At 73.0% G+C, this 57,671-nt stretch carries 48 protein-coding genes and 1 pseudogene (2 of these 49 running past the window's edge); 16 read left to right on the top strand and 33 right to left on the bottom strand.

All coding sequences use genetic code 11. From position 1 onward, the window contains the following. The 4 genes and pseudogenes from ilvC to ACIBR0_RS16370 all read right to left on the bottom strand — a co-directional run. Positions 1-649, bottom strand: a pseudogene (gene ilvC, locus ACIBR0_RS16385) (ketol-acid reductoisomerase); its annotated part reaches 383 nt to the left of the window's first position; the annotation flags it as partial. Positions 650-686: 37 nt separating this feature from the next. Then, entirely contained in the window at positions 687-1,202 is a 516-nt protein-coding gene (gene ilvN / locus ACIBR0_RS16380) for an acetolactate synthase small subunit (RefSeq protein WP_357029636.1), read from the bottom strand. After that, entirely contained in the window at positions 1,202-3,088 is a 1,887-nt protein-coding gene (locus tag ACIBR0_RS16375) for an acetolactate synthase large subunit (RefSeq protein WP_396716337.1), read from the bottom strand. The genes ilvN and ACIBR0_RS16375 overlap by 1 nt, the downstream gene beginning before the upstream one ends. 179 nt (positions 3,089-3,267) lie before the next feature. Beyond that, positions 3,268-5,688 (bottom strand): putative bifunctional diguanylate cyclase/phosphodiesterase, encoded by a 2,421-nt coding sequence (locus tag ACIBR0_RS16370; protein ID WP_396716335.1) that lies wholly within the window; start codon positions 5,686-5,688, stop codon positions 3,268-3,270. Between the two features lie 111 nt (positions 5,689-5,799). Here ACIBR0_RS16370 and ilvD point away from each other — a divergent pair, with 111 nt between their 5' ends. Further along, positions 5,800-7,647, top strand: a complete 1,848-nt coding sequence (gene ilvD / locus ACIBR0_RS16365; RefSeq protein WP_396716333.1) for a dihydroxy-acid dehydratase — start codon at positions 5,800-5,802, stop codon at positions 7,645-7,647. Between the two features lie 47 nt (positions 7,648-7,694). Here ilvD and ACIBR0_RS16360 read toward each other — a convergent pair whose 3' ends face one another. The 6 genes from ACIBR0_RS16360 to ACIBR0_RS16335 all read right to left on the bottom strand — a co-directional run bounded on the left by ACIBR0_RS16360 (position 7,695) and on the right by ACIBR0_RS16335 (position 15,519). Then, entirely contained in the window at positions 7,695-9,377 is a 1,683-nt protein-coding gene (locus tag ACIBR0_RS16360; RefSeq protein ID WP_396716331.1) for a SulP family inorganic anion transporter, read from the bottom strand. Continuing rightward, the gene (locus ACIBR0_RS16355; RefSeq protein WP_396716329.1) at positions 9,374-9,706 is read right to left on the bottom strand and encodes an ArsR/SmtB family transcription factor; all 333 of its coding nucleotides are present in this window, start codon (positions 9,704-9,706) and stop codon (positions 9,374-9,376) included. The genes ACIBR0_RS16360 and ACIBR0_RS16355 overlap by 4 nt, the downstream gene beginning before the upstream one ends. A gap of 123 nt (positions 9,707-9,829) precedes the next feature. Beyond that, positions 9,830-12,262 carry a glycoside hydrolase family 2 protein gene (locus ACIBR0_RS16350; protein WP_396716327.1) on the bottom strand — a complete coding sequence of 811 codons (2,433 nt, stop codon included), beginning with the start codon at positions 12,260-12,262 and terminating at the stop codon, positions 9,830-9,832. Further along, the gene (locus ACIBR0_RS16345; protein WP_396716427.1) at positions 12,259-13,113 is read right to left on the bottom strand and encodes a carbohydrate ABC transporter permease; all 855 of its coding nucleotides are present in this window, start codon (positions 13,111-13,113) and stop codon (positions 12,259-12,261) included. Before ACIBR0_RS16345 ends, ACIBR0_RS16350 begins: the two co-directional genes overlap by 4 nt. A gap of 29 nt (positions 13,114-13,142) precedes the next feature. Beyond that, positions 13,143-14,159: a carbohydrate ABC transporter permease gene (locus ACIBR0_RS16340; protein WP_396716325.1), complete on the bottom strand. Its 1,017-nt coding sequence runs from the start codon at positions 14,157-14,159 to the stop codon at positions 13,143-13,145. Between the two features lie 73 nt (positions 14,160-14,232). Next, a complete protein-coding gene (locus ACIBR0_RS16335) occupies positions 14,233-15,519 on the bottom strand; it encodes an extracellular solute-binding protein (protein ID WP_396716323.1) in 1,287 nt (428 codons plus the stop codon). Between the two features lie 377 nt (positions 15,520-15,896). Between ACIBR0_RS16335 and ACIBR0_RS16330 the strand changes: the two genes are divergently transcribed. Continuing rightward, a complete protein-coding gene (locus ACIBR0_RS16330) occupies positions 15,897-16,916 on the top strand; it encodes a LacI family DNA-binding transcriptional regulator (protein WP_396716321.1) in 1,020 nt (339 codons plus the stop codon). A gap of 15 nt (positions 16,917-16,931) precedes the next feature. Here ACIBR0_RS16330 and ACIBR0_RS16325 read toward each other — a convergent pair whose 3' ends face one another. Then, positions 16,932-19,001 (bottom strand): EAL domain-containing protein, encoded by a 2,070-nt coding sequence (locus ACIBR0_RS16325; protein WP_396716319.1) that lies wholly within the window; start codon positions 18,999-19,001, stop codon positions 16,932-16,934. Between the two features lie 203 nt (positions 19,002-19,204). On the opposite strand from ACIBR0_RS16325, the gene ACIBR0_RS16320 reads away from it, so the two are divergent. Continuing rightward, positions 19,205-19,582 (top strand): PH domain-containing protein, encoded by a 378-nt coding sequence (locus ACIBR0_RS16320; protein WP_396716317.1) that lies wholly within the window; start codon positions 19,205-19,207, stop codon positions 19,580-19,582. A 38-nt stretch (positions 19,583-19,620) separates the two neighbouring features. Here ACIBR0_RS16320 and ACIBR0_RS16315 read toward each other — a convergent pair whose 3' ends face one another. Further along, on the bottom strand, positions 19,621-20,547 hold the full coding sequence (locus tag ACIBR0_RS16315; RefSeq protein ID WP_396716315.1) for a 2-hydroxyacid dehydrogenase: 927 nt from the start codon (positions 20,545-20,547) through the stop codon (positions 19,621-19,623). Positions 20,548-20,737: 190 nt separating this feature from the next. Between ACIBR0_RS16315 and ACIBR0_RS16310 the strand changes: the two genes are divergently transcribed. Genes ACIBR0_RS16310 through ACIBR0_RS16300 form a run of 3 tightly spaced genes read left to right on the top strand, consistent with a single transcriptional unit; the run spans position 20,738 to position 25,360 of the window. Then, on the top strand, positions 20,738-22,579 hold the full coding sequence (locus tag ACIBR0_RS16310) for a SpoIIE family protein phosphatase (RefSeq protein ID WP_396716313.1): 1,842 nt from the start codon (positions 20,738-20,740) through the stop codon (positions 22,577-22,579). 45 nt (positions 22,580-22,624) lie between these two features. Continuing rightward, the gene (locus tag ACIBR0_RS16305) at positions 22,625-23,800 is read left to right on the top strand and encodes a PQQ-dependent sugar dehydrogenase (RefSeq protein WP_396716311.1); all 1,176 of its coding nucleotides are present in this window, start codon (positions 22,625-22,627) and stop codon (positions 23,798-23,800) included. A gap of 54 nt (positions 23,801-23,854) precedes the next feature. Beyond that, complete coding sequence (locus ACIBR0_RS16300) at positions 23,855-25,360, top strand: metallophosphoesterase (protein ID WP_396716309.1); 1,506 nt, start codon at positions 23,855-23,857, stop codon at positions 25,358-25,360. A gap of 50 nt (positions 25,361-25,410) precedes the next feature. On the opposite strand, the gene ACIBR0_RS16295 is transcribed toward ACIBR0_RS16300, so the two are convergent. The 7 genes from ACIBR0_RS16295 to ligA all read right to left on the bottom strand — a co-directional run bounded on the left by ACIBR0_RS16295 (position 25,411) and on the right by ligA (position 36,773). Next, complete coding sequence (locus ACIBR0_RS16295) at positions 25,411-25,929, bottom strand: hypothetical protein (RefSeq protein WP_396716307.1); 519 nt, start codon at positions 25,927-25,929, stop codon at positions 25,411-25,413. Between the two features lie 59 nt (positions 25,930-25,988). After that, positions 25,989-28,346: a transketolase-like TK C-terminal-containing protein gene (locus ACIBR0_RS16290; protein WP_396716305.1), complete on the bottom strand. Its 2,358-nt coding sequence runs from the start codon at positions 28,344-28,346 to the stop codon at positions 25,989-25,991. A gap of 115 nt (positions 28,347-28,461) precedes the next feature. Continuing rightward, complete coding sequence (gene gatB, locus ACIBR0_RS16285; RefSeq protein WP_396716303.1) at positions 28,462-29,955, bottom strand: Asp-tRNA(Asn)/Glu-tRNA(Gln) amidotransferase subunit GatB; 1,494 nt, start codon at positions 29,953-29,955, stop codon at positions 28,462-28,464. Positions 29,956-29,968: 13 nt separating this feature from the next. Next, entirely contained in the window at positions 29,969-31,447 is a 1,479-nt protein-coding gene (gene gatA, locus ACIBR0_RS16280; RefSeq protein ID WP_396716301.1) for an Asp-tRNA(Asn)/Glu-tRNA(Gln) amidotransferase subunit GatA, read from the bottom strand. Next, positions 31,444-31,749 (bottom strand): Asp-tRNA(Asn)/Glu-tRNA(Gln) amidotransferase subunit GatC, encoded by a 306-nt coding sequence (gene gatC / locus ACIBR0_RS16275; protein ID WP_088995614.1) that lies wholly within the window; start codon positions 31,747-31,749, stop codon positions 31,444-31,446. The genes gatA and gatC overlap by 4 nt, the downstream gene beginning before the upstream one ends. A 115-nt stretch (positions 31,750-31,864) precedes the next feature. Beyond that, positions 31,865-34,489, bottom strand: a complete 2,625-nt coding sequence (locus ACIBR0_RS16270) for an EAL domain-containing protein (protein WP_396716299.1) — start codon at positions 34,487-34,489, stop codon at positions 31,865-31,867. 148 nt (positions 34,490-34,637) lie between these two features. Next, positions 34,638-36,773: an NAD-dependent DNA ligase LigA gene (gene ligA, locus ACIBR0_RS16265; RefSeq protein WP_396716297.1), complete on the bottom strand. Its 2,136-nt coding sequence runs from the start codon at positions 36,771-36,773 to the stop codon at positions 34,638-34,640. 157 nt (positions 36,774-36,930) lie between these two features. On the opposite strand from ligA, the gene ACIBR0_RS16260 reads away from it, so the two are divergent. Next, positions 36,931-37,461, top strand: a complete 531-nt coding sequence (locus ACIBR0_RS16260) for a type II toxin-antitoxin system PemK/MazF family toxin (protein WP_396716295.1) — start codon at positions 36,931-36,933, stop codon at positions 37,459-37,461. A gap of 108 nt (positions 37,462-37,569) precedes the next feature. Here ACIBR0_RS16260 and ACIBR0_RS16255 read toward each other — a convergent pair whose 3' ends face one another. The 7 genes from ACIBR0_RS16255 to ACIBR0_RS16225 all read right to left on the bottom strand — a co-directional run bounded on the left by ACIBR0_RS16255 (position 37,570) and on the right by ACIBR0_RS16225 (position 44,213). Then, complete coding sequence (locus tag ACIBR0_RS16255) at positions 37,570-38,571, bottom strand: ADP-ribosylglycohydrolase family protein (protein ID WP_396716293.1); 1,002 nt, start codon at positions 38,569-38,571, stop codon at positions 37,570-37,572. A gap of 91 nt (positions 38,572-38,662) precedes the next feature. Continuing rightward, a complete protein-coding gene (locus ACIBR0_RS16250; protein WP_396716291.1) occupies positions 38,663-39,028 on the bottom strand; it encodes a VOC family protein in 366 nt (121 codons plus the stop codon). Positions 39,029-39,064: 36 nt separating this feature from the next. Then, entirely contained in the window at positions 39,065-40,069 is a 1,005-nt protein-coding gene (locus ACIBR0_RS16245) for a methionine synthase (RefSeq protein WP_396716289.1), read from the bottom strand. A gap of 30 nt (positions 40,070-40,099) precedes the next feature. After that, positions 40,100-41,173, bottom strand: a complete 1,074-nt coding sequence (gene mnmA / locus ACIBR0_RS16240) for a tRNA 2-thiouridine(34) synthase MnmA (RefSeq protein ID WP_396716287.1) — start codon at positions 41,171-41,173, stop codon at positions 40,100-40,102. Positions 41,174-41,415: 242 nt separating this feature from the next. Beyond that, positions 41,416-42,591, bottom strand: coding sequence for a cysteine desulfurase family protein (locus ACIBR0_RS16235; RefSeq protein WP_396716285.1), 1,176 nt, complete (start codon positions 42,589-42,591; stop codon positions 41,416-41,418). 132 nt (positions 42,592-42,723) lie between these two features. Then, complete coding sequence (locus tag ACIBR0_RS16230; protein WP_396716283.1) at positions 42,724-43,386, bottom strand: class F sortase; 663 nt, start codon at positions 43,384-43,386, stop codon at positions 42,724-42,726. Continuing rightward, positions 43,383-44,213: a DUF4397 domain-containing protein gene (locus tag ACIBR0_RS16225; RefSeq protein ID WP_396716281.1), complete on the bottom strand. Its 831-nt coding sequence runs from the start codon at positions 44,211-44,213 to the stop codon at positions 43,383-43,385. The genes ACIBR0_RS16230 and ACIBR0_RS16225 overlap by 4 nt, the downstream gene beginning before the upstream one ends. Positions 44,214-44,456: 243 nt before the next feature. Here ACIBR0_RS16225 and ACIBR0_RS16220 point away from each other — a divergent pair, with 243 nt between their 5' ends. Together ACIBR0_RS16220 and ACIBR0_RS16215 are read left to right on the top strand one after the other, a co-directional pair. Continuing rightward, a complete protein-coding gene (locus tag ACIBR0_RS16220) occupies positions 44,457-45,059 on the top strand; it encodes a sigma-70 family RNA polymerase sigma factor (RefSeq protein ID WP_357041895.1) in 603 nt (200 codons plus the stop codon). Next, entirely contained in the window at positions 45,013-45,795 is a 783-nt protein-coding gene (locus ACIBR0_RS16215; RefSeq protein WP_396716278.1) for an anti-sigma factor, read from the top strand. Before ACIBR0_RS16220 ends, ACIBR0_RS16215 begins: the two co-directional genes overlap by 47 nt. A gap of 69 nt (positions 45,796-45,864) precedes the next feature. On the opposite strand, the gene ACIBR0_RS16210 is transcribed toward ACIBR0_RS16215, so the two are convergent. From ACIBR0_RS16210 to ACIBR0_RS16190, 5 genes are all read right to left on the bottom strand, one after another. After that, the gene (locus ACIBR0_RS16210) at positions 45,865-48,576 is read right to left on the bottom strand and encodes an HAD-IC family P-type ATPase (RefSeq protein ID WP_396716276.1); all 2,712 of its coding nucleotides are present in this window, start codon (positions 48,574-48,576) and stop codon (positions 45,865-45,867) included. Between the two features lie 157 nt (positions 48,577-48,733). Further along, on the bottom strand, positions 48,734-49,693 hold the full coding sequence (locus ACIBR0_RS16205; protein WP_357033177.1) for an electron transfer flavoprotein subunit alpha/FixB family protein: 960 nt from the start codon (positions 49,691-49,693) through the stop codon (positions 48,734-48,736). Positions 49,694-49,704: 11 nt separating this feature from the next. After that, a complete protein-coding gene (locus ACIBR0_RS16200; protein ID WP_396716274.1) occupies positions 49,705-50,484 on the bottom strand; it encodes an electron transfer flavoprotein subunit beta/FixA family protein in 780 nt (259 codons plus the stop codon). Between the two features lie 199 nt (positions 50,485-50,683). Next, entirely contained in the window at positions 50,684-51,088 is a 405-nt protein-coding gene (locus ACIBR0_RS16195) for a hypothetical protein (protein ID WP_396716272.1), read from the bottom strand. A gap of 2 nt (positions 51,089-51,090) precedes the next feature. Beyond that, positions 51,091-51,888 (bottom strand): GNAT family N-acetyltransferase, encoded by a 798-nt coding sequence (locus ACIBR0_RS16190; protein WP_396716270.1) that lies wholly within the window; start codon positions 51,886-51,888, stop codon positions 51,091-51,093. Positions 51,889-51,929: 41 nt separating this feature from the next. On the opposite strand from ACIBR0_RS16190, the gene ACIBR0_RS16185 reads away from it, so the two are divergent. Genes ACIBR0_RS16185 through ACIBR0_RS16175 form a run of 3 tightly spaced genes read left to right on the top strand, consistent with a single transcriptional unit; the run spans position 51,930 to position 53,074 of the window. Further along, entirely contained in the window at positions 51,930-52,322 is a 393-nt protein-coding gene (locus ACIBR0_RS16185) for a YidH family protein (protein WP_396716268.1), read from the top strand. Further along, a complete protein-coding gene (locus tag ACIBR0_RS16180) occupies positions 52,319-52,627 on the top strand; it encodes a DUF202 domain-containing protein (RefSeq protein ID WP_396716266.1) in 309 nt (102 codons plus the stop codon). The genes ACIBR0_RS16185 and ACIBR0_RS16180 overlap by 4 nt, the downstream gene beginning before the upstream one ends. Positions 52,628-52,654: 27 nt before the next feature. Beyond that, positions 52,655-53,074, top strand: coding sequence for a PLD nuclease N-terminal domain-containing protein (locus ACIBR0_RS16175; RefSeq protein ID WP_396716264.1), 420 nt, complete (start codon positions 52,655-52,657; stop codon positions 53,072-53,074). A 46-nt stretch (positions 53,075-53,120) separates the two neighbouring features. On the opposite strand, the gene ACIBR0_RS16170 is transcribed toward ACIBR0_RS16175, so the two are convergent. Together ACIBR0_RS16170 and ACIBR0_RS16165 are read right to left on the bottom strand one after the other, a co-directional pair. After that, the gene (locus ACIBR0_RS16170; protein WP_396716262.1) at positions 53,121-54,743 is read right to left on the bottom strand and encodes an acetolactate synthase; all 1,623 of its coding nucleotides are present in this window, start codon (positions 54,741-54,743) and stop codon (positions 53,121-53,123) included. 112 nt (positions 54,744-54,855) lie between these two features. After that, the gene (locus tag ACIBR0_RS16165; protein WP_396716260.1) at positions 54,856-55,629 is read right to left on the bottom strand and encodes an enoyl-CoA hydratase-related protein; all 774 of its coding nucleotides are present in this window, start codon (positions 55,627-55,629) and stop codon (positions 54,856-54,858) included. 100 nt (positions 55,630-55,729) lie between these two features. On the opposite strand from ACIBR0_RS16165, the gene ACIBR0_RS16160 reads away from it, so the two are divergent. The 4 genes from ACIBR0_RS16160 to ACIBR0_RS16145 form a co-directional block, all read left to right on the top strand. Then, complete coding sequence (locus ACIBR0_RS16160) at positions 55,730-56,206, top strand: DUF6232 family protein (protein ID WP_396716258.1); 477 nt, start codon at positions 55,730-55,732, stop codon at positions 56,204-56,206. Between the two features lie 348 nt (positions 56,207-56,554). Next, on the top strand, positions 56,555-57,037 hold the full coding sequence (locus ACIBR0_RS16155; RefSeq protein ID WP_357033147.1) for a DUF6232 family protein: 483 nt from the start codon (positions 56,555-56,557) through the stop codon (positions 57,035-57,037). Continuing rightward, positions 57,034-57,399 (top strand): MauE/DoxX family redox-associated membrane protein, encoded by a 366-nt coding sequence (locus ACIBR0_RS16150; protein ID WP_396716256.1) that lies wholly within the window; start codon positions 57,034-57,036, stop codon positions 57,397-57,399. The genes ACIBR0_RS16155 and ACIBR0_RS16150 overlap by 4 nt, the downstream gene beginning before the upstream one ends. 94 nt (positions 57,400-57,493) lie before the next feature. Then, positions 57,494-57,671: the start of an alpha/beta hydrolase family protein gene (locus tag ACIBR0_RS16145; protein WP_396716254.1), read on the top strand. It continues 728 nt past the right edge of the window; the window shows 178 of its 906 coding nt (coding positions 1-178); the start codon lies at positions 57,494-57,496; its stop codon lies beyond the right edge, outside the window.

Here is a 57,671-nt window from a genome sequence, read left to right as displayed (position 1 = left end):
CGGTCTGCACCAGCGCCGCCGCGCCGCCGCAGAGGACGGCCTGCTCGCCGAAGAGGTCGGTCTCGGTCTCCTCCTTGAACGAGGTCCGGATCGCGCCCGCCCGGGTGCCACCGATGCCCTTCGCGTACGACAGGGCCAGAGCCAGGGCGTTGCCGCTGGCGTCCTGCTCGACGGCGACCAGGCACGGCACGCCCTTGCCGTCGACGTACTGCCGGCGGACCAGGTGACCCGGCCCCTTGGGGGCGACCATCGCCACGTCCACCTCGGCCGGGGGCTTGATCAGGCCGTAGCGGATGTTGAAGCCGTGGCCGAAGAACAGCGTCTTGCCGGGGGCCAGGTTCGGCGCGATCGACTCGGCGTAGATGGTGCGCTGGGCGGTGTCCGGGGCGAGGATCATGATCACGTCGGCCTCGGCCGCCGCCTCCGCCGGGGTGAGCACCCGCAGGCCCTGCTCCTCGGCCTTGGGCCGGCTCTTGGAGCCCTCCGGCAGGCCGATCACCACGTCGACGCCCGAGTCACGCAGCGACAGCGCGTGGGCGTGGCCCTGGCTGCCGTAGCCGATCACGGCGACCTTCCGGCCCTGGATCAGGCCCAGGTCGGCGTCGTCGTCGTAGTACACCTCAACGCTCATGGTTTCCCTTTCGTACGGCGGTGCCCGTCGGCCCGTCGTGGTCTGTGGTGCTGGGTCAGGCGGCGCGCAGCGCGGGACCGGCGGTGATGGAACGCGAGCCGCGCCCGATCGCCACCTGCCCGGACTGGACCATTTCCTTGATGCCGAACGGTTCGAGGTCGCGCAGCAGCGCGTCGAGCTTGTCGGGGGTGCCGGTGGCCTCGACGGTCAGCGTGTCCGGCGCGACGTCGACCACCCGGGCCCGGAAGAGGTTGACCGTCTCCAGCACCTGGCCGCGGGCCGCGCGGTCCGCGCGGACCTTGACCAGCAGCAGCTCCCGGGCGACCGACACCTGGGGGTCCAGCTCCACGATCTTGAGTACGTTCACCAGCTTGTTGAGCTGCTTGGTCACCTGCTCCAGCGGGGAGGACTCGGCGTTGACCACGATGGTGATCCGGGAGACGTCCGGGTTCTCCGTCTCACCGACCGCGAGGCTGTCGATGTTGAAGCCGCGCCGGGAGAACAGGCCGGAGACGCGAGCCAGGACACCCGGCTTGTTCTCCACCAGCACGGACAGGGTGTGCATGGTCATCAGATGTCATCCTCGTCGAAGACCGGGCGGACGCCGCGGGCGAACATGATCTCGTCGTTGCTGGTGCCGGCGGCGACCATCGGCCACACCATGGCGTCCTTGCCGACCACGAAGTCGATGACCACCGGCGCGTCGTTGATCGCCATCGCCGCCTCGATCGTCTTGTCGACGTCCGCGGCGTTCTCGCATCGCAGGCCGACGCAGCCGAGGGCCTCGGCCAGTTTCACGAAGTCGGGGATGCGGTGCTTGTGGGTGCCCAGCTCGGTGTTCGAGTAGCGCTCGTTGTAGAAGAGCGTCTGCCACTGCCGCACCATGCCGAGGTTGCCGTTGTTGATCACGGCGATCTTGACCGGGATGCCCTCCAGCGCGCAGGTCGCCAGCTCCTGGTTGGTCATCTGGAAGCAGCCATCGCCGTCCACCGCCCACACCACCGTGTCCGGCTTGCCGACCTTGGCGCCCATCGCCGCGGGCACCGCGTAGCCCATCGTGCCGAGGCCGCCGGAGTTCAACCAGCTGTACGGCTTCTCGTACGAGATGAACTGCGAGGCCCACATCTGGTGCTGGCCCACGCCCGCGACGTAGATCGCGTCCGGGCCGGCGATCTCGCCCAGCCGCTTGATCACGTACTGCGGCGAGAGGGTGCCGTCGTCCGGCTCGTCGTAGCCGAGCGGGTACCGCTCCCGCAGGTCGCGCAGCTGCGTCCACCAGTCGGACAGGTCGGCGGACCGGCCCGCCGCGTGCTCCACCGTCATCGCCGCGATCAGCTCGTCGATGACGTGCCGGGCGTCGCCCACGATCGGGACGTCGGCGTGCCGGTTCTTTCCGATCTCGGCCGGGTCGATGTCGGCGTGCACGACCGTGGCGTCCGGGGCGAACGAGTCCAGCTTGCCGGTCACCCGGTCATCGAAACGGGCGCCCAGGGCCACGATCAGGTCGGCCTTCTGGAGGCCGTACACCGCGGCGACCGTGCCGTGCATGCCGGGCATGCCGAGGTGCTGCTCGTGCGAGTCGGGGAACGCGCCGAGCGCCATCAGCGTGGTGACCACCGGGATGCCGGTCAGCTCGGCCAGCTTGCGCAGCCCATCGGTGGCGCCGGCCTTGAGCACGCCGCCGCCCACGTACAGCACCGGGCGGCGGGCGGAGGTCATCAGCCGGGCGGCCTCGCGGATCTGTTTGCCGTGCGGGTGCAGCGTCGGCCGGTAGCCGGGCAGGTCCAGCGTCGGCGGCCAGGCGAACGTGGTGGACGCCTGGAGGACGTCCTTCGGGATGTCCACCAGGACCGGGCCGGGCCGTCCGGTGCTGGCCAGGTGGAACGCCTCGGCCAGCACGCGCGGGATCTCCTCGGGGCTCTGCACGAGGAAGTTGTGCTTGGTGATGGGCAGGGTGATGCCCTGGATGTCCGCCTCCTGGAAGGCGTCCGTGCCGATCGAGGGCCGCGCGACCTGACCGGTGATCGCCACCATCGCCACCGAGTCCATGTACGCGTCGGCGATCGGCGTGACCAGGTTGGTGGCCCCCGGGCCGGACGTGGCGATGCAGACTCCGACCCGGCCGGTGGCCTGGGCGTAGCCGGTCGCGGCGTGCCCGGCGCCCTGCTCGTGCCGCACCAGGATGTGCCGGACCGACGAGTCGTAGAGCGGGTCGTACGCCGGCAGGATCGCGCCACCCGGGATGCCGAAGACGACCTCGACGCCGAGCGCCTCGAGGGACCGCACGAGCGAGCCGGCCCCGCTGACCTGGGCCGGGACGGGTGTGCGTACCGCGGGAACGGCCGGGGTGGCCGCGGCGCGGGCGGTGCCGGCGTGGTCGGCGTCGGTCGCCGGCTCGGCGGTCGCGCGGTTCCGCCGGGCGGAGTGGGCGAGTGTCTCGGGCGTGGGTCTCGTCATGGCGTTTCAGGCCTTCGGCTGGAGTGGGTGTGGCTTGGGGGTCCGACGCGGGCGGGCCGGCGTCGATCTGGTCCGACGGCAACAAAAAAGCCCTCGTGCAGGATGCACGGGGCCAGCGCACTCTCGACGGGGGAGAGCGCGCTCAGGTAAGTACTCGCAGAGACCGGTACGACATGCGGTCAAGCCTGACGCATCTCATGCGATGAGTCAACTGATCCCACATGTTGGTTAACGGATCTTCCGTATTCACCCGTTCGGGGAGCCGGCGCACCCTCATCGACCTGCTCGGACCCGCTCTCGGGGCGACGGGGGGCGGGCACCGCCGGCAGTCGACGGGGCACCGCGGGGGGCGGTACCGCCGGGGGCGCGGACACCGGCGCCGGACGGGCTCCGGGCGACGTGGCGGCCTCCAGCATCGCCTCCAGGTGCTCGGCGGGCACCCCCCAGCCGAAGAGCGCGCCCTGCCCGAAGCGACACCCGGCGGCCACCACCGCGGCCAGCTCGGTGGGGGTGGTCACCCCCTCGGCGATGACCTCCAGCCCGAGCTGGTGACCGAGGCGCATGACGACGTCGACCATCGGGGCGAAGGCGGGCCCGTCCCGGCCCACCGGTCGGACCGGCTCGTGCTCGGCGACCAGACTGTGGTCGATCTTCAGGATGTCGATCGGCAGGCGGCGGAGCTGCCCCAGGGACGAGTAGCCGGCGCCGAAGTCGTCCAGGGCGATCCGTACGCCGGTCAGCCGCAGCGCGGTCAGCCGCCGGATCAGCTCGTCGAGGTCGGTGGCGACGGCGTGCTCGGTCACCTCCAGCACCAGCCGCTGCGGGGGCACGTGGTGGGCGCGCAGGGCGTCGGCCACCTGGACGACGTACTCCGGGGCGTGCAGTTCACGCGGAGACACGTTGACCGACACCCAGACGTCGTGGCCGTCGGCGAGCCAGCGGGACAGCTGGTAGCAGGCCTCGTGCAGGACCCACGCACCGAGCTGGGCGATCATCCCGCACTCCTCGGCGAGCGGGATGAACTCGTCGGGACGGACGTTGCCCAGCTGCGGGTGGTGCCAGCGCAGCAGCGCCTCGGCGCCGACGGGGCGTACCGACGGCAGCGAGGCCACCGGCTGGAACGCCAGCCGCAACTCGCCGCGCTCGATCGCGCCGCGCAGCTCGTGCTCGACGACGGTACGCCGCCGCAGCAGCTGGTCGTACGCGGCGTCGTAGCGCTCGATCCGGTTCTTGCCGCGCTGCTTGGCGTAGCGCAGCGCCAGGTCGGCGTGGCGCAGCAGCAGCTCCACGTCGGGCTCGCCGGCCCACCCGGCGGTGCCGATGCTCACCGAGAGGAAGACCGGCCCCTCCGGCTGGTCGTACGCGCCGTGCAGGACACCGAGCAGCCGCTCGCCGACCCGATCCGCCTCGGACTGCCGGCCGTGCATCAGCACCGCGAACTCGTCCCCGCCGAGCCGGGCCGCCACGTCGCCGGGGCGCAGGTTGCCCCGCAGCCGCCGCCCCACCTCCGCCAGCACCGCGTCGCCGACGTCGTGCCCGCGCATGTCGTTGACGTTCTTGAAGCCGTCCAGGTCGAGGCTGAGCAGGACGCAGTTGGTGCCCGTCTCCGCGCACCGGTGCAGCGCGCGCAGCAGCCCCCGGCGGTTGGCCAGCCCGGTCAGCGGGTCGGTGTGCGCCAGCTCCCGGAAGTGCGCCTCGCGCTCGGCCAGCCGGCTGGCGTACTTCCGGACGTCGTGCAGCGTCAGGTACTGCCGGGCCACCAGCGCGAAGCCCTCGACGCTGCCGGCGACGATCCCCAGCGCGCCGAAGCGGCCGTCCTGGACGAGGTGGTACATCGCCGAGGCGGCCATGGCGAACATCGGGACCACGGCGTACTCGCCGTCGCGGCGGATCACGTCGACGTCGAGCTGGCACGGCGCCTCGAGGTACCAGTTCGCGAGCGCGGCGGCCAGGAGGCCGGCGGAGACCACGGCAGCACCGGCCAACGCGACACCGGAGCCGGCCTGACACAGGCCGGCCGCGACGCCGAGACCGCCGAAGGTCACGCCGGCGGCGCCGGCGGCGAGCGCGGCAAGGCGGTGCCGGGGCGGCGGAGCGCGGAACACCACGATCATGGCGAGGCCGGCGGTCAGGGCCGAGGCGACCGTCGCGAGCAGGATCGGCTGGCACGCCACCGGGGTGGACTCGCCGAGCAGCCGGGTCGGCCGCGAGAAGAGCACCCAGCCGACGAACCACAGCGCGGTCGCCATGATCAGCCCGTCGAGACCGAGCCGGAGGGCCGCACCCGCCGTCGGGGCCACGCCGGGCAGCCGGAGCAGGCCGGCGCAGAACAGCAGCCCACTCACCGCGACCCCGACCGCGACGACCGAGGCCCAGCCCGTCCGGGGCGTGTGGCTCCCGTGCCCGGCGGCACCCAGCGCCACGACGACGCCGACCAGCAGGCTCGCCAGCGCGAAGCCGCCGGCGACGGCGAGGAGCAGGTACGCCGGCCGGTGCTGCGGAGCGCGTCGCCGGGCGCCGACGGCCAGCAGCAGCGTGGCGCAGACGGCGACGAGGCCGCTCAGCACCGCGACGGTGACCATGCCCGGGGATGCGTGCACGTCCTCAACTGTGCCGGATGCGTGCCCGTCATGGGGGGCCGGGTGTGCAACTGTTGGGACACGGCCCGCACACCCGCCGGGTGGCGCGGTGGCGGTGCAAGACTGGTAGGCATGCCTGAGCTGCGGTCGAAGACCTCCACGCACGGTCGGACGATGGCCGGCGCCCGGGCCCTCTGGCGGGCCACCGGGATGACCGACGACGATTTCGGCAAGCCGATCGTCGCCATCGCCAACAGTTTCACCCAGTTCGTCCCCGGCCACGTACACCTCAAGGACATGGGCGGCCTGGTCGCCGGCGCGGTGGCCGAGGCCGGCGGGGTGGGTCGGGAGTTCAACACCATCGCCGTGGACGACGGCATCGCGATGGGCCACGGCGGCATGCTCTACTCCCTGCCGAGCCGGGAGCTGATCGCCGACGCGGTGGAGTACATGGTCAACGCGCACTGCGCGGACGCCCTGGTCTGCATCTCGAACTGCGACAAGATCACCCCCGGGATGCTGCTGGCCGCGCTCCGGCTCAACATCCCCACCGTCTTCGTCTCCGGCGGCCCGATGGAGGCCGGCAAGACGGTGGCGATCGAGGGGATCGTCCACTCCAAGATCGACCTGATCGACGCGATGATCGCCTCGTCCAACGAGGCGGTCACCGACGACCAGCTCGGCGAGATCGAGCGCTCGGCCTGCCCGACCTGCGGCTCCTGCTCCGGCATGTTCACCGCCAACTCGATGAACTGCCTCACCGAGGCCATCGGGCTCGCGCTGCCCGGCAACGGCTCCACGCTGGCCACCCACGCCGCGCGCCGGTCGCTCTTCCTCGAGGCCGGCCGCACCGTCGTGGAGATCGCCAAGCGGTGGTACGACGGTGACGACGCTTCGGTGCTGCCCCGCGCGGTCGCCAGCCGGGCCGCGTTCGAGAACGCGGTCGCCCTGGACGTGGCGATGGGCGGGTCGACCAACACGATCCTGCACCTGCTCGCCGCCGCCCGGGAGGCGGAGATGGACTTCTCCGTCGCCGACATCGACGCGATCTCGCGCCGGGTGCCCTGCCTGGCCAAGGTCGCGCCGAACTCCCCGCAGTACCACATGGAGGACGTGCACCGGGCCGGCGGAATCCCCGCCATCCTCGGCGAGCTGGACCGGGCCGGCCTGCTGCACCGGCAGGTGCACAGCGTGCATTCCCCCTCGCTCGCGCAGTGGCTCACCGACTGGGACGTCCGGGGCGGGTCACCGAGGCCGGAGGCGCTGGAGCTGTTCCACGCCGCGCCGGGGGGCGTGCGCACCACCGAGCCGTTCTCCACCACCAACCGCTGGTCGTCGTTGGACACCGACGCGGCGGAGGGTTGCATCCGGGACCTCGACCACGCGTACAGCGCCGACGGCGGCCTGGCCATCCTGCACGGCAACCTGGCGCCGGAGGGCTGCGTCGTCAAGACCGCCGGGGTGCCCGAGGAGTGCCTGACGTTCCGCGGCCCGGCCAAGGTGTTCGAGTCGCAGGACGACGCGGTCGAGGCCATCCTCAACAAGCGGATCGTCGCCGGTGACGTGGTCGTGATCCGGTACGAGGGCCCGAAGGGCGGGCCGGGCATGCAGGAGATGCTCTACCCCACCTCGTTCCTCAAGGGCCGGGGCCTGGGCCGGGCCTGCGCGCTGCTCACCGACGGCCGGTTCTCCGGCGGCACCTCCGGGCTGTCCATCGGGCACGTCTCACCCGAGGCGGCCTCCGGTGGGCTGATCGCCCTGGTCCGCGACGGCGACGAGATCGCCATCGACATCCCGGGCCGGTCCATCGAGCTGAACGTGCCGTCGGACGAGTTGGAGGCGCGACGGGTGGCCGAGGAGAAGCGGGACCGCCCGTACACCCCGGTCGGCCGGCAGCGGCCGGTGTCGGCGGCGCTGCGCGCGTACGCGTCGATGGCGACCTCGGCCAGCGACGGCGCCTACCGCCGCGTCCCCGAGTGAAAGGAAGGGCCCCTTCTTAACGCCTGCGGTAGAGGAAGGGACCCTTCTTAACGCGCCCGGTCCGGCACCGGCGCCGGCGTGTCGCCGAGCGCGACCTCCCGCGCGTACGCGATGGCGGCCGGCGTGTCCGGAAAGACCAGCCCCTCGCGGCGCAGTTGGGCGGCGACACCGAGGGCGCTGAGCACCTGGTCGTGGCCCGGGGTGATGCCGGAGATCAGCACCACGATGCCGCGTGCCCGCAGCCGGTCGATGGCGTCGCCGAGGACCTGCGCTCCGGTCGCGTCGATGGTCGACACCCGGGACATCCGCAGGATCACCACCCGGACGTCGGCCACCTCGGCCAGTTCCAGCAGGAACGTGTGCGCGGCGGCGAAGAAGAGCGGCCCGTCCAGCCGGTAGGCGACGATGTGCTCGGCGAACAGGGCGTGCTCCTCGGCGCTGTGCTCGCCCGGGTCGAGGGGCACCTGTTCCAGTCGCGCGCTGCGGGCGACCGCCCGCAGCGCGAGGACGACCGCCACGGCCAGCCCGACCACCACCGCGGTGACCAGGTCCCAGATGACCGTGACGGCGAAGGTCAGCACCAGCACCACGGCGTCGGCCCGGGTGGCACGCATCAGCGCCCGGAGGGATGCGGCCTCGACCATCCGGACGGTGGTGGCGAGCAGCACGCCGGCCAGTGCGGCGAGCGGGATGCGACCGACGAGCGGGGCCGCCGCGAGCACGATCACCGCCAGCGCGACGGCGTGGGTGAGCGCGGCGAGCTTCGACGCGGCCCCGGCCCGTACGTTGACAGCGGTGCGGGCGATGGCGGCGGTCGCCGGGATGCCGCCGACGAGCGGGGCCGCGAGGTTGGCCAGCCCTTGACCGAAGAGTTCCCGGTCGGGGTCGTGCCGCTCGCCGACCGTCATCCCGTCGGCCACGGTCGCCGAGAGCAGGCTCTCCAGTGCGGCGAGCGCGGCCACCGCGAGCGCGCTGGGCAGCAGCACCCCGACCGCGCCGAGGTCGAGGAAGTCCAGCGAGGGCACCGGCAGCCCCTGGGGCAGCGCGCCGACGCGGACCAGGTCGACCGGGACGAGTTCGGCGAGGAGCGTCGCGGCGCCGACGCCGATCAGGGAGAACGGCAGGCCGGGCCGCCACCGGGCGCCGAGCAGCATCAGCGCTGCCACCCCGAGCGCGACGGCGACGGCGGCCGGTCGGGGGTTGGCGACGAACCGGGTGACCGCGTCGGCGGCCACCGCCCAGACCTTGTCGCCCTGCGCGTCGGTGACGCCGAGCGCTGCCGGCGCCTGCTGAAGGGCGATGACCACGGCGATTCCGGCGGTGAAGCCCTCGATCACCGGGGTCGGCAGGTAGCGGACGTACCGGCCCAGGCGGGCGAGCGCGAGCGCGATCAGCAGCACCCCGGCCATCGCGCCCACCATCAGGACGCCGGTCGGCCCGAACTGCTGCACCACGGGCACCAGGACCACGGTCATCGCTCCGGTCGGGCCGGACACCTGGAGGTTGGAGCCGCCGAAGACGGCGGCCACCGCGCCGGCGACGACGGCGGTGATCAGCCCGGCCTCGGCGCCGAGGCCGGAGGTGACGCCGAACGCCAGTGCCAGCGGCAGCGCCACCACCGCCACGGTCAGGCCGGCGAGCAGGTCCCGACGGGGCGAGCGGCGTACGGCCACCCAGTCGGCCCGGCGGGGAAGCAGCCCGAGGACCCGGTCCCGCACGAGAGCGGTCACCGGTCCTCCCCGCGCAGCTCCTCGAGGAGGGCGTCCCGGTCGGTGAGCACCGCGCCGAGGATGCGCCGCCCGGCGGCGAGCAGGTCGGCCACGTCGGGGGTGCTGAGCGCGTACATGACCAGGGAACCGTCCCGGTACGAGGCGACCAGGCCGGCGCGCCGCAGCACGGCGAGCTGCTGCGAGAGGTTGGACGGCTCGACGTCGACGGCGGCGAGCAGGTCGCGGACGGGCTTCGGGCCGTCCTGGAGCAGCTCGAGCACCCGGATGCGGACCGGGTGCCCGAGGGTGCGGAACAGCTCCGCCTTCGCCTGATACAGCGGCACCAACATGAAGAACCCTCCCCACGACATGACGACTTTAACACTTGCAGAACTCTTCAAGTCGACAGATATCGAGGAGTGTTAACAGGGGCCCCTTCCTCTACCGAAGGCGTTAAGAAGGGGCCCCTCCTTTCAGTCGTTCACGCAGCGGAGCACCGGGCGGGACGTGAGCGCGGTGGCGTCCAACGGCCCGTTCGCGCGGACGGTGAAGGTCGCCGACTCGCCGGGGAGCAGCGTCACCAGCGCCTCGTCGACCTCCGCCGACGGGTCGAGGCGGTCCGGGTACAGGATGAGGTCGCGCAGGATCGTGCGGGCGGTGACCCGCACCCGCTGGCCGTCCCCGGCCGGCTCGACCGTCGCGTCGTACTCCGCCGCCGGCCACGTGACGTCGCGGTCCTCGGCGAAGAACCACAGCGCCCGCGCGGCGTCCTCCCCCGTCTCGGCGAGCAGCAGCTCGCGGCGAGGCTCGTCCGGCCGCGCCAGCTCCGCCGGCAGCACCCGCGCCACCGACGAGTACGGCGGCACGTCCAGCTGAACCCCGGTCTTCGCCCGGGGCTCACCGGCCAGGGTCACCCGGGTGACCGTCGCGTCGATCCGCCACGGTGAGCCGGTCTCGTTGACCGCCACCACCGCCAGACCGCCGTCGCGGGGCTGGACGGTGAGCAGCCGGTCGGCGTACGCGCGTCGGACCGCGTACCACAGGGGTTTCCGGCGGCCGTCACCGTCGACGGCGGACCACGAGGTCACCGGCCAGCAGTCGTTGAGCTGCCAGAAGATCGTGCCCGAGCAGACGCTCCGGTGGGACCGGAAGTGCTCGATGCCGACCTGGATCGCGCGGGCCTGGGTGAGCTGGGTGAGGTAGTGCCAGTCGTCGAAGTCGGCCGGTGGGGGCAGGTGCGCGTCCAGCCCCCGCTGGAGCTTGAGGTCCCCGTCGATGGCCTTCTGGTGGTGGGCCATTCCGGGCGAGTCGTGGGCGAGCGGGTCGTCCGACAGGGCCCGCCGCAGCGTCGCGTACGCCGGGGGCGCCTGCCAGCCGAACTCGGCGACGAACCGGGGCACGTACGCCCGGTACTTCGTGTAGTCGTCGGTGTTCCACACGTCCCAGATGTGCATGGTCCCGTACGCCGGGTCGTTGGGGTGGACGTCCTCGCTGCCGGACCAGGGGCTGCCCGGCCAGTACGGGCGGGTCGGGTCCAGCTCGGCGACGGTCCGGGGCAGCACGTCGAGGTAGTAGCCCCGGCCCCAGGTGCGCCCGGCCAGGGGTTCCTGCCAGTCCCAGTCGTGCCAGCCCCAGATGTTCTCGTTGTTGCCCGTCCAGAGCACCAGCGACGGGTGCGGGGCGAGGCGTACCACCTGCTCGGCGGCCTCGGCGGCCACCTCGGAGGCGATCGGCTCCTCCTCCGGGTACGCGGCGCAGGCGAAGAGGAAGTCCTGCTGCACCAGGAGGCCGAGCGAGTCGGCGAGGTCGTAGAAGTCCTCCGACTCGTACCGGCCCCCGCCCCAGACCCGTAGCAGGTTGATGTTGGCGCCGATCGCCTGGTCGAAGCGGTGCGCCAGCCGCTCCCGGGTGATCCGGGTTCCGAAGGCGTCGTCGGGGATCCAGTTGACGCCCCGCACGAAGACCGGCACGTCGTTGACGTGCAGGGTGAACGCGGCGCCGTGCTCGTCTCCGGCGGTGTCGAGGCGTACCGACCGGAAGCCGACGCGCCGGCTCCACGTGTCCAGCGTCGCGCCGTCCGGCCCGCACAGGGTCACGTCGAGGTCGTGCCGGACGGGGTCGCCGTACCCCCTCGGCCACCACCGCTCGGGGTCGCGGACGGCGACGGTCAGGACGGCGGTCCGCTCGCCCGCCGCGATCGTGGCCTCGGCGGCGCCGCCGGCGACGGCGGCCCGCACGGTCACCGGCACGTCGGCGGCACGCTCGATCTCGACGTGCAGCTCGACCCGGCCGTCGGTCCCGTCGACGGTGACCAGCGGCCGGACGGTCGCCAGCCGGGCGGCGGACCAGGCGTGCAGCCCGATCGGCCGCCAGATGCCGGCCGTGACCAGGGTGGGTCCCCAGTCCCACCCGAAGTTGCAGGCCATCTTGCGGATGAAGGGGAACGGCTCCGGGTACGCGTTGGGCCGGTCGCCGAGCCGGTCGCGCTGCGCCTCGGCGTAGCGGTACGCGGAGTCGAACCGGACGGCCAGGGTGTTGTCCTCCGGCCGCAGCAGCGCGCCGACGTCGAAGCGGTAGCCGCGGTGCATGTTCGCGGTGCGCCCGATCTCGACGCCGTTGAGCGTCACCGTGGCGACCGTGTCGAGGCCGTCGCAGACGAGGTCGACACGGTCGTGCGCGCCGTCCGGACGGTCGAAGGTGGTCTCGTAGACCCAGTCGGTGCGCCCGATCCAGCCGAGGCCGGTCTCGTTGGCGTCCAGGTACGGGTCTCCGATCAGCCCGGCGGCCAGCAGGTCGGTGTGGACGCAACCGGGCACGGTGGCCGGCACCGCCCGGTCGGCGATCCCGGCCGGCACCTGCGGTCCGGGTACGGCCCGCAGGGTCCAGCCCTGGTGCAACGGGGTCACGACTTCACCGCACCTTCCATGATTCCGCGGACGATCTGGCGCCCACCGATGAACAGCATGATCAGCAGGGGCAGGGTGGCGACCAGAGCGCCGGCCAGCACCCGCCGGTAGAGCACGTAGTTGCCGCTGGCCAGGTCGGACAGCGCGACCATCGAGGTCGGGTAGTCGGTGCCACCCAGGGTGATCAACGGCCACTGGAACTCGTTCCAGGTGGCGACGAAGGTGAGCAGGCCGAGTACCGCCATCGCCGGCCGGACCGCCGGCACCACCACGCTCCAGAAGATGCGCATGGTGCTGGCGCCGTCGACCCGGGCGGCCTCGATCAGCTCGTCGGGCACGGCGTCGAGGATGAACTGGCGCATGTAGAACACGCCGAACGCGCTCACCAGGCCGGGCACGATGACCGCGAGCAGGGTGCCGTTCCAGCCGCCCTCGCCGGGCATCTTGCCCATGAGGATGTAGAGGGCGACCACGCCGAGCTGGTTCGGCACCGTCATGGTGAGGATGACCATGACCATCAGTGCGTTGCGTCCCTTGAACCGCAGCTTGGCGAACGCGAAGCCGGCCAGCGAGCAGAAGAACAGCACCGAAGCGGTCACCACGGACGAGACGATCACGCTGTTGACCAGCGACTGGAGGAAGAAGACGTCCTGCATCGAGAAGACCTCGCGCAGGTTCGTCGCGAGTTCCCCACCCGGGATCACCTGCGGCGGGATCTTCGCCAGTGCCTCGTCGGTGTTCGTGGCGATGACGAACATCCAGTAGAGCGGGAACGCTGAGAGGGCGATCACCACGGCGAGGAAGAGGTAGTTCCAGAAGCTGCCGGGTGTGTTCTGCGGGGCCCGGCCCATCAGGGCCGCCCGCCGGGTGCCGACGTCACTCACCGTTTCCCACCTCCGAGCCGGTTCGTGATCAGCGCGTTCACCGCCGCGACGATCAGGATGACGAGGAAGAGCGCCCAGGACATCGCGGCGGCGTAGCCGAGGTTCAGGTCCCGCCACCCGACCTTGTAGATGAGCTGGGCGATGGTCTGCCACTGCCCGTCGTCGCCGCCTTGGGCCAGCGCCGGGTTGGCGTCGAAGAGCATCGGCTCGGTGAACAACTGGAGCCCGCCGATGGTGGAGAGCACCACGGTGAAGATGACCACCGGCCGGATCATCGGCACGGTGATGCGCCACAGCTGACGCCACGGACCGGCGCCGTCGACGGCGGCGGCCTCGTACACGTCACGCGGGATGGACTGCATCGCGGCCAGGTAGAGCAGTGCGTTGTAGCCGATCCACTTCCAGTTGACCATCGTGGCGATCGCGATCCAGGACGCCCACTTCGTCGACCGCCAGTCGATCGGCGCGGTCTCGCCGACGCCCAGCAGGGACAGCACCCAGTTGGCGACGCCGGTGTCCCGGGCGAAGACCACCGTGAAGATCAGCGTCGACGCGGTGACCGGCGTGATGTACGGCAGCAGCACCCCGACCCGGAACCAGGTCTGCGCGCGCAGCTTCCGGTTCAGCAGGGACGCCACGATCAGCGCCAGGAGCAGTTGCGGCACCGTGGAGAGCACGAAGATGCCGAACGTGTTGCCCAGCGCGTTCCAGAAGTCGCCGTCGTCGAGCAGCCGCTCGAAGTTCGCGAAGCCCGCCCAGCCGGTCAGGGTCGGGTCGTCGAGCCGCCAGTTGCGCAACGCGACCACGCCGTTGAACACGATCGGGAAGAGCCCGAAGACCGCGAAGAGCAGGAAGAACGGTGCGATCAGCAGGTAGGGCACGTACCGCACGTCGAAGCGGTAGAGGCGGCTGCGCCAGGTGCCCGCCCGGTCCGGGGGACGGCGGACGGGGGCCGTCGCGTCCGCGGGACGGCCGGGCCGGGACGCCACGGGGGCGGCGCGGGTGGTGGACATCGGAACCTCCGGGGGACGAGCGGTCCGCGGGGCGGGTGGGGCCGTCGGCGGACGGCCCCACCCCGGGCGTACGTCAGGACTTGGCGGCCTTCTCGGCTTCCTTGATCGCCTCGGTCCACGCCTGGTCGGGCTTGCCCTTCAGGTTTCCGTTGGCCAGACGGTTGATCACGTTCTCCACGGCGACCCGCGTCGGCCCGTTCTTCCTGCCGAGGTACTGCGGGGTCAGGTTCTCGGCGGTCTTGGAGAAGATCTGACCGACCGGGGCGTTGCTGAAGAACGGGTTGGTGAAGTCCTTGATCGCCGGGTCCTGGTAGAGCGCCGGCTGCGACGGCAGGTTGCCGACCTTCTTGAAGATCTCGATCTGCTGCTCGGGCTGGACCAGCCACTCCAGGAACTTGTACGCCTCGTCGACGTTCTTGCCCTGCCTGGGGATGGTCAGGAACGAGCCACCCCAGTTGCCGCCGCCGCCGGGGATCGCCGCGACGTCCCACTTGCCCTGGGTGGTGGGGGCGGTGTTCTTGATGTGCCCCTGCATCCACGCCGGGCAGGCGAGGACGGCGAAGTTGCCCTTGACGAAGCCGCTGTTCCACTCCGGCGAGAAGGCGGTGAGGTTGGCCGACAGGTCGGCGCCGATCATCTTGGCGGCCACGTCGAAGGCGGCCTTCGGGCCGCCGTCCATCTTCAGCGTCTCGCTCTCGTCGAAGAAGCCGACCGGCTGCTGTCCGAGGACCGGGTTGAAGATGTTGGTCGCGGAGTCGATGAACTTCTTCCCGCTCTTGGCCTTGTACTGCTGGCCGACGGCGATGAACTGGTCCCAGGTGGGCCAGAGCGCGGAGACCTGGTCCCGGTCGGTGGGCAGGCCGGCGGCCTTGAAGAGGTCGGTGCGGTAGCACATGGCCAGGCCGCCGACGTCGGTGCCGAGCCCGATCTGGGCCTTGCCGTCGGGCGTCAGGGTCTGCTTCCACTTCCAGGGCAGGTACTTGCTCTCGTACTGGCCGGCGCCCTTGTCGAGCAGGTTGACGAACTTGTCGGCCTGGCCGCGGAACTGGACCACGAAGCCCTCGTCGATGGCGGCGATGTCGGGCGCGCCGGAGCCGGCGATCAGCTTCTTCTGGAGGTCCTCGTGCTGGGCGTTGTACTCGCCGGTGTTCAGGCTGATCTTGACGTTCGGGTTGTCGGCCTCGTAGCGGCTCTTCAGCTCGTCCAGGCCGAAGTCGCCCCAGAAGTTGATCTTCAGAGTGACCTGGCCGTCGCCGCTGCCGGAGCCACCGCCGCTGTTGCCGCTGCAAGCGGCGAGCAGGGCCAAGCCGACCGAGCCCGCCGCGACGGCGCGGGCCCAGGTTTTCCAGGACCGTTTCATGTCATCCTCCGGGCAACACTTGGGAACGCTCCCGACATCGAGAGACGTTGACTGAACCGGATAAGTTACGCCACCGTACGACTCGGCTTCGGGTGTGTCAACGACCGGTTAACGGCACCACCTCGGCAGAGCGTCGACGGGCTGTTGGGAGCGTGGCCATGCGTGGTGGAGCGCTCTTTCACGCAGCCTCGACCAACCCGGGCGGTTCCCTCACCACGCCCGGGACCGTAGGCTTAACCGAGCAAGTTGCGATCCCCTCGGCGCTCTCGCCGAACGGGGTCGACCCACGACTGCCGCCACCCGTAGCGTGACCACCTGCGCCGGGAGGCCGGCACAGGTGTGACCGCCCGTCACGGGCGGAGACAAGGAGTGCGCCGGTGAAGCGGCCGACCATCGCCGACGTCGCCCGACGTGCCGGGGTATCCAAGGGCGCCGTGTCCTACGCACTGAACGGCCAGCCCGGAGTCTCCGAGGCGACCCGGCAACGGATCCTCGCCATCGCCGCGGAGATCGGCTTCAACCCGAGCAGCGCCGCCCGCGCCCTCTCCGGGTCCACCGCCGACGCGATCGGCCTGGCCCTGTGCCGGCCCGCCCGCACACTCGGCATCGAGCCGTTCTTCATGGAGCTGATCAGCGGCGTGGAGGCGGAGCTGTCCGCCCGCTCGTACGCGCTGACCCTCCAGGTCGTCGCCGACCCGGACGCGGAGGTCGCGGTCTACCGGCGGTGGTGGGGTGAGCGTCGGGTGGACGGCGTCCTCGTGTGCGACCTGCGCGCCGACGACCGGCGGGTGCCGGTGCTGGAGGAGCTGGGCCTGCCGGCCGTCGTGATCGGTGGCCCCGGCGGCACCGGCCGGCTGGCCAGCGTCTGGTCCGACGACGCGGCGGCGCTGGTCGAGACGGTGGAATACCTGGCAGCGCTCGGCCACCGTCGCGTCGCCCGGGTCGGCGGGCTCCCCGGCCTGCTGCACACGGAGATCCGCACCGAGGCCTTCGCCCGCGTGTGCCGCCGGCTCGACCTGCCCGACGCGGTGACCGTGCCGTCGGACTACACCGGCGAGGAGGGCGCGCGCGCCACTCGTCGGCTGCTCAGCGCTCCGGACCGGCCGACCGCCGTGATCTACGACAACGACGTGATGGCCATAGCCGGCCTGTCGGTCGCCCAGGAGATGGGGCTCTCCGTCCCGGGCGACCTGTCCATCGTGGCCTGGGACGACTCCCCGCTCTGCCAGCTGGTGCATCCGTCGTTGACGGCGCTGAGCCGGGACATCCCCGCGTACGGCGCACACGCCGCCCGGCAGCTCCTGTCGGTGATCGGCGGCGCGGAGGTGGGCGTTCTCCAGGACGAGACCGCGCATCTCACCCCGCGCGGCAGCACCGCACCGCCCCGAGTCAGGTGAACCGGTTCAGAGATGTCAGCGGGACGCGGTCGGGAACTCCTCGAAGTACGCCTCGACCCGTTCGGCGGTGGCCGGGCGAGCCAGGGCGAAACCCTGCCCGTACCGGCAGCCGGCCCGGTGGGCCCCGTCCACCTGCGCGGGCCACTCCAGCTCCTCGGCCACGATCTCCACGCCCAGCCGGTCACCCACGTTCACCACGACGTCGATGAGCGGGCGCTGCGGGTCGGCACCCGGCTCGACGACCTGCGGACCCACCTTGAGCAGGTCGATCGGCAGCCGGCGCAGCTGGCTGAGCGAGGCGTGCTCGGCCCGGAAGTCGTCCAGCGCGGTGCGGATGCCCAGTGATCGCAGCCCGGCCAGCCGAGCCACCACGGTCGGCAGGTCGGCGGCGACCCGCGGCTCGGACACCTCGACCACCAGCCGCTCGGGGACCACCCCGTACGCGTCCAGCACCGCCGCCGTCCGGGGCACGAAGTCGGGCGCGGCCAGTTCCCGGACGGTCACGTTGATCGCCATCCAGAAATCCTCCCGGCCCCCGCCGGACCAGGCGGCCAGCTGGCGGCAGGCCCGGTCCAGCACCCAGCAGCCCAGTTCACCGACGATGTCCAGGTCCTCGGCCACCGGCAGCAGCTCGCCGGGCAGGACCGTGCCGAGCACCGGACTGCGCCAGCGCAGCAGGGCCTCGGTCCCCACCGGCCGCCGGTCGGCCAGGCCGACCACCGGCTGGTAGACCAGGTCCAGCTCACCCCGGGCGACCGCACCGGGCAGCTCCCGTTCCAGGTCCAGCCGCCGGACGAGCTGCTCCTCCAGGTACGCGTCGTACCACTCGACGCGGTCCCGACCGAGCTGCACCGCGCGCCGCCGGGCCAGGTCGGCCTGGCGCAGCACGTCCTCCGGCGCGACCCCGGCGACCTCGGCCAGCCCGATGCTCACCTGGAGTCGGAGCACCACCCCGGCCACCTGGTAGGGCTGGGTGAGCACCTCGACCAGCCGGGTGCCCAGCGCGTACGCCCGCACCGGCCCGGACCGGGTGACCACGGCCAGCGCGGTGCCGGTCAGGTCCGCGACCAGGTCCCCGGGGCCGATGACGGCCCGCCCGCGCCGGCACGCCTCGGCGAGCACGTCCTCCCGGAACCGGTGGTCGTGGGCCTCCCCACCGTGCAGGTCGACGACGAGCAGGGCGCCGGCGGGCGGTGCCGCGTCCCGCAGGTCGGCGAGGACCCGCAGCAGCTCCGACCGGTCGGCCGGGACGCCGGCCGGACGTGACCCGTCACTGCCCGCCGCGTCGGGGACGTCCCGTCCGCGCGCCGCGCGCCGGTCGTGCACCGGGAGCAGTTCGCGGAGCACGAGCAGCGGCACCCCCGCCAGCGCGATGACCAGGGTGGCGCGCTCGACGGGCGCGTCGGAGGCGAGCTGCCACCCCGTCGCCGCCACCACCGTGACCGCCGGGAGCAGCACGCGGGGAAGGACGAGCGTGGGCCGGCGGTCCGGGGCGACGTCGGCCCCGATCGCCCGCCGCGCCCCCGCCGCCGTCAGGAGCATCCCACCGACCAGCGGCGGTACGGCCACCAGCGGCAGCCGGCCCGGCATCGCCCCGATGGTCGACGTCGCCAGCAGCACCAGCCCGAACAGGGCGAGCGCGGCCCCGCCCCGGCAGTGTGCCGCGCCACCGCCCCGCTCCGGGCCGGTGAGCGCGGTGAGCGCGGCGACGGCGAGCCCGCCCAGCGCCACGGCGGACGCGAGCCGGGCCGACGGTGCCAGGCCGCCGGCGGGCAGGAGCAGCCAGGCAGCGAGCACCAGGCCGATGCCGGGGCCGGCCGCGTCGGCGATCCGCCGCAACCGGACGCGGGCCGGCGGACGGACGCCCCGCGACAGCGGAAGCAGCCCGGCGGTGAAGAGGACGGCCGCACCGGCCAGGCCGGCCACGGCGGTCGTGTCGTTCCGGGCCGGTCCGGCCAGGGGCAGCGCGGCGGCCGTCAGGCCGGTCACGACCACGGCGGCGAGCAGGCACACCGCCGCGGCCACGACGGTCTCCGGCGTGGCGGGACGGCGGATCGGAACGTGGCGCGGGTACGCGAGGGGCACGGCGGTCGCCTTCGTGAGGGGGCACGGGGGCGGTGCGGCGGCGCGAGGGCGGCGAACTGTCGTCCGTCGCCCAACCCTCGTCAACGAGGGGCCGGTCGCACAGTGACGGCCAGTCGACAGTGACCCACGTCACTTGGCACTCGCGGTCCTCACGTCGGCCGCCCGGCGACCGTGCGGGCCGGCGCGAGTGGGATCATTGTGGGGTGAGCAGCTCCGATGTCGTCCGCTTCCGGCACAACCAGGCGATCCTCGTCGCGGCGGTCATCGCCTTCATCGGCGCCCTGCCGCTGGCGAACGCCCGGTGGTACCTGGCGCCCGTGCTCCTCGTCCCGCTCGCCGTCGGCGTGTGGGCCTGGCGGGCCGGCACCGACGCAGACGCGCGTGAGCTGCGCATCCGGGCGCTCGCCGGGCAGCGCCGGATCGGCTGGGACCACGTCGTCGAGCTGGCCACCGATCCGCGCGGCCGGGCGGTCGCCCTCCTCGACGACGGGCAGCAGGTGCTGCTTCCGGCCGTCCGCGGCGCCGACCTCCCCCGGCTGGTGTCGTCCACCGGCCAGTCCCTGCCCGGCCGGACCGACTGACCCGCCACCGCCCCCGCACGCCACCGGGGCGCGACCGCTCAGTAGCCGTCCACCACCGCATTGGTCAGCGGCTCCCCCGCGGCGAACCGCCGGACCTGCTCGCCCACCAACCGGTACGCCCGGGGCAGCAGACCACGCACCGAGCCGGCGACGTGCGGGGTGAGCAGCACGTTCGGCATCGTCCACAACGGATGGTCGGACGGCAGCGGCTCGGGATCGGTGACGTCCAGCGCCGCCGAGATCCGACCGGTCCGCAACTCGGTCACCAGCGCGTCGGTCTCGGCGACCGGCCCCCGCGCGGCGTTGACCAGCAACGCGCCGTCCCGCATCGCGGCGAGGAAACCCGCGTCCACCAGGCCCCGGGTCTGCCCGGTCAGCGGCACCAGCAGCACCACGACGTCCGCCTCGGGCAGCAGGGCGGGCAGCTCCCCCACGCCGTGCACGCCCTGCTCGGGTCGGGGCGTCCGGGCGACCAGCGTGAAACTCACCCCGAACGGCGCCAGCCGGGACCGCACCGCCGTACCGATCGACCCCGCGCCGACGATGAGCACCCGCTTGCCCTCGACCTCGTCGGTGGGCGCCACCTCGTCGTACGCCCACTCGCGCCGGGCCTGCGCGCGGACCAGCGTGGGGAAGCCGCGCAGCTGGGCGAGGATCGCGGTCACCACCCACTCCGCCGTCGACGGGTCGTGCACACCGCGCGCGTCGCAGAGGGTGACCCCGTCCGGGACGCGGCCGGCCCAGGCGTCCGCGCCGGCGGAGAGGAGTTGCACCACCTCCAGGTCGGGCAGCTCGTGCACCAGGGCGGTGGCGTCCGCGCCGGCCAGGAACGGCGGCACCCAGAACCGGACGCCGGCCGGGGCCGAGGGGAGCCGTGCCGGGTCCTCGACCACCTCCACGGTGACGCCCGGGGGCAGGTCACCGAGCAGGTCCGGGCCGGTCGGGTGGGGGATCCATACCTTCACGCCCGCCGACGATAGGCCCCGGGGCGCGTGGCCGCCCGGCCGGGGCGTACCGGGACACCCGACCGGGGAGGGTCGGACCAGGGCGTGATCAGGGTGACTCACCGCCCGACAGGTCATTCACGGTCCCGGGCGGGTATAACGAAGGATCGGAGCGCCGGTCGGCCTCCCCCCACCCGCAGACAGGTGCTCGATGACCGACGGCTCCCGCGACGACATCGCCCGGCGTGCCGGCGCGGACGGCGACCTTCCGCGTCCGGGGGCGGCGCTGCGGGACGCGGACCGGTTGCGAGCGCTCGCCGAGACCCGGCTGGACTCCACGCCGGACGAGGCCTTCGACCGGTTCGCCCGACTGGTCGGCGATCTGCTCGACGTCCCGGTCGCCCTGGTCTCCCTGGTCGACAGCGAACGGCAGTTCTTCCCCGGCGAGGTCGGCCTGCCGCAGCCCTGGGCGGAGCGGCGGGAGACCCCGCTCAGCCACTCCTTCTGCCAGCACGTGATCGACATCGCCGCCCCCATGGTGATCCCGGACGCCCGGCTTCATCCCCGGGTCCGGACCAACCTCGCCATACCCGACCTCGGCGTCGTCGCGTACGCCGGCATGCCCCTGACCGACCTCGACGGCCGGGTGCTCGGCTCGCTCTGCGCGATCGACAGCAAGCCCCGCGCGTGGACCCGTGACCAGTTGCGGACCCTCTCCGACCTGGCCGCCGCCTGCTCGTCGGAGCTGCGCCTACGCATCGCCCTGCAGGGCGCCGAGCAGGCCCGTCGGCGGGCCGAGGAGTCGCACGAGCGGCTGGAGCTGCTGGCCGGGCTGACCGAGACGCTGGCCGGAACGATGGACGTGCAGGTCGCCCTGCGCCACCTGGGCGCGACGATGGTGCCGCTGCTGGCCGACTGGTCCCTGGTGAGCGTCGTCGGACGGGACGGCCAGCCGAGGGACGTGGCGGCCGCCCACCGGGATCCCGCCCACACGGCGGACGTCACCCGCTTCGCCGAGCTGATGCGCACCCGCCTCGGCACCGCGTCGATCACGCGGGAGGTCCTGCGCACCGGTCGGCCGGTGCTGGTCAGCGCCGGCAGCCTCACCGACGTCACCCGCGGCACGATCGGGCCGGAGATGCCGGAGCTCGCCGCACGACTGGGCTTCACGTCGCACCTCACCGTGCCGATCACCGACGCCGGCCGCGGCCGGGTGCTGGGTGCGATCACGCTGGTCAACGGCGACGGGCGTCGCCCCTTCGACGACGGCGACCTGATCACCGCCCTCGACGTCGGCCGCCGGGCCGGCCAGGCGATCGGCAACAGCTGGATGTACGGCGAACAGCGGCACGTGGCCCACGTGCTCCAGCACAGCATGCTGCCCACGCTGCCCACCGCCGAGGGGCTGGAGCTGGCCGCCCGCTACCAGCCGGTGGCCGACCGGGTCGAGGTCGGCGGCGACTGGTACGACGCCTTCCGCCAGCCGAACGGCGACCTGATCGCCGCGATCGGCGACGTCGCCGGTCACGACATCGAGGCCGCCGCGATCATGGGGCAGCTGCGCAACCTGGTACGGGGCAACGCGTACGGCCGGCCGGACGCGGTGGGCGAGCTGATGACGCACCTGGACGACGTGATCCGCGGGCTGCGGATCCCGGCCGCCGCCACCGCCACCCTGGTCCGGCTGCGCGCCGACGGGGCCGGCGGCCAGGAGGTGAGCTGGTGCAACGCCGGGCACCCGCCACCACTGGTGGTCCGGGCCGGCGGCGACGTCGAGGTCGTCAGCGCCCGCCCGGAGCCGCTGCTCGGCCTGGCCCGTCCGGTGTGCCGCACCACCCAGCGGGCCACCCTCGCCGCGGGCGACACCCTGCTGCTGTTCACCGACGGTCTGGTCGAGCGGCGGGACCGCACCATCGACGAGGGCATGACGGAACTCGTCGAGCGGCTCGCCGGCACGGAGAAGCTGCCGCTGGACGAGCTCTGCGACACCCTCCTCGGCGCGGCCCACCGCCGGGAGGACGACATCGCCCTGCTCGCCGTTCGGGCGCGCTGAGCGCAGAGGCCCGGACACCGGCCGCGGCGGACTACCCTGAGCCGGGTGAGCGCCCGTCCCCCGTACCTCCGTGTCCGCCGTCTCCGGTCGGCCCTCGCGGCCTCCTGCGCGACGTTGCTGCTGGCCACCGCCGGGTGCAGTTTCGGCGAGCCGGCCCCGGACCCGGCCGGTGAACCGCCGACCTTCCCCACCCCTTCGGCCAGCGCCAGCGCCGACGGCACCGGTCCGGAGGTCGTCACGACCGTGCTGGCCAAGGGCCTGCGGGTGCCGTGGGGAATCGCCTTCCTGCCCGACGGCGCGGCGCTGGTCACCGAGCGGGACAGCGGCCGCATCCTCCAGGTCGGCCCCGGGTCGGGGCCGGACGGGCTGACCGTACGCCCGGTGCAGACCATCGGAGACGTGGCGGCGGCCGGTGAGGGCGGCCTGCTGGGCATCGCCGTGTCCCCCGCCTACCAGCGGGACCGGACGGTCTTCGTGTACTACACCGCCGAGCGCGACAACCGCATCGCCAAGCTCCGCCTCGGCGAGCCGCCCACCCCGATCCTGACCGGCATCCCCAAGGCGGGCATCCACAACGGCGGCGGCCTGGCCTTCGGCCCGGACGGCCAGCTCTACGCCAGCACGGGCGACGCGGGAGACCGGGCCGCGTCGCAGGACGTCAAGCGCCTCGGCGGCAAGATCCTGCGGATCACCCCGGCCGGGAAGCCGGCGCCGGGCAACCCGTTCCGCAACTCCCCCGTCTGGTCGCTCGGGCACCGCAACGTGCAGGGCATGGCCTGGGACGCCGGCAAGCGCATGTACGCGGTGGAGTTCGGCCAGAACACCTGGGACGAGATCAACCAGGTCACCAAGGGAAAGAACTACGGCTGGCCGCAGGTCGAGGGCCGCTCCGACGACGCTCGCTTCATCAACCCGGTCACCCAGTGGCCGACCTCGGACGCGTCCTGCTCGGGCCTCGCCGCGGCGGACCGGCTGCTGGTCACGGCCTGTCTGCGGGGCAAGCGGCTGTGGCTGGTCGAGTTGACGGCCACCGGCACGGTACTGGGGCAGCCCCGGGAACTGCTGACCGGTCGCTTCGGCCGGCTCCGCGCGGTCGCCGCCGCGCCGGACGGGTCGCTGTGGGTGAGCACCTCCAACCACGACGGGCGGGGTGATCCGGCTCCGGAGGACGACCGGCTGTTGCGCCTGGTCTTCTCCGGCGGCGGCGCCGGACGGAGCTGACGACACCCCTCAGTCAGGTTTGCCAAGATCCTCTACCGGGCAGGTCGGTTTCACATGAATGGGCAGGACAACGAGCAGCGCGGTACCGGCCGGCGGCGGGCGCTGCGCGCCACCGGGGTGACCCTGGCGGTCCTCGTGGTCGCGCTGGCCGGCGTGGTGATCGGGGTACTGGCCGGTGGTCGGGTCAGCACGGACATCGGGCCGTTCCAGGCGGACCTGACGGTGGTGCCGGCGATCTCCGGCGGCACCACCGTCGACGTCCCGCCGCTCGGCGCACTGCTGCTCGACAGCCACGACGGGCCCACCCACCTGACCGTGGAGCTGGGCGCGCTGGACCAGAGCCGCACGGAGGCGCTGCTGGACGACCCGGCGAGCATCAGCCGGGCCAGCCAGTCCGCCGTCGACGACGTCCGCGGGGGCGTCATGCGGCTCGGGCTGCGTACCGTCGCCTCGGCCGTGCTGGTCACCCTGCTGCTGGCCCTGCTGGTCTTCCGGGACACCCGCCGCGCGGCCTGGGCGGGCAGCCTCGCCCTGGTGGTCACGGCCGGCAGCCTCGGCGTCGCCGCGGCCAGCCTCCGGCCGCAGTCGATCGAGGAGCCCCGCTACGAGGGGCTGCTGGTCAACGCGCCCGCGATCGTCGGTGACGCCCGCCGGATCGCCAACGACTACACGCGCTACGCCGAGCAGCTCCAGCGCATCGTGGGCAACGTCAGCCAGCTCTACACCACAGTGTCCTCGCTGCCCGTCTACGAGCCGGACCCGGACACCACGCGGGTCCTGCACGTCTCCGACATGCACCTCAACCCGACCGGCTGGCAGTTGATCCGCACGATCGTGGAGCAGTTCAACATCGACGTCGTCATCGACACGGGCGACATCACCGACTGGGGCAGCGAGCCGGAGGCGTCCTACGTCGGCTCGATCGGCCTGCTCCGGAAGCCGTACGTCTACATCCGGGGCAACCACGACTCCGGCCGGACGGCCGCGGCCGTCGCACGGCAGCCGAACGCGATCGTGCTGAACAACTCCACCACGTCGGTCGCCGGGCTGACCATCGCCGGCATCGGCGACCCTCGCTTCACGCCCGACAAGAGCACCTCACCGGCGGGCAGCGGCCTCACCAAGGAGACGGCCGACCAGCTCATCGGTGTCGGGGAGCAGTTGACCGCGACCGTACGCAGCTCGCCGACCCCGGTGAGCATCGCCCTGGTGCACGACCCCGCGTCGGCCGGCCCCCTGGCCGGCAACGTCCCGCTGGTGCTCGCCGGGCACACCCACAAGCGGGAGGTCTCGAAGCTGCCCAAAGTGCCCGGACGGTCGCCCACCCTGCTGATGGTGCAGGGCTCGACCGGGGGCGCCGGACTGCGCGGCCTCGAGGGCGAGGAGCCGACCCCGCTGTCGATGAGCGTGCTCTACTTCGACAAGGACAAGCTGCTCCAGGCGTACGACGACATCACCGTCGGGGGCACCGGCCAGGCCCAGGTGAACCTGGTACGGCGCGTGGTGGAGAACCCGAAGGCGGGCGCGCCCGCCCCGGTCACCCCGACCCCCACCCGCTGACGCGCTCCCGCCACCCCGGCCGGCGATCACCGTCGCGGTGGCGTGTGCCGCTAGCCGGTGGCACCGCAGTACACGCACTCGTTCCGCTCGGACCAGTCCTTGCGGTCCAGGGTGCCCGGGTCGATCGCCCGGTGACCGAAGTGCCCGCGTACCGCCATCCGGAACCTCCACAGCGCCTCCGCGAACCGGTGGTACGCCTCGTGTCCCGCGGGACTGCGGACGTCCTCACCGGCGCGGATCAACCGCTGCATGTCGACCAGCCGGTGGAAGGCGTCCTCACCCACCACCACGAGCTCCGGTGTGCCGGACATCAGCAACCGCTCACGTTCCTGGTACGCCCCGGACTCGCTCATCGCCCGGGTCGTCGCGGCGCGGTCACCGGCGGCCGTCCCCCGCAGCATGCTGTGCGCCGCGCCCAGGGCGAGGGCGAAGTCGATGCAGGTGCGCCACCGTTCGAGATCCCGGTCCCGGTCCCGGGTGTCCCGGCCTCGCCGCAGGTCGACCAGGAAGCTGCCGGAGAGCGCGATGAGGGCACCCGCCCCCGTGCTGAGCAACGGCATCCAGTCCATGCGGCACATGGTGCCATCCGCGGCACAGCACCATGATCGAGAGGGTGACGGGGTGGGGGTCAGCGGAGGGCGAGGGCGGCCAGGGCGGCGTTGACGATGCTGCCGGGCATCAGGTCGTGCAGCTCGTACAGCTCCCGGACGCTGCCGGACTGGCCGAACTCGTCCACCCCCAGCGGCACCGCCGGCGCACCCACGGCCGACCCGAGCCACGCCATCGCGTGTGAGGCCGCGTCGTGCACCGTCACCACCGGCACCCGGTCCGCGAAGGCGGCCCGCAGGGCGCCCGGCACGCTGGGCACCGTCGCCGTGCGTACGCCCTGGCGCAGCGTGCGCTGCCAGGCCCGGTAGAGCCGGTCCAGGCTGGTCACGTCCACCACGTGCGCGGCGACGCCCTCCTCGGCGAGCTCCGCCGCCGCGGCGAGCACCTCGGGCAGCACCGCGCCGGAGGCGGCGAGCTGCACGACCGGGGCGTCGGCCAGGTGCGGATACGCCTGGTGCGCGTCCACCAGCCGGTACGCCCCGGCGACCACCTGCCGGCGCAGCACGGCGTCACCGATCCGGGCCCGGGCCGCCTCGAAGGGCGCCTGGTCGACCGGGCGGGTGCTGAGCCGGAAGTAGTACGCCCCGTCCTCGGCCGGCGCCGCCGTCGCCGCCGGAGCGGAACCGCCGGCGATCTGGCCGAGGGCGTCACACAGCAACCAGTCCAGGCTGCCGGCGTACGCGGGCTCGACGAACGTCACACCGGGCAGCTCCAGACCGACCGAGGCGGTGATCGTCGACTGGTGGGCGCCGCCCTCCGGGGCGAGGGTGACGCCGGACGGCGTGCCGGCCACCACGAACCGGGAGCCGGAGTAGGTGCCGTAGAGGAACGCGTCCAGCCCCCGCAGCACGAACGGGTCGTAGACCGTGCCGACCGGCAGCAGCGGCTGCCCCGACAGGTCCCAGGACAGGCCGAGCTGACCGAGCAGCAGGAACAGGTTCATCTCGGAGATGCCCAGCTCGATGTGCTGCCCGGCGGGGCTCTCCGTCCAGCGCAGCATCCGGTCCTCCGACCAGGAGCGCTGCTCGGTGGGGGCGAACACCCCGGTCTTGTTGATGAACCCGGCGAGGTTGGTGGAGGTGGCCACGTCCGGCGCGGTGGTCACCAGGTAGGGCGCCACCTGCGGATCCCGGGCCAGGTCCACGAGCACCCGACCGAACACCTCCTGGGTGGAGACGGGCTTGTTCGCGCGTACTTTCGTGGTCTCCGGGACCGTGACCCCCAGCGCACGCTCGCGCGGCGTGCGGGACAACGCCTCCCGGCGTGCGCCGGCCCGGACGCCGGCCTCCGACGCCGGGTCGAGACGGTCCCACTCGGTCTCGGCGGTGAGCCCCTGGGCCGTCCGCAGGGCGTCGATCTGCTCGGTGGACAGCAGCGCCGAGTGGTTGCGCGGATTGCCGGCGATGGGCAGACCCCACCCCTTGACGGTGTACGCGAAGACGACGCTGGGCCGGTCGGTGACCGCGTCGCACTGGGCGTACGCGTCGAGCATGGCCGCCAGGTCGTGCCCGCCCAGGTCGGTGACGAGCGGGCCCAGCTCGTCGTCTCCGATGTCCGCGATGAACTCCGCGATCCCGGCCGGCGCGCCGTCGAGGAACTGCTTGCGCAGGGCCGGGCCGGCGAGCCCGAACAGCGACTGGTACTGCTCGTTCGGCATCGCGTCGATCCAGTCGCGCAGCGCCTCGCCGCCCGGCCGGGCGTACGCCTCGGCGAGCTTGCGGCCGTACTTGACCTCGACCACGTGCCAGCCGGCGGCCTCGAACTGGCCGCGCCACTGGTTGATCCGGATGCCGGGCACCACCCGGTCGAGGGACTGGCGGTTGAAGTCCACCAGCCACATCACGTTGCCCAGCCCGGTGGTGGCCGGGTCGGCGACCGCCTCCCAGATGTTGCCCTCGTCCAGCTCCGCGTCGCCGATCAGCGCGACGAACCGGGAGTGCGGACGCGCGCCGAAGTGCGCGTCGACGTAGCGGCGGGTGACCGCCGCGAACAGCGGCGCCGCGGCGCCGAGCCCGACCGAGCCGGTGGAGAAGTCCACCTCGTCCGGGTCCTTGGTACGCGACGGGTACGACTGGAGGCCACCTCGGGCGCGCAGCTTCGTCAGGTACGACCGGTCCAGGTTGCCGAGCAGGTACTGGATCGCGTGGAACACCGGCGACGCGTGCGGCTTCACCGCGACCCGGTCCTCGGCGTCGAGGTGCGCGAACCACAGCGCGGTCATCGCGGTCACCAGCGAGGCGCTGGACGCCTGGTGGCCGCCGACCTTCACCCCGTCCCCGGTGTCCCGGTCGTGGTTGGCGGCATCCACGATCCGGCTGGCGAGCCAGAGCACACGCCGCTGGATCTCGTCGAGGACGTCGAGGTCGTTGTGGTTCACGGTGACTCCATCCGGGCGTCGCCGTTGACGCCCTCGCGAGGGGTGCGGGGGGTGGGGCGTTAGGAAGGGCCCCTTCCCATGCACCAGGCGTTAAGAAGGGGCCCTTCCTTGCACATCAGACGCCGAGGCGCTCCAGGATCAGCTCGCGGACGGTCTTCGCGTCGGCCTGGCCACGGGTGGTCTTCATGACCGCGCCGACCAGCGCGCCGGCCGCGGCGACCTTACCGCTGCGGATCTTGTCGGCGATGCCAGGGTTCGCGGCGATCGCCTCGTCGACGGCGGCGGTCAGCGCGCCCGTGTCGGAGACCACCTCCAGGCCCCGGTTGGTCATGATCTCGGTCGGCGAGCCCTCACCGGCCACCACGCCCTCCAGCACCGTCCGGGCCAGCTTGTCGTTGAGCTTGCCCGCGTCGACCAGGCTCTGGAGCTCGGCGACCTGCTTCGGGCTGGCCCCGATGTCGGCCAGCTCCACGCCGGTCTCGTTGGCCCGGCGGGACAGCTCGCCGAGCCACCACTTGCGGGCGGCGGCCGGGGTGGCGCCGGCGGCGACGGTGGCCTCGATCAGCTCGACCGCACCGGCGTTGAGCACGGACTGCATGTCCGCCTCGGACAGGCCCCACTGCTCCTGGAGGCGGCGCCGGTGCAGCCGGGGAAGCTCCGGCAGGGCGGCCTTCAGCTCGGCGACCCAGGTGGCGTCCGGCGCGAGGGGCACCAGGTCCGGCTCCGGGAAGTACCGGTAGTCGGTCGCGGTCTCCTTGGAGCGGCCGGGCCGGGTGTCCCCGGTGTCCTCCTGGAAGTGCCGGGTCTCCTGGGTGATCCGGCCGCCCGCGTCGAGCACCGACGCCTGACGCAGGATCTCCGAACGGACGGCCCGCTCCACCGAACGCAGCGAGTTGACGTTCTTGGTCTCGGTGCGGGTGCCCCACTCCTCGCCGGGCAGGTTGAGGGAGGTGTTCACGTCGCAGCGCAGCGACCCCTCCTCCATCCGTACGTCGGAGACGCCCAGCGAGCGGATCACGTCCCGCAGCTCGGTGACGTACGCCTTGGCGACCTCGGGTGCGAGCGCCCCGGTGCCGGGGACCGGCTTGGTGACGATCTCGACCAGGGGGATGCCGGCCCGGTTGTAGTCGACCAGCGACTCGGTCGCGCCGTGGATCCGACCGGTGGCGCCGCCCACGTGCAGCGTCTTGCCGGTGTCCTCCTCCAGGTGCACCCGCTCGATGCCGATGCGGACCAGCTCGCCGTTCACCTCGACGTCCAGGTAGCCGTCGACGCAGAGCGGCTCGTCGTACTGGCTGATCTGGAAGTTCTTCGGCATGTCCGGGTAGAAGTAGTTCTTCCGGGCGAACCGGCACCACTCCGCGATGGAGCAGTTCAGCGCGAGGCCGATCCGGATCGTCGCCTCGATGGCCGCCTTGTTGGCCACCGGCAGCGAGCCGGGCAGGCCGAGGCAGACCGGGCACACCCGGGTGTTGGGCTCGCCGCCGAAGTCGGTCGGGCAGCCGCAGAACATCTTGGTGTTCGTGCCCAGCTCGACGTGGGTCTCCAGGCCGATCACCGGTTCGTAGCGCGCGACGACCTCGTCGTACGCGGGCAGTGTCGTCGTCATTTGAGCTCCTGCCTCACAGTGCCGGTGGGGTGAACGTGCCGACGGCGCTCTCCAGCCCGGCGGCGACCCGGTACATCCGGTCGTCGGCCATCGTCGGCGCCATCACCTGGAGGCCGACCGGCAGCCCGTCGGAGAGCCCGCACGGCACCGAGATGCCGGGCCCGCCGTACAGGTTCGTCGGGATGGTGTACAGGTCGGCCAGGTACATCTGGTACGGGTCGGACGTACGCGCCCCGATCGGGAACGCCACGAACGGCGTGGTCGGCGAGATCAGCGCGTCGACCTGCTCGAACGCCGCGGTGAAGTCCCGCGTGATCAGGGTGCGGACCTTCTGCGCCTGCCCGTAGTAGGCGTCGTAGTACCCGGACGACAGCGCGTACGTGCCGATCATGATCCGGCGCTTGACCTCGGCGCCGAAGCCGGCCTCGCGGGTCAGCGACATGACCTCCTCCAGCGACCGGTTGCCGTCGTCGCCGACCCGCAGGCCGAACCGGACGCCGTCGAACCGGGCCAGGTTGGAGGAGCACTCGCTGGGCGCGATCAGGTAGTACGCCGGCAGGGCGTACGTGAAGTTCGGGCACGACACCTCGACGATCTCCGCACCCAGCTTCGCCAGCGCGTCGACGGCCTCGCGGAACGCGGCCATCACGCCGGGGTCGCCGCCCTCGCCGGCGAACTCGGTGACGATGCCGAGCTTCACGCCGGTCAGGTCACCGGACGCGCCACGCCGCGCGGCGGCCACCACGTCCGGCACCGGGGCCGGGATGGAGGTGGAGTCCCGCGGGTCGTGCCCGCCGATCGCCTCGTGCAGCAGGGCGGCGTCCAGCACCGTACGCGCGCACGGGCCGGGGGTGTCCAGGGAGGACGAGAACGCCACCAGGCCGTAGCGGGACGTGCCGCCGTACGTCGGCTTCGCGCCGACGGTGCCGGTGACGGCGCCCGGCTGCCGGATCGAGCCGCCGGTGTCCGAGCCGATCGCCAGCGGCGCCTCGTACGCGGCCAGAGCCGCCGCGCTGCCGCCGCCGGAACCGCCCGGGATCCGTTCCAGGTCCCAGGGGTTGTGGGTCGGGCCGTACGCGGAGTACTCCGTGGAGGAGCCCATCGCGAACTCGTCCATGTTGGTCTTGCCGAGCATCACCGTGCCGGCCGCACGCAGCCGCTGCACGATCGTCGAGTCGTACGGCGGGCGCCAGCCCTCCAGGATCTTCGACCCGACGGTGGTCGGCACGCCCTTGGTGGTCAGCACGTCCTTCACCGCCACCGGCACGCCGGCCAGCGGGCCCAGCTCCTCGCCGGCGGCCCGGCGGGCGTCCACGTCGCGGGCGGAGGCCAGCGCGCCCTCGGTGTCGACGTGCAGGAAGGCGTGCACCCGGTCGTCGACCGCGGCGATGCGGTCCAGGTGGGCCTGGGTGACCTCGACCGCGCTGGTCTCACCCTTCGCCACCAGGCCCGCGATCTCGACGGCGCTGAGCTTGGTCAGGTCGGTGCTCACGATGCCACATCCTCGTCCAGGATCCGCGGGACGCGGAACCGCTGCTCCTCGGCGTCGGGCGCACCCGACAGGGCCTCCTCGGGGGTCAGGCACGGCGTCACGACGTCCTCGCGGAGCACGTTGGTCAGCGGCACCGAGTGGGAGGTCGGCGGGATGTCCGCCGCGGCGACCTCACCCACCTGGGCGACCGCCTGGAGGATCACGTCCAGCTGGCCGGCGAAGGTGTCCAGCTCCTCCTCCGTCACGGCGAGCCGCGACAGTCGCGCCAGGTGCGCGACCTCCTCGCGGGAGATGGCGGCCATCGGTGCCCCCTTCGTGGCTGTCCTGCTGCGTCTGTACGCCGACCGCGCGGGTGGTGCGTGACGCGCGGTGACCGGTGCGAGTCTATTGTTCCGCCCCGCCTGTCCCGGTAGCGGGTCAGCGGGCGTGCCGGCGGGGGATCTCGGCGTCCGGGTCGGCGGTGGGGCGCACCGGCCGGTAACGCGCCAGCCAGGCGACCAGCTCGTCGGCCGGCATCGGGCGGGCGTAGAACCAGCCCTGGGCGGCGTCGCACCCGGCCGCGTGCAGCATCCGCCAGGTCCGCTCGTCCTCGACGCCCTCGGCGACCACGCGCAGCCCGAGCGCCCCGGCGAGCCCGATCGTCGACGTGACGATCGCCGCGTCGTCGGCGTCGTCGGCCATCCCCAGTACGAACGACCGGTCCACCTTCACCTCGGACAGCGGCAGCCGGCGCAGGTGCTGCAACGACGAGTAGCCGGTGCCGAAGTCGTCCAGCGCGATGCCCACCCCGATCCGGTGCAGGCGGGAGATCGTGGCCAGCACCCGGCGCGGGTCGGCCATCAGCGCGCCCTCGGTGATCTCCAGTTGCAGACGCTGCGGCGGTACCCCGTGGCGGGCGAGCCGGTCGGCGATCTGGTCGGCGATCTCGCCGGTGTGCAGGTCCCGCACGCTGACGTTGAGCGCCGCCCGCAGGGTGATCCCGGCGGCCGACCACCGCGCCAGCTGCGCCACCACGTCGTCGACCACCCGCCGGGTCAGCAGCCGCATCACCGCGCTCTGCTCGGCGACCCGGATCAGCTCCTCCGGGTCGACCATCCCCCGGCGCGGGTGCCGCCAGCGCAGCAACGCCTCGACGCCGACCACCTCACCGGTGGCGATGGCGATCTGCGGCTGGTAGTACATCGTGATCTCGCCCGCGCCGGCGGCCGGGTCGACGTCGGTCCCGCGCCGGCCGGCGCCGGTGGCGGTGGCGTCGGCCGGGCCGGCTCCGTTGGCGTTGACGTTGGCCGGACCGGCTCCGTTGGCGTCGGCCGGGCCGGCTCCGTTGGCGTTGACGTTGGCCGGACCGGCGCCTTTCGCGGTGTCGGCCGAGTGCGGCGCGGAACCGGGGCCCGCCGCGGTGTCCTCGGCGTGCGCGCCGCGACCGCTCGTCGTGGCGGCCCGGCCGTTCGGGACGTCCTCCGCGGCGCGCGCCGAACGGCGGCGGATGGGATCGGCGGCGGTGACGATGTGGTTGATCAGCTCGTCGGTGTGGACCAGGTCCGTCGGCTGGCGGCGGCGCCACCGTCGCCACCGGCCGGCCCCGCCGGTGCGGCTGTCCACCGCGGTGGCCGGCAGCTCCGCCCCGTCCGAGCCGCGCACCTCGCCCGGCCCGCCCCCCGGCAGCACCGATCCGGCGGTGAACCCCGCCAGGTCCGACGCCGTCTCGGCACCTCCCGGAGCGGGCCCGACGGTGGAGGGGCCGGACTCCAGGACCCGGCGCAGGTCGGCCAGCAGGCCGAGCCGCTCGGCGGAGTTGTGGTCGGACTCGGCCGCGTACACGGCCACCGTGTCGTTGCGGTGCTTCGCGTCGTACATCGCCACGTCGGCGTGGCGCATCAGGGTGGCGAAGTCCTCGCCGTGGTCGGGGAAGAGCGCCACACCGATCGAGCCGCCGACGTCCAGCGGCAGCCCGTCCAGCGGGACCGGCTCGGCCAGCGCGGCGACCACCCGGTCGGCGAGGTCCCGCGCCTCCCCCGCGTCGGTGAGCCGGGGCATCACGATGGCGAACTCGTCCCCGCCCAGCCGGGCCACCATGTCCCCGCCGACGGCCTCGGTCAGCCGCGCGCTCACCTCGACCAGCAGCCGGTCCCCCACCGCGTGGCCGAGGGCGTCGTTGACGTGCTTGAACCGGTCCAGGTCGAGCAGGAGCAGGGCCAGCCGGGAGTCCGGCTCACCCCGGGCGGCGCGTTCGGCGTGCAGGTGGACCTGCTCCCCGACCTCCGCCAGCAGGGCCTTGCGGTTGGGCAGGCCGGTGAGCGGGTCGAGGGAGGCGAGTTGCTGCTGCTCGACGCTGAGCCGGGCCATCCGGTAGACGGCGAACAGCGGCACCAGCACCAGCGGGATCAGCGCCGCGCTGGCCCGGGCCGCGGTGACCAGCACCGGGGCGAGCAGGAGCAGCGAGCCGGTGGAGAGCAGCTCGAACCCGAGCCCCTGCCGCAGGCCGGGCCACCAGCGGTCACCGAACCGCAACCGGACGGCGGCGCTCACCAGCCCGTAGTTGACGAGGAACCAGGCCAGCGTGGCGGCACCCACGACGGCCACGTCCGTCCAGCGCAGTCGCCCGCCGTCGAAGACGCTGCCCGCCCCGAGCAGCGTGACCGCGTACGCGGCGCCGAGCGCACAGGCGTACTGCCCGGCGTTGAAGGCGGTCCGCCAGGGGGCGTAACCCATGCGCCAGCCCGACACCACCACCGCCACCGCCTGGACGGCGACCGCCGGACCCAGGCCCCAGCCCAACAGGATCGCGAAGGTGAAGCAGGTGGAGGGGAAGACCGCCGAGGACTGCCGCCGGCCGGGCGGGACGAACGGGCGGGCGTCGCAGGCGACCGCCAGCACCGCCATGGTCCAGAAGGCGGCGGGTAGCTCGTCGAGCCGACCGGGCAGCGTCAGCAGCGGATCGGCCGAGACGAGAACGGCCACCCCGAGGACCGCCGCCACGAAGGCGGAGAACCGCGCCGTCACCTCCGGTGGAACGGAGTTGCGCGGATCGGCGGTCTCCATTCACACCTCCGCAGACGACGACCGGAGTGTCCCGCACACACCGTGCCCCTATGAAACGCCCTCGGCGTCGAGTTTCCCGGTATGACAGTCACGAATCGGTCGTAGTCGTAATTAAGTTGGTATACGCGCGCAAGATCCCTGCGGGTGGTCAGCCCTCGACGCGGGCGACCTCGCGGGCGGCGTCCGGGCCGGCATCGAGCAGCACACGGAACCCGTCCTCGTCGAGCATCGGCACCTTGAGGCCGGCCGCCTTGTCGGCCTTGGAGCCAGGGTTGTCGCCGATCACCACGAAGCCGGTCTTCTTGGAGACCGACCCGCTCACCTTGCCGCCCCGGCTCTGGATCGCCTCGGCGGCCTGGTCGCGGGAGAACCCGGCGAGCGTGCCGGTCACCACCACGGTCACCCCCTCCAGGGGGCGCGGGCCCTCGTCGACCACCTCCTCCGACATGCGTACGCCCGCGTCGGCCCACTTGCGGACGACCTCGCGGTGCCAGTCGACGGCGAACCACTCGCGGATGCTCGCCGCGATCGTCGGGCCGACACCGTCCACGGAGGACAGCTCCTCCTCGCTCGCCCGGTCGATCGCCTCGACGGAGCGGAAGTGCCGGGCCAGCGCCTGCGCGGCGGTGGGGCCCACGTGCCGGATGGAGAGCGCGACGAGCACCCGCCACAGGTCGCGCTCCTTGGCCACGGCGAGGTTGTCCAGCAGCTTGACCGCGTTGCTGCCGAGGCTGCCGTCCTTGTTCACGAAGAACGGCGAGCGGGACAGCTGCTCGGCGTCCAGGGTGAACAGGTCCCCCTCGTCCTGGATGACCTCCGCGTCGAGCAGGGCGGCGGCACCCTTGTAACCGAGCACCTCGATGTCGAACGCGCCCCGGCCGGCGAGGTGGAAGACCCGCTCACGTAGCTGCGCCGAGCAGCTGCGGGCGTTGGGGCAGCGGATGTCGACGTCGCCCTCCTTGGCCGGCGCGAGCGGCGTGCCGCAGGCCGGGCAGGTGGTCGGCATGACGAAGGGGCGCGCGTCGGCCGGGCGCAGCTCGACCACCGGCCCGAGCACCTCGGGGATCACGTCGCCGGCCTTGCGGATCACCACCGTGTCACCGATCAGCACGCCCTTGCGTGCCACCTCCTGCGCGTTGTGCAGGGTGGCCAGGGCGACCGTCGACCCGGCCACCCGGACCGGCTCCAGGACCGCGAACGGGGTGACCCGACCGGTGCGCCCGACGTTGACGTCGATGTCGAGCAGCTTGGTGTTGACCTCCTCCGGCGGGTACTTGAAGGCGATCGCCCAGCGTGGCGCCCGGCTGGTCGACCCGAGGCGGCCCTGGATGGAGACCGGGTCGACCTTCACCACAACCCCGTCGATCTCGTGCTCCACGTCGTGCCGGTGTGTGCCGTAGTAGGCGATGTAGTCGGCGACACCGGCCAGGTCGGGCACCACCCGCCACCGGTCGCTGGTGGGCAGCCCCCACGCCTTCAACGCCGCGTACGACTCGGACTGGGCGCTCGGCCGGAAGCCGCGACGGGCGCCGATGCCGTGCACGACCAGGCGCAGCGGCCGGGACGCGGTGATCCGGGGGTCCTTCTGCCGCAGGCTTCCCGCGGCGGCGTTGCGCGGGTTGGCGAACGGCGCCTTGCCCTGCTCGACCAGGCCGGCGTTGAGGTCGGCGAACGCCGCGACCGGGAAGTAGATCTCGCCCCGCACCTCGATGAACTCCGGCACGTCGGGGAACTCGGTCGACGGGGTGAGCTCCCCCGGCACGTCGCGGATGCTGCGGACGTTGGCGGTCACGTCCTCACCGGTGCGGCCGTCGCCCCGGGTCGCGGCGCGCACCAGCCGCCCCTTTTCATAGGTCAGGTTGATGGCGAGGCCGTCGACCTTCAGCTCGCAGAGGTAGGGCACCGGACCGCCGGCGTCCCGCTCGACCCGCTCGGCCCACGCGGCCAGCTCCTCGTCGGCGAAGGCGTTGTCGAGCGACATCATCCGCTCGGCGTGGGCGACCGGCGTGAAGTCGGTGGAGAAGCTCCCGCCGACCCGCTGGGTCGGTGAGCCGGGCGTACGCAGCGCCGGGAACTCCGCCTCCAGCGCCTCCAGCTCGCGCAACTGCCTGTCGAACTCGGCGTCGGAAACGGTCGGCGCGTCGAGGACGTAGTAGCGGTACTGGTGCTCGGTCAGCTCCTGGCTGAGCACGGCGTGCCGCTCCCGGGCCTCCGGGGTCGGCTCGGTGCCCGCCGCCGCCTCCTGTGCCGCGCTGACCTGCTGGCCGACAACTTCCTCGGACACCGCTTGGGACCTCCCGTTTCTTCGCTACCCGGCACCGTATCGGTCCGGTGGGACACTTCGCCGGTCACCCGCCACGCCCGAGCGGCGAACCGGCCGTTGACGTGCGAGGATCGCCCGACGGCGGCCGGGGTCGCCGCCCGACGCGACGGAGGTACCGATGCCCGAATGGCTGCTCTGGGCGGTGGCGGTGGTGCTGGCGGTGGCCGCCGGCTGGGCGTGGAACGACTGGCGGCGTCGCTCGGCCGGCCGCCGGCCGGCCGGGCGTACCGGCAAGCCGGGAGGCGCCCGCCCCGGCGCGAAGGGGCGCGGTCGTACCCGGTCCACCGCGCCACCGCGCCCGCGTACCGGCCAGGCCGCGCCCGCCGGCGCGCCCGCCGCGGGTGAGATCTGGTGGGCCGACGTCCCGTACGCCGACGGCAGCGGCTCGAAGGTGCGGCCCTGCCTGGTGCTGCGGGTCGACCCGCGGGGCGCCGACGTCCTGAAGATCACCAGTCAGGACAAGAGCGACCGGGACGACCACGTGCGCATCCCGACCCGCGAGTGGGACCCGGACGCCGACCACGACAGCTTCGTCAACCTGGGCGAGCCCGTCCACATCCCCCTGGCCGACTTCTCCAACCACGTCGGCACCTGCGAGCCCGCCCTCTGGCGCGAGATCCGCCGTCTCCCCCACCTCCGCACCGCCTGACCCGGCCCGCCCCGACCCCTCCCCGCCATGTTGATCAAGGGGTTTGCGCCACTTTGAAGATCAACCTTGACGCGAACCCCTTGATCAACGCCCGCAGGGCCGGGGGGGTCAGTCCCAGGTGTTGGAGAGGGTGGCGAGCTGGGCGGCGTACTCGATGCGGGTCGCCCACTCCGCCGGCCAGGCGGGCATGCCGTGCGCCGCGCCGACGAAGGCCCCGGCCAGGGCGGCGATCGAGTCGGAGTCGCCGGCGGTCGTGGCGGCGCGGGCCAGGGCGGTCACCGGGTCGTCGGCGTGCCGGACGGCGCAGTACAACGCCGTGGCCAGCGCCTCCTCCGCGATCCAGCCCTCGCCGGTGTGCCGGCACGGGTCGCCGCCGTCGTCGGGGCGGGACAGCGCGGCCTCGAGCCGGGCGAGCACGTCGAGGCACTCGTCCCAGCCCCGGGCGACGAAGTCCTCCGGCGTGGACGCCCCGGGCCGCTCCCACAGGTCGCCGAGCCAGTCCGCGCGGTAGACCCGACGCTGGTCGCGCGCCCGGTCCGTCAGCAGCCCGGGAACCTCCGCCAGGGCCGCACCGTCGCGCACCAGCCGCACCGCGTACGCGGTCAGCTCGCTGGCCGCCAGGCCGGTCGGGTGACCGTGGGTCAGGCCGGCCTGGAGCTGGGCGAGCCCGGCGAGGGTGTCCAGGTCGACGTCGACCAGGCCCACCGGGGTGACGCGCATGTTCGCCCCGCAGCCCTTGGAGCCGGCGACCGTCGCCTCCTGCCAGCGCAGCCCCCGGCCCAGCTCGGCGCAGGCGCGCAGGCAGGTCATGCCCGGGGCGCGGTTGTTGTCCGGGCTGACCGCCCAGTCGAGGAACCGCTGCCGCAGCAGCGGCTCGACCACCTCGGGGGCGAGCACCGGCGCCTCGTGCAGCGCCCAGGCGACCGCGAGCGCCATCTGCGTGTCGTCGGTGACCAGTGCCGGATCGCCGGTGAGGTCGCGCGGGCCGGCCGGGCCGTACCGCCGGACGATCTCGGCGACGGTCAGGAACTCGGTGTCCTTGCCGAGGGCGTCACCGTAGGCGAGGCCGAACAGCGAGCCGGCGGCCCGCCGGAGCGAGGTGTCGATCATGCCCCGGATCATGCCGCCCGCCCGCAACCGCCGAAACCCCGGCCGGCCCGCGCGTCCCGTCCACCCCGGGCCGGAGCGGCTACGCGACGAATCAGTCGACGTCGAAGACCAGACAGAACGGGTGACCGGCCGGGTCGGCGTAGACCCGGAAGTCCGCACCCCCACCGGGCAGCCGGCGGGCGCCCAGCGTCAGCACCTGCTTCTCGGCGGTCTCGACGTCGTCCACCTCGACGTCGAGATGGAACTGCTGGGGCACGCCCGGCTCGGGCCAGGTCGGCGGGCGGAGGGTGGGCGCCTTCTGGAAGGCGAGGCGGTGGCCGGAGCCGGAGATCACCACCCAGTCGTCGCCGCTGGTCCCCTCGGCGTCCAACGGCAGGCCGAGCACCTCGGAGTAGAACGTGGCGAGGGCCCGCGGGTCGGGGCAATCGATCACCACGGAACGCAGGTGTCCAATCATGCCGGCAATCCTGCCCCGCCCGTACGACAGGAAACCTCACGCCTCGGCGAGCCGCCGGCCGGCGTCCCGACACGCGGCGAGCACCGCCCGCGCGTACGGCTCGGTGGCGTTGGCGAGCCCGCAGGACGGGGTCACCACGACCTGCTCGGCCAGTTGCCGGAGCGGGAAGCCGAGCCGGTCCCAGATCCGGCGTACCCGGTCGGCGACCTCGGCCGACGTCGGCGGGCGACCGGCGGACGGTGGCCGGGTCGGCGCGGCGCCGGCCAGCAGCCCCAGCCCCGCGTCGATGGCCTCCCCCAGCGGGTCCAGGTCGGTGATCAGTTCCAGGTCGAGGGCCACCCCGACGGCGCCGGCCGACCGGATCAGGTCCAGCGGCACGTCCGGCGCACAGCAGTGCACGACCACCGGCACGCCGGCCGCGTCGACAACGGTCCGGAGCAGCGAACGGGCGAGGTCCGACTCCACCGGCCGGTAGACGCCCAGGCCGCTCTCGGTCGGCACCCGTCCGGCCAGCACCGTCGGCAGCGACGGCTCGTCGACCTGCAGCAGGACCGACGCCCGGGGCAGCCGGCGACGGACCGCCGCGACGTGCTCGCGTACGCCCTCGGCGAGCGAACCGGTCAGGTCCCGCACCGCGCCCGGGTCACGCAGCATCCGGCCGCCGATCGGCAGTTCCAGCGAGCCGGCCAGCGTGAACGGGCCGCCGACCTGGATCTTCACCGGACCGGCGAACTGCTCGGCCTGCTCGGCGAGCTGGTCGAGGTCCCGTTCCATGAGGTCACGGGCGCGGCGCAGGTCCCGGCCGGGACGGAGGGCGACACGCCAGCGGCCCGCGTACACCTCGACGGGCAGCTCGACCAGCAGCCCGGCGGTGCGGCCGACCAGGTCGGCGCCGGGACCCCGCGCGGGCAGCTCCGGCAGGTGCGGCAGCGTGGGCAGCTCACCGAGGACGACCCGCTGCGCCTCCGCGATGTCGGTGCCGGGCAGCGAACCGATGCCGGTCGCCGCGCCGGCCGGCCACGGCCACGCCTGATCTGTCACGGCCGAAGACTATCGGGTACGGCGCCCCGGTCAGGCGGCGATGGTCGCCGAGCCGAGCACTACGTCGCCGGCGGGATCCGGCCGGTACGCGACGACGGCCTGGCCGGCGGCGACCCCCCGGACGGGACGGCGCAGCTCGGCGGTCAGGCCGTCGGCGGTCAGCTCGACCGTCGCCGGCACCACGTCACCGTGTGCCCGCAGCTGCACCTCGCACTCCAGCGGGGCGTCCGGGCGGGCACCGCCGGTCCACACCGGACGCTCGGCGCGGACCCGGGAGACCTCCAGCGCGTCGGCCGGGCCGACGGTCACCGTGTTGGTCTTCGGCGTGATGGAGAGCACGTACCGGGGGCGGCCGTCCGGTGCCGGCCGGTCCAGGTGCAGGCCGCGCCGCTGGCCGACGGTGTACGCGTACGCCCCGCGGTGGCTGCCCACCACCGCGCCGGTGGTCGCGTCGACCACGTCACCGGGGGCCTCGCCGAGTCGCCGGGCGAGGAAGCCGCGGGTGTCGCCGTCGGCGATGAAGCAGATGTCGTGCGAGTCGGGCTTGTCGGCGACGGCCAGGCCGCGCCGGGCGGCCTCCTCGCGCACGTCGGCCTTGGTCGAGTCGCCCAGGGGGAAGATCGACCGGTCCAGCTGCGCGCGGGTGAGGACGGCGAGGACGTACGACTGGTCCTTGGCGAGGTCGACGCTGCGCCGCAGCAGGCCGTCCGGGCCGAGCCGGGCGTGGTGGCCGGTGACCACGGCGTCGAAGCCCAGGGCCACGGCCCGGTCCAGCACCGCGGCGAACTTGATCTTCTCGTTGCAGCGCAGGCACGGATTGGGCGTACGACCGGCCGCGTACTCGGCGACGAAGTCGTCCACCACGTCGGCGTGGAAACGCTCGGCCATGTCCCAGACGTAGAACGGGATGCCGATGACGTCGGCGGCCCGGCGGGCGTCCCGCGAGTCCTCCAGCGTGCAGCAGCCGCGCGCACCGGTGCGGTACGTCTGCGGGTTGCGCGCGAGCGCCAGGTGCACGCCGGTCACGTCGTGCCCCGCCTCCACGGCCCGCGCCGCGGCCACGGCGGAGTCCACGCCGCCCGACATCGCCGCCAACACCCTCACCGACACACCTCCCACGTCACCCCGTCGAGCCTATCCCCGCCCACCGCCCGACCACCCCACCCGTCCCGCCCCTGCGACCCACCCCACCCCGGCCCCCACCCCGGCCCCCACCCCTCGCCCCTCACCCCGCCCCCGCGATCTTGCACTTTCTGCCGCGACATAAGACACAAAAGCCGCGAAGGAGCGACCGAAACTGCAAGATCGCGGCGGAAGGGAGGGGCGGGGGGCGCGAGGGGGGTGGGTCAGCGGGGGGTGCGGAGGGAGGCGGCTCGGCGGGCGCGTTCCACCGCGGCCGGTAGGGCCGCGATCAGGGCGTCGACGTCGGCGCCCGTACTGGTGTGGCCGAGGGTGAAGCGCAGCGAGGAGCGGGCCCGGTCGTCGTCGGCACCCATCGCCAGGAGCACGTGCGAGGGCTGCGCCACCCCCGCCGAGCAGGCCGAGCCGGTCGAGCAGGCGATGCCCTGCGCGTCCAACAGGAGCAGCAGCGCATCGCCCTCGCAGCCGGTGAAGGAGAAGTGCGCGTTGCCCGGCAGCCGCTCGGTGGGGTCGCCGTTGAAGATGACCTCGGGCACCGCCGCGCGGACCCGCTCGACCAGGTCGTCGCGGAGCGCGGCGACCCGGGCCGCGTACTCCTGCTGGCCCTTCACGACGGCCTCCACCGCCACCGCGAAGGCCACGATGCCGGCGGTGTCGAGAGTGCCCGAGCGGATGTCGCGTTCCTGGCCGCCGCCGTGCAGCAGCGGCGTGGCCGCCACGTCGCGGGCGAGCAGCAGTGCGCCCACGCCGGTCGGCCCGCCGAGCTTGTGCCCGGTGACGGTCAGCGCGGAGACCCCGCTGCCGGCGAAGTCGACCGGCACCTGCCCGACGGCCTGGATCGCGTCGGTGTGGAACGGCACGCCGTGCTCGGCGGCGACGGCCGCCAACTCGGCGACCGGCTGGAGGGTGCCGACCTCGTTGTTGGCCCACATGGTCGTCACCACGGCGACCCGTTCGCCGTCGGCGGCCAACTCGGCGCGCAGGTCGTCGGGGCTCACCCGGCCGGCGGCGTCGACCGGCAGCCAGCCGACCTCCGCGCCCTCGTGGCCGGTCAGCCAGTCCACCGCGTCCAGCACGGCGTGGTGCTCGACGGCGCTGGAGACCACCCGGGTACGGCGGACGTCGGCCGCGCGGCGGGCCCAGAAGATGCCCTTGACGGCGAGGTTGTCGCTCTCCGTGCCGCCCCCGGTGAAGATGACCTCGGAGGGCCGGGCCCCCAGCGCGGCGGCCACCCGCTCCCGCGACTCCTCCACCCGCCGCCGGGCACGACGGCCCGACGCGTGCAGGGAGGACGCGTTGCCGACCTCGCGAGCGGTGGCGACGTACGCCTCCAGTGCCTCGTCGAGCATCGGAGTGGTCGCCGCGTGATCCAGGTATGCCATCACGGTTCAGCCTAACGGCCGGGGTGCCGCCCACCGGACGCCGGAGCCGGGGCGGAAGCGTCTCCTCCCGCCCCGGCTCGGCGCGGCCACGTCAGCCGGCAGGTCAGGCAGCCGACGGGCGCGTCGGGAAACTCACGCCGGCACCGCGGTGACCACGATGTTGTCGCGGTACCTGCGGGCCTCGGCGTCGAACGGGCCACCACAGGTGATCAGGGTGAGACGGGGCTTGCCGTCCCGGGCGAAGTACCGCTCCAGCGGGATCTTCGTCTTCTGGTACTCCTCCCGGGCGACGACGCGGTACGTACGGGCCTTGCCGTCGCTGCCGGTCACCGTCATGGTGTCGCCCTGGTCGAGTTCCTTCAGCCGGAAGAACGCGCCCTTGCCCTGGGTGGCGCTGTCCACGTGACCGGCGATCACCACCGATCCGGTCTTCGCCTCCAGGCCGGGGCCGTAGCGGTACCAGCCGATCTGGTCGACGCTGGGCGGCACCTCGAACTCGTCGGTCCTCTGGTTGATCCCGACGGCGTTCACAGTGGCCGTGACGTCGATTCCCGGGATGACCAGCTTGGTCGGCGGCACGGTCTCCGCACCGCTGGGCAGGTCACCCTTGGTGACGGGGACCGCCGGACCGGCGGCGGTCGCGGTCGGGCTCGGGCTGGTGGTGGCGAGGTCCTCGGCCTCCTCCGACCCGACGTTCCCGGCCGGCTGGGAGCCGCACGCCACCAGCGCGGCAACGGTGAGCGCGGCAACGCCGGCGGCCATGGCCGCCAGCGCGCCGCGGTTGCGCACCGTCACTTGCGACCGGTCCGGGCGGTGGCCACCCGTGCCCCGCCGCCGACCAGCAGCAGCGCGCCGGCGCCGGCCAGCACGTACCACCAGGTGTCCACGCCGGTGCCGGCCTGGCCACCGTCACCGCTGGGCACACCGGCCGGAGCGGAGTGCAGACCGGTGATGGTCTGCGCCACGATGTCGAGGCTGTCCGCCTCGGCCGAGCCGATCGCGTAGACGATCGTGGCGGTGCCCTCCTTGAGGTTCAGGTCCGCCGGGCCGATCGCCACGGTGTCGGTGCCGGCGAGCACCACGTCCGCCTTCACGGTGCCGGCGTCGACGTCGCCCTTGGCCTCGTTCGGGTTGGTGAGGTCCTCGAAGACCGGGGTGCCACCGGCCCGCACGTCCACCGCCGGGGCGGCGGCCGTGTGCCGGACGATCAGTCGCGCCTTGCCGGCGTCGACCTTCGAGGTGTCGTTGACGAACGGCGTGATCTTCGGCTGTCCGCTGGCGTCCAGGTGGGCGGCGATGCTGATGTTCGCCCCACCCGGCACCTGCGCGTCGTCGACCTTGAGGATCGCGCTGCCGATCGCCTCGCCCGGCTTGGTCAGCGCGATGTCGTACGCGCCCTCCTCCAGGTCCAGCGGGCCCGCCACGTCGCCGGGCTTGAAGTCGCTGAGCGTCTTCTCGCCGTTGACGTACACGTCGACCGGGGTGTCCGGGATGCCGTGGACGACGGAGACCTTGGAGGTGGCGGCGTAGGCGGGAGTGGCGGTGAGGGCGCCGACCCCGACGAACGTCAGCGCGGCGACCGCGCCGCCCGCCGCGACCCGACGGAAGTTCGAGAGCTGCATGATGACTGCCTCCTGGTGATTGGTGCTGATTCGTCAGGCCTGGCTTGCAGAACGGGTTACGCCGGCTCCGCGCCGGCCGGATGCGGCCGAGGAACATTTCTTTTTCTTTCCTCCGGCCGCATCCGAACGGTCCTGCGGCAACGAAGAGCAGGTGAACGACGTGTGGGACACACCGACCGGAGAAGTGGGGCGATGACTGTGGGAGTTACAGTCGGGCATGCCCCAAGGAAGGCGAACCGCCCGGTGACGGCGGAACGACGCGAACCGGCACCTCCCGAGGACGACCTGGCCGCGCGATTCCGCGCCGGCGACGAACTGGCCCTTCGGGAGGCGTACGACCGGTACGGTCGCGCGGTGCTCCACCTGGCCACGAGCACGCTGGCCAACCGCAGCGACGCGGAGGACGTGACCCAGGCGACGTTCGTCGCCGCCTGGCTGGGGCGGGACACCTTCGATCCGACCAAGGGTTCACTGATCGGCTGGCTGCTCGGTATCGGGCGGCGCAAGGTGATCGACCGGCTGCGGGCCTCGGCCCGGGAGACCCGGGTGGTCGAGACGGTCCGGCAACTGCCGGAGCCGGCGCAGACCGGCCCGGACCCGGACACGGTGGTCGACCGGCTGGTGGTCGCGGACGAGCTGGCTCGACTACCGGACGACCAGCGACGCATGCTGGAACTGGCGTTCTTCGACGACCTGACACACCAACAGATATCGGCGGTGACCGGCGTGCCCCTGGGCACGGTGAAGAGTCACATCCGGCGCGGCATGGCGAACCTGAAACGCAGATGGGAGGTGGACGGTGCAGCACCTGGACCACGACCGGCTGGTCTTTCTGGCGCTCGGTGAGAGCGACGCGGACAGCGGCGAGAGCACCCACCTCGACAGCTGCGAGCACTGTCGGGTCGAGATGCGGACCCTGCAGCACGTCGCCGGCCTCGGTGCCGGCACCCAGGGCATGCGGGACCTGCCGGACCCTCCGGAGCACGTCTGGCAGGGCATCATGGCCGAGATCCGGGCGGCGGAGGACCTGCCGTCGCTCGGCGACGCCCGCAGCAGGCAGCGGCCGGACGACACCGACGACCGCGGCGACGCGGACCCGACCGGCGGCGTGGTGCTCACGCCCCGGCCGCACCGGCGCAGCCGCTGGTCGCGCTGGGCGGGCACCGCGGTGACGGCGGTCGCCGCCGCCGCCCTCGGCGTGGTCGGCACGCTCGCCGTGCTGGACCCGAAGGATCCGGAGCCGGCCCCGCGGGTGGTGCTGGCCAGTGCGCCCCTGGCGGCGTACGGCTCGACGCCGCCGGACGCCACGGGTGAGGCGCGGGTGTTCGACAACGGCCGGCTGCACCTGCACGTGGCGAATCTCCCGGACGTTCCGGGGTACTACGAGGTGTGGCTCATCAACCCGACCACCATGGAGATGTTCTCGGTCGGGGTGTTGGGTGACGAACCTGACGAGCTGCTGCCGTTGCCACCGAAGGTCGACCTTGAGGCATACTCAGTTGTCGACGTCTCCGCCGAGACGTTGGACAACAACACCGCCCACTCCGGCAACAGTCTGCTGAGGGGCACCCTGACGGGCTGATCGGCGGGCCGGCTCAGCTCCCCGGCCCGCCGATCAGCTCCCTTCCGGCGACGGCCGCCGGCCCGGCGTTCAGCCGAGCCGGCGGCCGAACCAGCCGAACCGCTTGTCCAGTGCCACGACGGCGGTCGCCAGCAGGGCGATGCCGAGGATTCGCAGCCAGGCCCCGGCGCTGATCGGTGCCGTCCGGAACAGCGCGTTCATCACCGGCAGGTAGGTCAACGCCAACTGGCCGACGGCCTGTACCAGGACGCCGCCGATGAGCCAGCGGTTGGTGAACAGCCCGAGTCGCCACGGCGACCGGGTGAGCGAGCGACAGCTGAACAGGTAGAACGCCTGCACGGCGACGAAGAGGTTCACCGCCGCGGTGCGGGCCTCCGGCAGGTCCGCCCCGGCGCCCAGTTCCCACTCGAACAGCCACCAGGTACCGGCGACGAGCAGGGCCGAAACCAGCAGGATCCGGACCACCAGGGCACCGGTGAGCAGAGCCTGGCCAGGATCGCGGGGCGGCCGGTCCATGATTCCCGGTTCCTTCGGCTCGAAGGCGAGCGTCAGGCCGAGCGCCACCGCGGTCGTCATGTTGATCCAGAGGATCTGGCTCGGCAGGATCGGCAGCGCCGTGCCGAGCAGGATCGCCACAAGGATGACCAGTCCCTCGCCGGTGTTCGTGGGCAGTGTCCAGGTGATGAACTTCGTCAGGTTGGCGAAGACGCCGCGCCCCTCCTCGACGGCGGACTCGATGGTGGCGAAGTCGTCGTCGGTGAGCACGATGTCGGCCGCCTCCTTGGCCACCTCCGTACCGGCGCGTCCCATGGCGATCCCGATGTTGGCCTGGCGCAGCGCGGGCGCGTCGTTGACCCCGTCGCCCGTCATGGCCACCACCTGCCCCTCGGCCTGCAGCGCCTCCACCAGCCGGAGCTTCTGCTCAGGTGACACCCGGGCGAAGACCGAGGCCCGGCGCACCGCCTCCGGACGGGCCGCGTCGGACAAATCGTCCAGGTCCGCGCCGCTGAGGACCTCGCCCGGCCCCGGGTCGCCCGCTAGCAGCCCGAGGCGTACGGCGATGGCGCTGGCGGTCGCCCGGTGGTCGCCGGTGATCATCTTTACCGCGATCCCCGCCCTCCGGCACGACGCGACCGCGGCGGCGGCAGGGGGCCGGGGCGGGTCGAGCATCGCCTGCAGCCCGGTGAAGACCAGGTTGCCGGGTAGTTCCTCCTCCACCAGTCGTTCACCGGGATCGACGCGCCACATCGCGGTGGCGAGCACCCGTAGCCCCTCACCGGCCAGATCCGCAGCGGCGGCCAGCACGGCCGCCCGGTCCAGCGGGACGGACGACCCGCCCCCGTCGAGTGCCTCGGTGGACCACTCGACAACCCTTTCCACCGCGCCCTTGACCAGGACCACACGTCCGTCGTTCCGCTGGTCGTGCAGGGTCGCCATGAACTGCCGCTCGGAGCTGAACGGGATCGTTGCCACCCGGGGAAGTTCCTCGGCCACCTCCTCGGCCCGGAGCCCGACCTTGGCACCCGCCACCAGCATGGCCCCCTCGGTCGGGTCACCGAGCACCGTCCACCGGCCCTCACGCTCGTCAAGTCGAGCGTCGTTGCAGGCGACACCGGCCAGCAGCGACCAGCGCAGCGCGCCGCCCTCTCCGGTGGGGGCCGGGCCACCCTGCGGATCCGTTATTTCGCCCGTGGGTGCGTAACCACCGCCGCTGATCCCGTACCGACCGGCGACGGTCCAGACGGCCTGTACGGTCATCTGGTTCTCGGTCAGGGTTCCGGTCTTGTCGGTGCAGATCACCGTCGTGCTGCCAAGTGTCTCCACGGCCGGCAGACGCCGGATCACCGCCCGCCTGCGGGCCATCCGTGACACGCCGATCGCCAGCGTGATCGTCACCGCTGCGGGGAGTCCCTCGGGGATCGCACCCACCGCGAGTGCGACGGCGGCGGTGAAGGTGTCACCCGCGCGCTCACCGCGGACGAGGCCAACGCCGAACGTGACCGCCGCGAGCACCAGGATCGCGACGGTGAGCACTCGGCTGAAACGGGCCAGCTTCGACGTCAACGGTGTGTCGAGCACCTGGGCAGCCCCGACGAGACGGTGGATGCGGCCCAGTTCCGTCTCCGCCCCGGTCGCGACCGCGATGCCGGTCGCCGACCCACCGGTGACCAGCGTGCCGGAGTAGAGGACGTTGCGCCGGTCCGCCACCGGCGTCCCGTCCCGGAGGACGACCTCGTCCTTGCGGACGGGCAGGGACTCGCCGGTCAGTGCCGACTCGTCGGCGCGCAGTTCGTCGGCGCGGGCCAGCCGCAGGTCGGCGGGCACCTTCTCGCCGGCCTCGACCAGGACCAGGTCGCCCGGGACCACGTCGTCCGAGGAGACCCGGCGCTGCCGCCCGCCGCGCACCACCCGGGCCTCGGTACGCACCATCGCCCGTAGCGCGTCCAGCGCCGCCTCGGCCTTGGACTCCTGCAGGAATCCGATGACGGCGTTGACCAGGACCACCCCGAAGATCACGCCGGAGTCGACGTACTCGGCCAGCATCAAGGTGACGACGCCGGCGGCGACCAGGACGTACACCAGGGGGTTCTGGAACTGCCGGAGCAGCCGGCGCAGCACACCGCCGCTGTCCGCCGTCGGCAGCACGTTGGGCCCGAACCGCTTTCGGCGGGCCGCCGCCTCCTCGTCGGTCAGCCCCCGTTCGGTGTGGGTCTCCAGCAGGAGTACGACCTCGTGCACGGCCAGCGCGTGGTGACCGCTTCCGGGCGTCCTGGCCGCCATCGCCCCTCCTCCGGGTGGGGTGCTGGGCGCTCGTGTCATCGTCGCAGTTCGGGCATCACCGCGGACCCTTCTGCTCAAGATCGCGGGGGCAGCGACCGCACGACGAGGGCCGGAAACCGACTCGCGGTTCCCGGCCCTCGAAGAGCTCGTACTCAGCTCACTTGCGCTTGCGGATCTCCTCGGCGGCCTGCGGCACGATCTTGAACAGGTCGCCCACCACGCCGAAGTCGGCCAGCTCGAAGATCGGCGCCTCGCCGTCCTTGTTGACCGCGACGATGGTCTTCGACGTCTGCATGCCGGCCCGGTGCTGGATGGCACCGGAGATGCCGAGCGCGACGTAGAGCTGCGGGGAGACCGTCTTGCCGGTCTGGCCCACCTGGAACTGGTGGGGGTAGTAGCCGGAGTCGACGGCCGCCCGGGAGGCGCCGACGGCGCCGCCGAGCAGGTCGGCCAGCTCCTCGACCAGCTTGAAGTTGTCGGCGTTGCCGACACCGCGACCGCCGGAGACGACGATCCCGGCCTCGGTCAGCTCCGGGCGGGAGCCCTTCTGCTCGGCGACCCGGTCGACGACCTTGGCCAGCTTGTCGGTGTCGGTGACCGACACGGTGAGCTGCTCGACGGCCGGGGTGGCCGCCGCGGGGGTCGGGTTGACCGAGTTCGGCCGGACGGTGACCAGCGGCAGGCCCTTGGTGACCTTGGACTTGACGATGGTGGAGCCGGCGAAGGCGACCTGGGTCGCGGTGCCGTCGGCGTCCAGGCCGACCACGTCGGTCAGGATGCCGTTGTCCAGCTTGACGGCGAGGCGGGCGGCGATCTCCTTGCCCTCCTGGGCGGAGGCGAGCAGCACGGCGGCCGGCTGCACCCGCTTGACCAGCTCGGCGAGCACGGTCGCCTTGGGGGCGACCAGGTAGCCGTCGATCTCCTCGCCCTCGGCGGCGTAGATCTTCTCCGCGCCGTACTCGCCCAGCTTGGCGCTCAGCGCCTCGGCCGCGCCGGCGCCGCCGAGCACCACCGCGCTCGGGGTGCCCAGCTCGCGGGCGAGGGTGAGCATCTCCAGGGTGACCTTCTTGACGCCGAATTCCTTGGTGGCTTCGACGACGACGAGAACCTCAGACATGTCCAGACCTCTCACACGAACTTCTCGGTGGCGAGGAACTCGACCAGCTTGACGCCGCCCTCGCCCTCGTCGGTGATCTTCGCGCCGCCGGAGCGCGGCGGGCGCTTGGTGTGCTCCAGCACGGCGCTGGTGGCACCGTCGAAGCCCACCTCGGTCGGGGCGACACCGAGGTCACCCAGGGAGAGCGTCTGCACCGGCTTCTTCTTGGCGGCCATGATGCCCTTGAAGGACGGGTAGCGCGGCTCGTTGATGGTGTCCCACACGGAGACGACGGCCGGGGTCGAGGCGGTGACCACCTCGTAGCCCTCCTCGGTCTGCCGCTCGACGGTCAGCGTGGAGCCGTCGACGGTGAGCTTGCGCGCGCCGGTCAGGGCGGCGACGCCCAGCCGCTCGGCGATCATGTGCGGCATGACCTGGACCCGGCCGTCGGTCGACTCGGCGCCACAGATCACCAGGTCGGCGTTCAGCTGGCCGAGGGCGGCGGCGAGCACCTTCGAGGTGGCCACGGCGCAGGAGCCGTGCAGGGCGTCGTCCACCACGTGGACGGCCTTGTCCGGGCCCATGGAGAGCGCCTTGCGGATCGACTCGGTCGCCCGGTCCGGACCCATGGTCAGGATGGTGACCTCGCCGCCGTGCGCCTCCTTGATCTTCAACGCCTCCTCGATGGCGTACTCGTCCATCTCGTTGATGACGTTGTTCGCCGAACCGCGGTCGACGGTGTTGTCGTCAGTACGCAGGTTGCGGTCCGCGCCCGAATCGGGCACCTGCTTGACGAGTACGACGATGTTCATCGCGCTTCGACGACCCTCCTGTTGGTGTTGCGATCGCTCGCCCGGTCTGGGGCGCAGCCTGCCGCGTGACTTAACGCTCGGTCAACCGCGGGCTGCTGTGCAGTTGCCCACGGCGCAATGTTACCTGCCAGTAGCTTCGAGCCTCGGAGCCGGTGAAGTGACACAGCTCACCACGGCACCAGCGCCGGGTAAGCCCTACTCAGGCCGGCTGAGCCAGCACGGCCCTGATCCGGTCGATCATCGCCGCCTCCTCCGGGGCGACGCCCCGGTGCGCCCGGGCCACCCGGTCCGCCGCGGCCAGCACCACGTCCCGGTAGGTCGCCACGTCGGCCGGGGACTTTTCCCGCAGGATCTCCAGCGCCCGGGCCAGCGCCGGCAGCACCACCGACTCGATCTGCGCCGGGTCGCGGGGCATCTTCGGCAGTGGACCCGTGGTCAGCGCCTCCTTCACCGCCCCGCTGGTGTCGGCCAGCGCCCCCGACGCGGCGAAGCTCTCCCGGAACACCGCCACCATGCCCGGATCGGCATTGGACACCAGGAAAACCGCGCCGAAGGCACCCGTCTTGAGAGTCAGCCGCTCCTCGGCCGTCAACCGCTCCGCCATGATCACGGAGTGTAGACGTACGGAGTGGTCGTGGTGACCGGGACGAGACCGAGCCGCTGAAGGATCGGCCGGCTCTCCGACGAGGCGTCGACCTGCAGGAGCGTCCGGTCGCGCTGGACGGCCAGGCGGGCCCGGTAGGTGACCAACGCCCGGTAGATGCCCCGCCGTCGCCACGGCGCGAGCGTCGAACCACCCCAGAGGGTGGCGAAGGCGGTGCCCGGCACATAGCGCACCCACCCCGCGCTGACCACCTCGTCCCCCGCCTCGGCCACCACCACGGTGATCGAGTGCGGGTCGGCGGCGATCTCCTTCTCCAGACCGGTCACCAGGTGGCTGCGGTCGGAGTTCCACACCGCCTCCTCCATCGCCGCTATCCGCTCCAGGTCCGCGCGGGCGGTCACCTCACGCAGGCGTACGCCCTCGGGAACCACCGGGAGTGCGGCCGCGAGCAGCGCGGCCGGGCCGATCACGACGGTCTCCTCCGGCTCCGGCTCGAAGCCGGCGGCGCGCAGCCGGTCCGGGAGGTCGGCGGGCTGGTCGTGGCCGTGCAGCTTCCATTCCACCGACTGGCCCCGCCGCCGGAAGTCCTCCACCTGACGCGCGATGAGCGCGTCCAGGTCCGGGCCGTCGAGCCCGCCCAGGTCACGGTAGGTCAGGAACCCGCCGTGGTCGAGGCCGATGATCCGCACCAGCGGACCGTCGTGCTCCACCGTGACGCCGGCCGGCAGCGGGTCCGGGACCCAGGCCCGCAGCTGACGGTCGTACGTGGTGCGCAGCATCGTCACATCAAGATCCGTCACCGTCCCAGCCTACGACCGGGAGGAAGCGGATAATCGATCGCGTGTGGCAGGCGATTCGGCGGTGGTTCGACCCGCGCGACCTCCGCTCGGTCGGCAGCACCCCGGACTACCGGTTCTCGCTGGCCAACGAGCGGACCTTCCTGGCGTGGCTCCGTACCGGGCTGGCGCTGGTCGCCGGCGGGCTCGCCGTCGCCCAGTTCCTGCCGCCGCTGCCGCTGGCGCACCTGCGGGAGATCATCGCCGTCGCGCTGCTGCTGCTCGGCGGGACGGTCGCGGTGCGGGCCGTCGACCACTGGGCGCGTACCGAGCGGGCCATCCGGCTCGGCGAGGAACTGCCCGCCTCCCGCTTCCCCGCGGTGCTCGCCCTCTCCGTCGGCCTGGGCGCGCTGCTGCTGGTGGCCGCGGTGCTGTCCCGGGCCGTCGGCGACCGGTGACCGGGCACGCGCGGGACCCGGGCCTGCAACCCGAGCGGACCCAACTGGCCTGGCGACGCACCGCGCTGGCCCTGACAGTGATCATGGTGCTGAGCGTGCGCCTCGCGCTCGCCGGCGACGTGGCCGGTGCGCTGCTCGCCGGGGTCGCGGTGGTGGGCTGGGGCGCGGCGCTACGGGTGTGCTGGCGACGCGGCACCGGCAGCGAACCGTCCGGCACCTACGGACGCGCCCTGCCGCTGGTGGCCCTCGCCACCGCCGGTTTCGCGATACTCGGCGCTCTTCTGGTCGTACGCGGGCTGTGGTGAGGTGGACGCCTGCGCCATGATGGGTGCATGGCCCGGTTGTACGTCCTCTTCTTCGTCGCGCAGATCGTCCTCGCCGTCTGCGCGCTGATCAGCTGTCTCTCCGCCGAGGAGGGCGAGATCCGCGCCCTGCCCCGGATCGCGTGGGTGCTGATCATCCTGTTCTTCCCGCTGGTCGGCTCGATCGCCTGGTTCGTCGCCGGCCGCACCTCCACCGGCGCCCGCCCCCGGACGCCGTGGCCGACCGGCGACGGCTTCTCTGAGCGGAAGCGCGCCCGTACGGTCGCCCCCGACGACGACCCCGAGTTCCTCCGCTCCATCGAAGAGCGGTCCCGCAAGGACGACGAGTTGTTCCGCCAGTGGGAGGACGACCTGCGCCGCCGCGAGGACGACCTGCGCCGCCGCGAGGGCGAGCCGCCGCGCGAGGAGGACCCGCCCCGCGCCCGGTGAGCGCCTCCGCCGTCGCCGGGCTGCCGGCGACGGCGGAGGGTGTCGCTCAGGCGAGGTTCGACGAGCGGGGGTACGCGTCGGTCGGGTCGGTGAGCACGTTGACCAGGTACGGCACACCGGCGTCGAACGCCCGACGCAGCGCCGGGCCGAGGTCGCCGGCCTTCGCCACCGTCTCGCCGGCACCGCCGAGGGCGGTCACCACCTGGTCGTAGCGCAGCTCGGGCTGGAGGTCGGCGGCCACGTCGTACCCGTACATCGCGCGCATCGGGTGCTTCTCCAGGCCCCAGATGCCGTTGTTGCCGACCACGATCACCACCGGCAGCTTCTGCCGGACCAGGGACTCCACGTCCATCAGCGAGAAGCCCGCCGCGCCGTCGCCCATCAGCACGCAGATCTGCCGGTCGGGGTAGCTGACCCGGGCGCCCATCGCGTAACCCATCCCGGTGCCGAGGCAGCCGTACGGGCCGGGGTCGAGCCAGGTGCCGGGCTGCGCCGGCTCCAGGTAGCGGCCGGCGTACGAGACGAAGTCGCCGCCGTCGCCGATCGTGACCGCGTCGCGGGCGAGGACCTTGCGCAGCTCGCCGTAGATCCGGGCGGGACGGATCGGGTCGGTCTCGGCGGCCATCTCCTCGGCGTCGCGGGCCTTCGCGGCGTCCTCGGCGACGCGCAGCTCGGCGACCCAGTCGGCGTGGTCGACCCGGTCACCCCGGTGGTCGGCCAGCGCGGTGAGGATCAGCCGCAGGTCACCGGCGGGGCCGGCGGCCGGCTCGACGTGCCCGGCCCGCTGGCTGGGGGCGTCGACGATGTGCACCACCCGCGCGTCGCCGAAGTCGCCGAAGCTGAGCCGGAAGTCCAGCGGGGTGCCGACCACCACCACCACGTCGGCGCCCTTGAGCGCGACCCGGCGGGCCTTCGCGAAGGCGAGCGGGTGCTCCGGCGGCAGGGCGCCGCGGCCCATGCCGTTGGTGAAGACCGGCACCTGCAACGCCTCGGCAGCCGCCCGCAGGGCGTCGACGGCGTCACCGGCGTACACGTCGGAGCCGGCGATGATCACCGGGCGCGAGGCGCCGGCGATCAGCCCGGCGGCCTTCGTCACCTCCCCCGGGTCGGCCTCGACCGGCGCGATGCCGGGCAGCGCGGGCAGCTCGGCGTCGGCGACCGAGAAGACCGCCTCCAGGGGGAGGTCGAGGAACACCGGGCCGCGGTGCGGCGTGAGCGCGGCGGTCAGCGCCGCGGTGACCGCGCGCGGGATGTCGTCGGTGCTGAAGACCGTCTCGGCGTGCTTGGTGACCGGGGCGACCAGCGGCAGGTGGTCCATCTCCTGGAGGCTGCCCGAGCCCCAGCGGAACTGCGGGGCCCGCCCGCCGAGCACCAGCACCGGGGACGCGTTGAAGTACGCGCTGGTCAGCCCGGAGATGCCGTTGGTGACGCCGGGGCCGGCGGTGAGCACCGCGAGGCCGGGCCGGCGTTGCAGCTTCGCCACCGCCTCGGCGGCGAAGACGGCCGACTGCTCGTGCCGGACGTCGTAGAGCGGGAAGCCGGCCTTGTGCGCGGCGTCGTAGAGCGGGAAGACGTGCCCGCCGGAGAGGGTGAACATCTCCCGCACCCCGTACGCGCGCAGCGCCGCCAGTGCGAGATCCCCGCCGTGCCCTTCGATCCGCTCCGTCATAGCCCGTTCCCCTTCGTCCGCATGACCGGAGTCACACGTTACTCACCGGTACAACGAATGTGAACCGCTCTCGGGTCGGCGGCGGGATCCGCCGCCGACCCGGTGGCGTGACTCAGCGGCCCGTGAAGTCCGGCTTGCGCTTCTCCACGAAGGCGGCCATGCCCTCGCGCCGGTCGTCGGTCGCGAAGAGCGCCGCGAAGAGCTGACTCTCCCACGCCAGGCCGGAGGCGAGGTCCATGTCCAGGCCGCTGTCGACCGCGAGCTTCGCGGCGCGCAGCGCCTGCATGGGACCCCTCAGGTACGGGCGGACCAGCTCGACCGCCGTGTCGTATACCTCGGCGGCCGGGGCGACCCGGTCGGCGAGACCGATCCGCAGCGCCTCGTCGGCGTCCACCATCCGGCCGGACATGATGAGGTCCTTGGCGCGGGCCGGGCCGACGAGGCGGGCCAGCCGCTGGGTGCCGCCGGCACCCGGGATGATGCCGAGCTTGATCTCCGGCTGCCCGAGCTTGGCGTCGGAGGCCACCACCCGCCAGTCGCAGGCGAGGGCCAGCTCGCAGCCGCCACCGAGGGCGTACCCGGTGATCGCGGCGACGACCGGCTTCGGGATCCGCGCGATCGCGCCGAGCGCGCTGGACAGGTCCGCGGCACGCTCCGCCATGTCCACGTAGGACATGTCGGCCATCTCCTTGATGTCCGCGCCGGCGGCGAAGACCTTCTCCCCGCCGTACACGATGACGGCACGCACGTCCGCGTCGGCGGTGGCCGCCGAGGCCGCGGCGCGCAACTCCTCCTGCACCTGGGTGTTGAGCGCGTTCATCGGCGGCCGCTCCAGCCGGATGGTGCCGATCCCGTCCCTGGTCTCCAGCCGCACGAACTCGCCCACGCTGTCCCCTCACTTCCTCGTCGAAGTAGCGTGCCAACCTTACGGCCCGGCCCGTTGGGGTACGTAGTCTGGTGCCAGGCCCGCTACCGGGAGTACCGCCATGATCACGTACTACGACGACAGGTCGATCCAGGTCACCTCCTCCGCCGTCCGGGTGGACGGCCGCACCTTCCCGCTGGCCGAGATCAGCGCGGTCTGGCACCGCCGGGGCAGCCGCTCCTGGCGGGTGCTCGCCGGCCGCGGCGCGATCGGGGCGGCGCTCACCGGTCCCCTGGTCGCCGCCGGCCTCGGCATCGCGCTGGCCCTCTGGCTGGACCGCTCCGCCACCGTCACGATCGCGATCGTGGGTGCCTCGGTGCTGGTCGGGCTCGCCGTCGGGCCGGTCGCCGACTTCCTCTTCGAACACCTCGACCGGTCGTACGCCCGGGGCAGCCGGCAGCTGGAGATGTGGGCCCGCTGGCGTGGTCAGTCGATCCGGCTGCTGAGCACGGGTGACGCGCTGCGGTTCGGCCAGGTCTACCGTGCGGTGCAGCGTGCCGTCGAGGCCGGCCAGCCGGTGCCGCACCGCCACCGCTGAGGCCGGGGCAGCCGGTTCGCCGCTCGGGCGGGTCCTTCGTGACGACGGTCCGCTGGCGCCGGTCACGGGGCGGCGCGGCCGGGTCCAGCGGGACCGGGGACATGCCTGCCGGGCCCTATCGAGCTGATGTCGTGGGTGGATCACGCGTCGGCCCGAGGTCCGACCGGTGCCGGCACCCGCGTCCGGCGGGCACGGCCACACCTGCGGTGCGTGCGGGCGCGGAGACGCGACGGCCTGATGTCGTGAACGGTTCAGCTCGACAGCGTCGCGGACAGACCCATGTCCCGCCGGTACGGCAAGGCGTCCGGGCCACGGGCGCACCTGGCCCGAGGGTGCTACAGCTTAGTGATGACGCTCTATTACCGGGACGACGCGGTGCAGGTGACGTCCGAGTCGATCCGGGTGGGCGGCCACGCGGTGTCGCTCGCCGAGGTGACGTTCGTCTGGCACGCGCGGGGGCGCACCACGCTGGCCGTACGCGGCCGGGTGTTCAGCCGGGGGGTCCTCGTCCTGCTCCTGTCCCTGCCGCCGCTGGTGGCGGTGGTGTGCGCGCTCTCGCTGGCCTGGTCCGCGCAGGACCGGGGGCAGTGGACACTCGCGCTCATCATCATCGCCGCCTGCGCGGTCCTGGCGCTGGCGCTCACCCCCTTCCTGGAGATCCCGCTCGGCTGGCTGGACCGCTCCTACGAGCGCGGCAACAAGGTGCACGAGCTGTGGGTGCAGCACCACGGGCGGGAGGTGCTGCTGCTGCGGACACCGGACGCGCTACGGTTCGGGCAGATCTACCGCGCGGTACAGCGCGCCGTCGAACAACGGGAGGACCCTCGGTGAGCGGTGGACGCGGCAGTGCCGTCGCCCTGGCCGGACTGCTCACCGCCACCGGGATCACCCACCTCGTGCGGCCGGAGTTCTACGACCCGATCGTGCCGCGGCCCCTGCCCGGCCCGGCCCGCGCGTGGACGTACGCCAGCGGGGTCGCGGAGCTGGCGGTGGCGGCGGCGGTCGCGCATCCGGCGACCCGCCGGACCGGTGGTCTGGCCGCCGCCGCGCTGTTCGCGGCGGTGCTGCCGGCCAACGTGCAGATGGCGATGGACTGGCGGCGCCGGTCCCCGGCGTGGCGGGCGGTGGCCTACGGCCGGGTCCCGCTGCAGGCCCCGCTGATCTGGTGGGCGCTGCGCGTCGCCCGGTCATAACACCGCGGTTATGGACGAATCGGGGTGTGCGCGTCACCCCCGACGGATGCTCTCCTCATTGGACGGTGAACGTCATCGATATGAGGAGGCAGTCATGCTGAGAAGGCTCGTCACCGCCGCCGCGACAGTCCTCGCCCTGATGCTCCCCGCACCGCTCGGCGCCCAGGCGTCCGCACCCGATCCGGGCCTGCCCGGCGCGTACGCGGCCGGCTACGTCGACACCACGGTCAGCGCGGCGGGCCGCTCCTTCTCCGCCCGGGTCCACTACCCGG

It is taken from the genome of Micromonospora sp. NPDC049497 (assembly GCF_044465805.1).
Taxonomy (GTDB): Bacteria; Actinomycetota; Actinomycetes; order Mycobacteriales; family Micromonosporaceae; genus Micromonospora.
Note: the sequence above shows the minus strand (reverse complement) of the source record. Positions and strands in the feature narration are given on the sequence as shown.

Excerpts from the sequence above, each read along its gene's own strand:
- ACIBR0_RS16250 (WP_396716291.1), bottom strand. The coding sequence starts at position 39,028 with ATGATTGGACACCTGCGTTCCGTGGTGATCGATTGCCCCGACCCGCGG.
- ACIBR0_RS16345 (WP_396716427.1), bottom strand. The coding sequence starts at position 13,113 with ATGGGCCGGGCCCCGCAGAACACACCCGGCAGCTTCTGGAACTACCTC.
- gatC (WP_088995614.1), bottom strand. The coding sequence starts at position 31,749 with ATGGCCGCCATCTCCCGCGAGGAGGTCGCGCACCTGGCGCGACTGTCG.
- ACIBR0_RS16375 (WP_396716337.1), bottom strand. The coding sequence starts at position 3,088 with ATGACGAGACCCACGCCCGAGACACTCGCCCACTCCGCCCGGCGGAAC.
- ACIBR0_RS16300 (WP_396716309.1), top strand. The coding sequence starts at position 23,855 with ATGAATGGGCAGGACAACGAGCAGCGCGGTACCGGCCGGCGGCGGGCG.
- ACIBR0_RS16355 (WP_396716329.1), bottom strand. The coding sequence starts at position 9,706 with ATGTTGGTGCCGCTGTATCAGGCGAAGGCGGAGCTGTTCCGCACCCTC.
- ACIBR0_RS16310 (WP_396716313.1), top strand. The coding sequence starts at position 20,738 with ATGACCGACGGCTCCCGCGACGACATCGCCCGGCGTGCCGGCGCGGAC.
- ilvD (WP_396716333.1), top strand. The coding sequence starts at position 5,800 with ATGCCTGAGCTGCGGTCGAAGACCTCCACGCACGGTCGGACGATGGCC.
- ACIBR0_RS16160 (WP_396716258.1), top strand. The coding sequence starts at position 55,730 with ATGATCACGTACTACGACGACAGGTCGATCCAGGTCACCTCCTCCGCC.
- ACIBR0_RS16340 (WP_396716325.1), bottom strand. The coding sequence starts at position 14,159 with ATGTCCACCACCCGCGCCGCCCCCGTGGCGTCCCGGCCCGGCCGTCCC.
- ACIBR0_RS16235 (WP_396716285.1), bottom strand. The coding sequence starts at position 42,591 with ATGGCATACCTGGATCACGCGGCGACCACTCCGATGCTCGACGAGGCA.
- ACIBR0_RS16295 (WP_396716307.1), bottom strand. The coding sequence starts at position 25,929 with ATGGACTGGATGCCGTTGCTCAGCACGGGGGCGGGTGCCCTCATCGCG.
- ACIBR0_RS16270 (WP_396716299.1), bottom strand. The coding sequence starts at position 34,489 with ATGGAGACCGCCGATCCGCGCAACTCCGTTCCACCGGAGGTGACGGCG.
- ACIBR0_RS16175 (WP_396716264.1), top strand. The coding sequence starts at position 52,655 with ATGGCCCGGTTGTACGTCCTCTTCTTCGTCGCGCAGATCGTCCTCGCC.
- ACIBR0_RS16200 (WP_396716274.1), bottom strand. The coding sequence starts at position 50,484 with ATGAACATCGTCGTACTCGTCAAGCAGGTGCCCGATTCGGGCGCGGAC.
- ACIBR0_RS16170 (WP_396716262.1), bottom strand. The coding sequence starts at position 54,743 with ATGACGGAGCGGATCGAAGGGCACGGCGGGGATCTCGCACTGGCGGCG.
- ACIBR0_RS16205 (WP_357033177.1), bottom strand. The coding sequence starts at position 49,693 with ATGTCTGAGGTTCTCGTCGTCGTCGAAGCCACCAAGGAATTCGGCGTC.
- ACIBR0_RS16195 (WP_396716272.1), bottom strand. The coding sequence starts at position 51,088 with ATGGCGGAGCGGTTGACGGCCGAGGAGCGGCTGACTCTCAAGACGGGT.
- gatB (WP_396716303.1), bottom strand. The coding sequence starts at position 29,955 with ATGACGACGACACTGCCCGCGTACGACGAGGTCGTCGCGCGCTACGAA.
- ACIBR0_RS16155 (WP_357033147.1), top strand. The coding sequence starts at position 56,555 with ATGACGCTCTATTACCGGGACGACGCGGTGCAGGTGACGTCCGAGTCG.
- ACIBR0_RS16255 (WP_396716293.1), bottom strand. The coding sequence starts at position 38,571 with ATGATCGACACCTCGCTCCGGCGGGCCGCCGGCTCGCTGTTCGGCCTC.
- ACIBR0_RS16225 (WP_396716281.1), bottom strand. The coding sequence starts at position 44,213 with ATGCAGCTCTCGAACTTCCGTCGGGTCGCGGCGGGCGGCGCGGTCGCC.
- ACIBR0_RS16260 (WP_396716295.1), top strand. The coding sequence starts at position 36,931 with ATGCCCGAATGGCTGCTCTGGGCGGTGGCGGTGGTGCTGGCGGTGGCC.
- ACIBR0_RS16210 (WP_396716276.1), bottom strand. The coding sequence starts at position 48,576 with ATGGCGGCCAGGACGCCCGGAAGCGGTCACCACGCGCTGGCCGTGCAC.
- ilvN (WP_357029636.1), bottom strand. The coding sequence starts at position 1,202 with ATGACCATGCACACCCTGTCCGTGCTGGTGGAGAACAAGCCGGGTGTC.
- ACIBR0_RS16335 (WP_396716323.1), bottom strand. The coding sequence starts at position 15,519 with ATGAAACGGTCCTGGAAAACCTGGGCCCGCGCCGTCGCGGCGGGCTCG.